Annotated in this window: 60 protein-coding genes and 1 other annotated feature (2 of these 61 cut by a window edge); of the genes, 11 read left to right on the top strand and 49 right to left on the bottom strand. The window is 42.8% G+C overall.

Annotation, left to right across the window (positions count from 1 at the left end; all coding sequences use genetic code 11):
* A protein-coding gene (locus J7E37_RS01215; protein ID WP_214778303.1) for a glycosyltransferase family 4 protein crosses the window boundary here: on the bottom strand, nt 1–467 show its 5' end (the start). Its footprint begins 748 nt before the window's first position; the window shows 467 of its 1215 coding nt (coding positions 1–467); the start codon lies at nt 465–467; its stop codon lies beyond the left edge, outside the window.
* Nucleotides 464–907 carry a DUF4912 domain-containing protein gene (locus J7E37_RS01210; RefSeq protein WP_214778301.1) on the bottom strand — a complete coding sequence of 148 codons (444 nt, stop codon included), beginning with the start codon at nt 905–907 and terminating at the stop codon, nt 464–466. The genes J7E37_RS01215 and J7E37_RS01210 overlap by 4 nt, the downstream gene beginning before the upstream one ends.
* A 329-nt stretch (nt 908–1236) precedes the next feature.
* On the opposite strand from J7E37_RS01210, the gene J7E37_RS01205 reads away from it, so the two are divergent.
* A complete protein-coding gene (locus tag J7E37_RS01205; RefSeq protein ID WP_192470881.1) occupies nt 1237–1611 on the top strand; it encodes a hypothetical protein in 375 nt (124 codons plus the stop codon).
* Complete coding sequence (locus J7E37_RS01200) at nt 1608–2087, top strand: hypothetical protein (protein WP_214778299.1); 480 nt, start codon at nt 1608–1610, stop codon at nt 2085–2087. Before J7E37_RS01205 ends, J7E37_RS01200 begins: the two co-directional genes overlap by 4 nt.
* 73 nt (nt 2088–2160) lie before the next feature.
* Here J7E37_RS01200 and phoU read toward each other — a convergent pair whose 3' ends face one another.
* The 8 genes from phoU to J7E37_RS01160 all read right to left on the bottom strand — a co-directional run bounded on the left by phoU (nt 2161) and on the right by J7E37_RS01160 (nt 11409).
* A complete protein-coding gene (gene phoU, locus J7E37_RS01195; RefSeq protein WP_214778297.1) occupies nt 2161–2820 on the bottom strand; it encodes a phosphate signaling complex protein PhoU in 660 nt (219 codons plus the stop codon).
* A 38-nt stretch (nt 2821–2858) separates the two neighbouring features.
* A complete protein-coding gene (gene pstB, locus J7E37_RS01190; protein ID WP_251009402.1) occupies nt 2859–3632 on the bottom strand; it encodes a phosphate ABC transporter ATP-binding protein PstB in 774 nt (257 codons plus the stop codon).
* A gap of 63 nt (nt 3633–3695) precedes the next feature.
* On the bottom strand, nt 3696–4580 hold the full coding sequence (pstA, locus tag J7E37_RS01185) for a phosphate ABC transporter permease PstA (protein WP_214778293.1): 885 nt from the start codon (nt 4578–4580) through the stop codon (nt 3696–3698).
* 1 nt (nt 4581) lies between these two features.
* Nucleotides 4582–5556 (bottom strand): phosphate ABC transporter permease subunit PstC, encoded by a 975-nt coding sequence (pstC, locus tag J7E37_RS01180; RefSeq protein ID WP_214778291.1) that lies wholly within the window; start codon nt 5554–5556, stop codon nt 4582–4584.
* A 115-nt stretch (nt 5557–5671) separates the two neighbouring features.
* On the bottom strand, nt 5672–6625 hold the full coding sequence (locus tag J7E37_RS01175) for a PstS family phosphate ABC transporter substrate-binding protein (protein WP_214778289.1): 954 nt from the start codon (nt 6623–6625) through the stop codon (nt 5672–5674).
* Between the two features lie 219 nt (nt 6626–6844).
* Nucleotides 6845–8977, bottom strand: a complete 2133-nt coding sequence (locus J7E37_RS01170; protein WP_483297193.1) for a peptidoglycan D,D-transpeptidase FtsI family protein — start codon at nt 8975–8977, stop codon at nt 6845–6847.
* A 456-nt stretch (nt 8978–9433) separates the two neighbouring features.
* Nucleotides 9434–10654, bottom strand: coding sequence for an MFS transporter (locus tag J7E37_RS01165; protein ID WP_214778287.1), 1221 nt, complete (start codon nt 10652–10654; stop codon nt 9434–9436).
* Nucleotides 10655–10800: 146 nt separating this feature from the next.
* Entirely contained in the window at nt 10801–11409 is a 609-nt protein-coding gene (locus tag J7E37_RS01160; RefSeq protein WP_214778285.1) for a superoxide dismutase, read from the bottom strand.
* A gap of 435 nt (nt 11410–11844) precedes the next feature.
* Here J7E37_RS01160 and J7E37_RS01155 point away from each other — a divergent pair, with 435 nt between their 5' ends.
* A complete protein-coding gene (locus tag J7E37_RS01155) occupies nt 11845–12537 on the top strand; it encodes a Crp/Fnr family transcriptional regulator (RefSeq protein ID WP_251009385.1) in 693 nt (230 codons plus the stop codon).
* Nucleotides 12538–12732: 195 nt separating this feature from the next.
* Here J7E37_RS01155 and J7E37_RS01150 read toward each other — a convergent pair whose 3' ends face one another.
* Entirely contained in the window at nt 12733–13212 is a 480-nt protein-coding gene (locus J7E37_RS01150; RefSeq protein WP_214778281.1) for a DUF456 domain-containing protein, read from the bottom strand.
* Between the two features lie 65 nt (nt 13213–13277).
* Nucleotides 13278–14909: a Na/Pi cotransporter family protein gene (locus J7E37_RS01145; protein WP_214778279.1), complete on the bottom strand. Its 1632-nt coding sequence runs from the start codon at nt 14907–14909 to the stop codon at nt 13278–13280.
* A gap of 219 nt (nt 14910–15128) precedes the next feature.
* Between J7E37_RS01145 and J7E37_RS01140 the strand changes: the two genes are divergently transcribed.
* The 3 genes from J7E37_RS01140 (at nt 15129) to ispG (ending at nt 17688) form a co-directional block, all read left to right on the top strand.
* Complete coding sequence (locus tag J7E37_RS01140) at nt 15129–15905, top strand: DUF1189 domain-containing protein (RefSeq protein WP_214778276.1); 777 nt, start codon at nt 15129–15131, stop codon at nt 15903–15905.
* Between the two features lie 217 nt (nt 15906–16122).
* Nucleotides 16123–16473, top strand: a complete 351-nt coding sequence (locus J7E37_RS01135) for a LysM peptidoglycan-binding domain-containing protein (protein ID WP_214778274.1) — start codon at nt 16123–16125, stop codon at nt 16471–16473.
* Between the two features lie 126 nt (nt 16474–16599).
* A complete protein-coding gene (gene ispG / locus J7E37_RS01130; RefSeq protein ID WP_353049971.1) occupies nt 16600–17688 on the top strand; it encodes a flavodoxin-dependent (E)-4-hydroxy-3-methylbut-2-enyl-diphosphate synthase in 1089 nt (362 codons plus the stop codon).
* A gap of 51 nt (nt 17689–17739) precedes the next feature.
* Here the strand turns inward: ispG and J7E37_RS21965 are convergent, their stop codons facing one another.
* Entirely contained in the window at nt 17740–18294 is a 555-nt protein-coding gene (locus J7E37_RS21965; protein ID WP_353049967.1) for a DUF4190 domain-containing protein, read from the bottom strand.
* 219 nt (nt 18295–18513) lie between these two features.
* Here J7E37_RS21965 and J7E37_RS01120 point away from each other — a divergent pair, with 219 nt between their 5' ends.
* Complete coding sequence (locus J7E37_RS01120) at nt 18514–19083, top strand: 5' nucleotidase, NT5C type (protein ID WP_214778269.1); 570 nt, start codon at nt 18514–18516, stop codon at nt 19081–19083.
* Between the two features lie 55 nt (nt 19084–19138).
* On the opposite strand, the gene zur is transcribed toward J7E37_RS01120, so the two are convergent.
* The 3 genes from zur to J7E37_RS01105 are packed head-to-tail and all read right to left on the bottom strand — an operon-like array spanning nt 19139 to nt 21191.
* Entirely contained in the window at nt 19139–19552 is a 414-nt protein-coding gene (gene zur / locus J7E37_RS01115) for a zinc uptake transcriptional repressor Zur (protein ID WP_214778268.1), read from the bottom strand.
* Between the two features lie 12 nt (nt 19553–19564).
* Entirely contained in the window at nt 19565–20407 is an 843-nt protein-coding gene (locus tag J7E37_RS01110) for a metal ABC transporter permease (protein WP_215021924.1), read from the bottom strand.
* The gene (locus J7E37_RS01105) at nt 20400–21191 is read right to left on the bottom strand and encodes a metal ABC transporter ATP-binding protein (RefSeq protein WP_215021922.1); all 792 of its coding nucleotides are present in this window, start codon (nt 21189–21191) and stop codon (nt 20400–20402) included. Before J7E37_RS01105 ends, J7E37_RS01110 begins: the two co-directional genes overlap by 8 nt.
* Before the next feature lie 151 nt (nt 21192–21342).
* Between J7E37_RS01105 and J7E37_RS01100 the strand changes: the two genes are divergently transcribed.
* Complete coding sequence (locus J7E37_RS01100) at nt 21343–21597, top strand: DUF2624 domain-containing protein (protein WP_192470862.1); 255 nt, start codon at nt 21343–21345, stop codon at nt 21595–21597.
* Nucleotides 21598–21618: 21 nt separating this feature from the next.
* Here J7E37_RS01100 and J7E37_RS22200 read toward each other — a convergent pair whose 3' ends face one another.
* The 3 genes from J7E37_RS22200 to J7E37_RS01090 all read right to left on the bottom strand — a co-directional run bounded on the left by J7E37_RS22200 (nt 21619) and on the right by J7E37_RS01090 (nt 24045).
* A complete protein-coding gene (locus J7E37_RS22200; RefSeq protein WP_285290282.1) occupies nt 21619–21753 on the bottom strand; it encodes a hypothetical protein in 135 nt (44 codons plus the stop codon).
* A 61-nt stretch (nt 21754–21814) separates the two neighbouring features.
* A complete protein-coding gene (locus J7E37_RS01095; protein WP_215021920.1) occupies nt 21815–22705 on the bottom strand; it encodes a deoxyribonuclease IV in 891 nt (296 codons plus the stop codon).
* Between the two features lie 23 nt (nt 22706–22728).
* The gene (locus J7E37_RS01090) at nt 22729–24045 is read right to left on the bottom strand and encodes a DEAD/DEAH box helicase (protein WP_214778264.1); all 1317 of its coding nucleotides are present in this window, start codon (nt 24043–24045) and stop codon (nt 22729–22731) included.
* A 323-nt stretch (nt 24046–24368) separates the two neighbouring features.
* On the opposite strand from J7E37_RS01090, the gene J7E37_RS01085 reads away from it, so the two are divergent.
* Both J7E37_RS01085 and J7E37_RS01080 read left to right on the top strand, forming a co-directional pair.
* A complete protein-coding gene (locus tag J7E37_RS01085; RefSeq protein ID WP_251009383.1) occupies nt 24369–24914 on the top strand; it encodes a YqfQ family protein in 546 nt (181 codons plus the stop codon).
* A 222-nt stretch (nt 24915–25136) separates the two neighbouring features.
* On the top strand, nt 25137–26090 hold the full coding sequence (locus tag J7E37_RS01080; protein WP_214778262.1) for a 4-hydroxy-3-methylbut-2-enyl diphosphate reductase: 954 nt from the start codon (nt 25137–25139) through the stop codon (nt 26088–26090).
* A 76-nt stretch (nt 26091–26166) separates the two neighbouring features.
* On the opposite strand, the gene J7E37_RS01075 is transcribed toward J7E37_RS01080, so the two are convergent.
* The 26 genes from J7E37_RS01075 to rpsU form a co-directional block, all read right to left on the bottom strand.
* On the bottom strand, nt 26167–27282 hold the full coding sequence (locus J7E37_RS01075; RefSeq protein ID WP_214778260.1) for a Nif3-like dinuclear metal center hexameric protein: 1116 nt from the start codon (nt 27280–27282) through the stop codon (nt 26167–26169).
* The gene (locus tag J7E37_RS01070) at nt 27279–27989 is read right to left on the bottom strand and encodes a tRNA (adenine(22)-N(1))-methyltransferase (protein WP_214778251.1); all 711 of its coding nucleotides are present in this window, start codon (nt 27987–27989) and stop codon (nt 27279–27281) included. The genes J7E37_RS01075 and J7E37_RS01070 overlap by 4 nt, the downstream gene beginning before the upstream one ends.
* Nucleotides 27990–28264: 275 nt before the next feature.
* A complete protein-coding gene (gene cccA / locus J7E37_RS01065; protein WP_214778249.1) occupies nt 28265–28630 on the bottom strand; it encodes a cytochrome c550 in 366 nt (121 codons plus the stop codon).
* 187 nt (nt 28631–28817) lie between these two features.
* Nucleotides 28818–29957 (bottom strand): acyl-CoA dehydrogenase family protein, encoded by a 1140-nt coding sequence (locus tag J7E37_RS01060; protein WP_214778247.1) that lies wholly within the window; start codon nt 29955–29957, stop codon nt 28818–28820.
* A gap of 98 nt (nt 29958–30055) precedes the next feature.
* Nucleotides 30056–30586 carry a hypothetical protein gene (locus J7E37_RS01055; RefSeq protein ID WP_215021916.1) on the bottom strand — a complete coding sequence of 177 codons (531 nt, stop codon included), beginning with the start codon at nt 30584–30586 and terminating at the stop codon, nt 30056–30058.
* Between the two features lie 100 nt (nt 30587–30686).
* A complete protein-coding gene (gene rpoD / locus J7E37_RS01050) occupies nt 30687–31817 on the bottom strand; it encodes an RNA polymerase sigma factor RpoD (RefSeq protein WP_192470854.1) in 1131 nt (376 codons plus the stop codon).
* A gap of 43 nt (nt 31818–31860) precedes the next feature.
* Nucleotides 31861–33666, bottom strand: a complete 1806-nt coding sequence (dnaG, locus tag J7E37_RS01045; RefSeq protein ID WP_214778243.1) for a DNA primase — start codon at nt 33664–33666, stop codon at nt 31861–31863.
* 15 nt (nt 33667–33681) lie between these two features.
* A complete protein-coding gene (locus tag J7E37_RS01040; protein ID WP_353049970.1) occupies nt 33682–34107 on the bottom strand; it encodes a DUF188 domain-containing protein in 426 nt (141 codons plus the stop codon).
* Nucleotides 34108–34607: 500 nt separating this feature from the next.
* Nucleotides 34608–35423 (bottom strand): pyruvate, water dikinase regulatory protein, encoded by an 816-nt coding sequence (locus tag J7E37_RS01035; RefSeq protein WP_214778241.1) that lies wholly within the window; start codon nt 35421–35423, stop codon nt 34608–34610.
* A gap of 30 nt (nt 35424–35453) precedes the next feature.
* Nucleotides 35454–36083 carry a transcriptional regulator CcpN gene (gene ccpN, locus J7E37_RS01030; RefSeq protein WP_214778239.1) on the bottom strand — a complete coding sequence of 210 codons (630 nt, stop codon included), beginning with the start codon at nt 36081–36083 and terminating at the stop codon, nt 35454–35456.
* A 321-nt stretch (nt 36084–36404) separates the two neighbouring features.
* Entirely contained in the window at nt 36405–38480 is a 2076-nt protein-coding gene (gene glyS, locus J7E37_RS01025; protein ID WP_215021915.1) for a glycine--tRNA ligase subunit beta, read from the bottom strand.
* Nucleotides 38473–39363 carry a glycine--tRNA ligase subunit alpha gene (gene glyQ, locus J7E37_RS01020; RefSeq protein WP_192470851.1) on the bottom strand — a complete coding sequence of 297 codons (891 nt, stop codon included), beginning with the start codon at nt 39361–39363 and terminating at the stop codon, nt 38473–38475. The genes glyS and glyQ overlap by 8 nt, the downstream gene beginning before the upstream one ends.
* A gap of 152 nt (nt 39364–39515) precedes the next feature.
* Nucleotides 39516–39687: a binding site (T-box leader), on the bottom strand.
* Nucleotides 39688–39785: 98 nt separating this feature from the next.
* On the bottom strand, nt 39786–40538 hold the full coding sequence (recO, locus tag J7E37_RS01015) for a DNA repair protein RecO (protein WP_215021914.1): 753 nt from the start codon (nt 40536–40538) through the stop codon (nt 39786–39788).
* A gap of 31 nt (nt 40539–40569) precedes the next feature.
* Nucleotides 40570–40713: a YqzL family protein gene (locus J7E37_RS01010; protein ID WP_214778233.1), complete on the bottom strand. Its 144-nt coding sequence runs from the start codon at nt 40711–40713 to the stop codon at nt 40570–40572.
* A 170-nt stretch (nt 40714–40883) separates the two neighbouring features.
* On the bottom strand, nt 40884–41813 hold the full coding sequence (gene era, locus J7E37_RS01005) for a GTPase Era (RefSeq protein ID WP_214778231.1): 930 nt from the start codon (nt 41811–41813) through the stop codon (nt 40884–40886).
* Nucleotides 41814–42843: 1030 nt separating this feature from the next.
* Entirely contained in the window at nt 42844–43224 is a 381-nt protein-coding gene (locus J7E37_RS01000; RefSeq protein ID WP_251009399.1) for a diacylglycerol kinase family protein, read from the bottom strand.
* Complete coding sequence (gene ybeY, locus J7E37_RS00995; RefSeq protein ID WP_214778229.1) at nt 43208–43678, bottom strand: rRNA maturation RNase YbeY; 471 nt, start codon at nt 43676–43678, stop codon at nt 43208–43210. Before ybeY ends, J7E37_RS01000 begins: the two co-directional genes overlap by 17 nt.
* Nucleotides 43675–45858 (bottom strand): HD family phosphohydrolase, encoded by a 2184-nt coding sequence (locus J7E37_RS00990; RefSeq protein WP_215021912.1) that lies wholly within the window; start codon nt 45856–45858, stop codon nt 43675–43677. The genes ybeY and J7E37_RS00990 overlap by 4 nt, the downstream gene beginning before the upstream one ends.
* Nucleotides 45859–46132: 274 nt before the next feature.
* Complete coding sequence (locus tag J7E37_RS00985) at nt 46133–47092, bottom strand: PhoH family protein (RefSeq protein ID WP_214778225.1); 960 nt, start codon at nt 47090–47092, stop codon at nt 46133–46135.
* Nucleotides 47043–48281, bottom strand: a complete 1239-nt coding sequence (gene yqfD / locus J7E37_RS00980; protein ID WP_215021911.1) for a sporulation protein YqfD — start codon at nt 48279–48281, stop codon at nt 47043–47045. The genes J7E37_RS00985 and yqfD overlap by 50 nt, the downstream gene beginning before the upstream one ends.
* A 15-nt stretch (nt 48282–48296) precedes the next feature.
* A complete protein-coding gene (gene yqfC / locus J7E37_RS00975; protein WP_214739368.1) occupies nt 48297–48581 on the bottom strand; it encodes a sporulation protein YqfC in 285 nt (94 codons plus the stop codon).
* Nucleotides 48582–48686: 105 nt separating this feature from the next.
* Nucleotides 48687–49253: a hypothetical protein gene (locus J7E37_RS00970; RefSeq protein ID WP_215021910.1), complete on the bottom strand. Its 567-nt coding sequence runs from the start codon at nt 49251–49253 to the stop codon at nt 48687–48689.
* A gap of 34 nt (nt 49254–49287) precedes the next feature.
* Entirely contained in the window at nt 49288–50283 is a 996-nt protein-coding gene (floA, locus tag J7E37_RS00965) for a flotillin-like protein FloA (RefSeq protein WP_102263637.1), read from the bottom strand.
* Between the two features lie 152 nt (nt 50284–50435).
* Nucleotides 50436–51749 (bottom strand): NfeD family protein, encoded by a 1314-nt coding sequence (locus J7E37_RS00960; RefSeq protein ID WP_483297192.1) that lies wholly within the window; start codon nt 51747–51749, stop codon nt 50436–50438.
* Nucleotides 51750–52146: 397 nt separating this feature from the next.
* Nucleotides 52147–52593 (bottom strand): GatB/YqeY domain-containing protein, encoded by a 447-nt coding sequence (locus tag J7E37_RS00955; RefSeq protein WP_214778217.1) that lies wholly within the window; start codon nt 52591–52593, stop codon nt 52147–52149.
* Nucleotides 52594–52610: 17 nt separating this feature from the next.
* Complete coding sequence (gene rpsU / locus J7E37_RS00950; RefSeq protein WP_015595024.1) at nt 52611–52784, bottom strand: 30S ribosomal protein S21; 174 nt, start codon at nt 52782–52784, stop codon at nt 52611–52613.
* A gap of 211 nt (nt 52785–52995) precedes the next feature.
* Here rpsU and J7E37_RS00945 point away from each other — a divergent pair, with 211 nt between their 5' ends.
* The gene (locus tag J7E37_RS00945) at nt 52996–53928 is read left to right on the top strand and encodes a Na/Pi symporter (RefSeq protein ID WP_215021908.1); all 933 of its coding nucleotides are present in this window, start codon (nt 52996–52998) and stop codon (nt 53926–53928) included.
* Nucleotides 53929–54025: 97 nt separating this feature from the next.
* Here the strand turns inward: J7E37_RS00945 and mtaB are convergent, their stop codons facing one another.
* From mtaB to dnaJ, 4 genes are all read right to left on the bottom strand, one after another.
* Nucleotides 54026–55378: a tRNA (N(6)-L-threonylcarbamoyladenosine(37)-C(2))-methylthiotransferase MtaB gene (gene mtaB / locus J7E37_RS00940; RefSeq protein WP_214778213.1), complete on the bottom strand. Its 1353-nt coding sequence runs from the start codon at nt 55376–55378 to the stop codon at nt 54026–54028.
* A 5-nt stretch (nt 55379–55383) separates the two neighbouring features.
* Nucleotides 55384–56133 carry a 16S rRNA (uracil(1498)-N(3))-methyltransferase gene (locus J7E37_RS00935; RefSeq protein WP_215021906.1) on the bottom strand — a complete coding sequence of 250 codons (750 nt, stop codon included), beginning with the start codon at nt 56131–56133 and terminating at the stop codon, nt 55384–55386.
* Nucleotides 56134–56286: 153 nt separating this feature from the next.
* Complete coding sequence (gene prmA, locus J7E37_RS00930) at nt 56287–57225, bottom strand: 50S ribosomal protein L11 methyltransferase (protein WP_215021904.1); 939 nt, start codon at nt 57223–57225, stop codon at nt 56287–56289.
* A gap of 19 nt (nt 57226–57244) precedes the next feature.
* On the bottom strand, nt 57245–57542 hold the 3' end of the coding sequence (gene dnaJ / locus J7E37_RS00925; protein WP_214778207.1) for a molecular chaperone DnaJ. 830 nt of this gene lie beyond the right edge of the window; 298 of the gene's 1128 nt are visible here — the last part of the coding sequence; its start codon lies off the right edge, out of view; its stop codon occupies nt 57245–57247.

The following is a 57542-nucleotide window of genomic DNA, read 5'->3' as shown; positions in this document are numbered from 1 at the left end:
TTTTCTTTCTTTGAAATAAATTGCTGAAGATCGGAAAAAATGCCTTTATTACGGCCAAATTCCGTGCCATGCACGGTTGCAATCAGTGGTATCTCCAATTTTTTGCTGAGAAACTTTGCAGCGGGTCCTGTCATCCAATCATGGGTGTGGACAAGATCGAATTTAATGTGGTTGGCGATATTCAATACTTCTTCAATGATTGCCACATTCAACCCGGCCATCCAGGAGAGGAAATCCGTGTCCTGGTCATTAATTGGATTTACCCGGTGGATATGTACATTTCCTTGATAGTCATATTCTCGGCTATCATCCGGTCTGCTCGTTAGAACGTGAATTTGCTGATTTCTGTTGCCAAGTTCAGTTGCCAGTGCATGTACATGTCTGGCAAGCCCGCCTATTATATGGGGGGGATATTCCCATGAGAGCATCAAAATAGTTTTCTCTTTTTGATTCTCGATGCCTTTCAATTGAAGATGCTCCCTTCAAGATTCTCATAATAGGTGTAGGTGCTTACCTTCCCAACCCATCCGGGTGAAGGTGGCTGCCCCGCCGTTAACTGGATCTTGCCATCCTGAATAATCGAATTTGATTTTAATAATGGCAAAAATGTCTCTGAACTGCGCTTAACTCCTAATTCAACATAATAATTACCTGTTGGCTTGATTCCCTTGAACACCCAGCTTGACACTCCTTGACGAAGAATGACCTCATGGAGGACTCTACTAGAACCATGCTCAATTAAGCGCAGGCCCTTGATGACCTGGTCTTCCGGTATATAAAAATATTCGCAGATGAACTGGACTTTTTCATCCTGCAGCTGCCAGTAAACCAGCAGCTTTCCAGGCGAAAGGCTTATCGCAACTAACTGGTCCTGAAGCTTGTATATTTTTTGATCCTTCTCTGTCACGATGCACCCCCAAATGAATCATTATATTAATGGAATTGAAAATATATTCGTTAAATTTATGTTAGCATGTTCCTCTGCCAGCCACAATGAACGCAAATTGTCGCAATTTGCAGCTTGCTGAATACTCTGTGCTTAACTCTCCAATTATTTTTCAATAGTCTATTAGGATTACAAATATGGAGGGAATTCGACAGCCTTTACAGTGACTGGAAATCATAATAAGACAAATCTATCATTTTTTTTCAGGAAAAAAATATAAATCGAATTTTCCTGCCTTGAATGGTAAACTAATTCTATGTGTTCTAATAACAGCTCGGGAGGAATAACAGATGGGCTATATAATCATCAGCCTTTTTGTCCTGGCCGCGCTTCTTTTCGCACTTTCTTTCTTTTTGAAAGATCCATACAAAGAATTGCGCGAAGAAATCGACCAGCTGACAATCCAGCAAATCCAGGATTTATACCAGATCAAGAAGAAGCTTAAGGTACTGGAGGAAGAACTGCTTGTAAACGATACAACTCTGGAAAAGCAATCTTCATTCAATACTGGCAAAAAGCAAATTCACGATATCATAAAAAATCAGGTATGGTCGCTTGCCCAGCAAGGGATGGATATAAACCAAATTGCAAAGCAATCATCTCTTACGAACCAGGAAGTTCAGGAGATCATTAATGAATTTGTTGATAAAGGACAGATCGTATGAATAAAAGAACAGCGCAAGCATTCGCGTTAGGACTCATTTTTGCAGCAATTTTTCTCTGGGCAGGCAGCAGCGTGATTGCTGAAAAAGAACCAAAGAAGAAAGTTGTTGCGGTGTCAGAAGCAATGAAGATACTTGAAGAAAAGGGCTATAAGGTGTTGAGCAGCGCCGAGTTTGCTGAACTAAACGAGAAAAAAGCAGAAGTTGTGAAAGAAGAAAAACCGAAAGAAGAAGCCACTGAAGAAAAGGCCGAGGAAGTTAAAGAGGAGAAGCCATTTACTCTCATTATCGCTGGTGGCATGTCACCTGGTGATGTCGCGACGATGCTGGAAAGTCAAGGGATCATCGATGATGAAACCAAATTCGAGCGGTTCCTTATTGATAAGGGTTACCACACAAAGGTACAAATCGGCAAGTATGAACTGAAAAGCGGCCTGGATTATCACCAAATCGCGAAAATCATCACGAAAAATCGATAATTACGCAGCGCCCTCTCTGGAGGGTCTTTTTTTTGTACAAAAAAGAGAGGGAATCCCCCTCTCTTTCGAATGCTTATTGATTCAGATCGTACCGCTTCCCTTTTACCAGATAAAATACATTTTCAGCGATATTCGTAACGTGATCTGCTGAGCGTTCAAGGTAACGGCTGATAAATGAAAGCTGAGTGATTTGCGCCAGCTGTTCTGGCTTGGTTTGAGCAAGGCTCAAAAGTTCCTTTATTGTCTCTCCATAAAGGTCGTCAACCTGGTCATCCATTTGTGCTACTTGTCTTGCTTTGCCAAGGTCCTCTTCGTTATAGGCTTCTAACGATAACTTTAGCATCTCAACTGAGATCTTGTGCATTTGCTTGATGTGCTCAATGGGTTTAACAAGCGGTTCTTTACCAATCCTGATTGTAGACTTGGCAATATTGACGGCAAAGTCCGCCATTCTCTCGATATCCGTCGCAATTTTGATCGCAACAATCAACCGTCTTAAATCCACAGCAACTGGCTGCTGCTTAGCGATCAATAAAATCGCAAAATCATTGATTTCTTCTTCCAGTATATTAGCTTCCGCATCATCTTCAAGGATTTTCAAAGCAAGTTCGATATCCTTGTTTTCAAGGGCTTCCAGCGACTGGTTAAGTGCGTTGACCGCAAAGTTTCCAAGCTCCAGCAATTTTCCGTGCAATGTCTTCAGGTCTTCTTCAAACTTCCCTCTAACTACCATGCATCCTCATCCTTCCAATGAAATTTCAAGATTAAAAATCAACCGAATCGTCCAGTAATATAATCTTCTGTCCTCTTGTCTGATGGATTGGAGAAGATCTTATCCGTCTGGGCAAATTCAATGACTTCCCCATTCAGGAAGAATGCAGTCTTGTCAGAAATACGGGCAGCCTGCTGCATATTATGTGTAACGATTATGATACTATAGTCTTTCTTCAATTCCTGTACCAGTTCCTCGACCTTCAAGGTGGAAATCGGATCAAGTGCAGATGTAGGTTCGTCCATCAGGATGACATCCGGTTCAATGGCCAGAGCACGTGCGATACAGATACGCTGCTGCTGCCCGCCTGACAAGCCGTATGCATTCTGGTTCAAACGGTCTTTAACATCATCCCAGATTGCAGCACCTCTTAAGCTCTTTTCAACAATTTCATCAAGGATTTTCTTATCGCGGATTCCATGGATCTTAGGGCCATAAGCGATATTATCATAAATGGATTTAGGGAATGGATTCGGTTTTTGGAACACCATGCCGACACTCGTTCTTAAATCCTCAACCTGATAGGCTTTATCAAGGATATTTCTCCCTCTGTATAAAATCTCTCCGGAAATCTTTACAGTAGGGACCAGCTCAACCATTCTGTTCAATGTTTTGATGTATGTCGATTTACCACAGCCGGACGGCCCAATAATTGCTGTTACTTCATTCTCATTGATCGCCAGGTTAATATTTTTCAACGCGTGACCTTCTCCATACCACAGATTAAGATCCTTTGTTTCATATACAACCTTTTGAGCATCCTCTTTCACCATGTTTGCATTTACAGTCGTATTCGCCTTATCTGTTACTACTGACATATGTTAAAACCTCCCAGACTAATATCTCTTTTGGAATTTATTACGGATCAAAATGGCAATTGAGTTCATCACAAACAAAACGAGCAACAGAATGACAATCGTTGCAGCTGCCAGGTTAGCATACTCAGCAACCAGTGCAGAGTCAATTGTCCAGTAATAAATTTGTACTGGCAATATCGTGAATTTGTCAAAGATTCCATCTGGAATAGGTATTAACAGTGCAGGAATGCCTATAACGACAAGTGGTGCAGTTTCCCCAATAGCACGTGACAGAGCAAGAATAACTCCAGTGAGGATTCCAGGCAATGCAGCTGGCAAAACGACATTCTTGATTGTCTGCCATTTAGTAGCGCCCATGCCAAAAGATGCTTCCCGGAGGAATTGGGGAACAGCCCGAATCGCTTCCTGGCTTGCCACCACAACGACTGGCAGTACGAGCAATGCCATCGTCAATCCGCCGGCCAGTACAACTGAACCTAAATCTAGGGTCCTAGCAAACACAGTCAAGCCAAGAATCCCGAAAACAACGGAAGGAACCCCTGCCAGATTAGAGATGTTCGTCTTAATGAATGAAGAAATACGGCCTTTTGTTGCGTATTCTTCAAGATAAATCGCTGTTCCAATTCCAAGAATCATCGTTACTGGAGCCACTACAACCATTAGCCAAAGAGTTCCGGTAATCGCTCCCCAGATACCGGCTCTTTCAGGGTCAGTAGATAGTCTATTCATCAGGAAATCGACATTGATCCATGGTAATCCATCTTTTAAAACACGGTAGATTAAGACAACCAAAACGATCAGGCCGAAAAGCGTGGCAAGCAAAAATAGTCCTTTTGCAAAGTTGTTTGCAAATAACCTGGTACCCATTTTTTTCTGGACTTGAGTCGAATCTACATATTTCATCTTAATATTCCTCCCTGAACTTGCGAGAGATATACTGAGCGATAAGGTTCATGATCAGTGTGAACACAAATAATGTCATAGCAACAGCATAAAGACTGTAGTATAAGGTTGTGCCGGCAGCCGCCTCGCCGCCAGTGACTTCAACAATATACGCCGTCATAGTCTGCATCGATTGTGTAACATCGAAGGTGAAGTTCTTTGAACTGCCGCTGGCTATCGCCACAATCATCGTTTCGCCAATAGCCCTGGAAATTCCAAGCACAAATGAGGCAATGATTCCTGAAATTGCTGCCGGGATGACAACCTTCCATGTTACCTCGAGCTTGGTGGCACCGAGAGCCAAGGCACCTTCCCTCATGGCGTTCGGTACAGAACTCATCGCATCTTCCGATAAAGATGCAACCATCGGAATGATCATGATTCCCATTACGATACCCGGGCTCAATATATTTGTCGGTTCCAGGCCGGGAATAAATGATCTCAATAGCGGTGTTACAAAAGTAAAAGCAAAGAAACCATAAACGATGGTCGGGATCCCTGCTAAAATTTCAAGGATGGGCTTTAATAACCTTCGAGTCTTTTCAGAGGCATACTCACTTAAGAAGATCGCAGTCATGAGTCCCACCGGAATAGCTACAAGCATTGCAATTACAGTGGAGATGAGAGTGCCTGTAAGCAAAGGTAATACGCCAAATACTGCATTTTCACCCAGAGGCTTCAATTTAGTGCCTGTGAAGAAGTCTATAAAAGGAACAGCCCTAAAAAAGGCAATCGTTTCGGTCAATAATGTAAGTACAATTCCAATTGTCGTAAAAACTGAGATTGCTGCAATCCCAAATAATATCTTTGGTATTAATTTTTCAGTTGTATTTGTGATGCTTTTAGTTCTTTTCTTTTCCTGTATGATTTCACGAACATTCAACTCTTGGCCGTGATTTCGGACAACGCTTTTTGCCACGCGAATAACCCCTTTCATCCTTCTCATCCAAGGAAGGACTTTTCCTTATAGTACCCAAGGGAAAATAAAGTAACATATTTACACGCAAGAAGATGAGAAGCTTAGACCTCTCATCTCCTCATGTGCCTGGTTTTTACTTCTTCATGCCATTTAATGTATCAAGAACAGCTTTTACATCTTCGTCAGCTAAAGGTGCGAAGCCAGTGTCTTTCGCAACATCCTGTGCATTGTTCATTGTGTAAATAGCATAATCAAGTACTTGTGGTTTTTCTTTCGCATTGTTCACGTTTAAGTAAGTGAACACCGGACGTGTGAATGGTGCATAGTCGCCATCTTCTTTGATTGTGTCAAGAGACGGCTCTACAGGGCCATTGCCGAAGTCCACTTTTACTGCAGAAAGCTTATCTTTGTTGCTTTCATAGTAACCATAACCAAAGAAACCAATTGCATTTTTATCTTTTGATACTAGATCTACAAGTGTTGAGTAGTCTTGCTGCAGATTGATACCTTCAACTAAATCTTGTTCTTCTAGGATATTTTCGAACATAAACTCGTAAGTACCGTGGTTTTCGTTGGGGCCGTATGTCTTGATTTCTTCATTCGGGAATTCGGCACGGACATCAGACCATTTTTTCTTTCCAGCGCTAGCAAGGAAAATATCTTTAACTTCTTGTTCGGTAAGCTCAGTAGCCCAGTCATTGTCTTTATTGATGACGATTGTAATCCCATCAAGTGCAACTTTCATTTCTTGTACTTCTATACCAAGTTTTTCAGCTTCTGCTTTTTCTTCTTCCTTAATCTGGCGAGAAGCATTGTTGAAGTCTGTTCCATCTTCTGCAAGGAATTTCTTGAAACCGGCCGATGTTCCGGAGCGGCTTACTTCAACGGAGACATTTTCTTGTTCTCCCATATAGTTTTCAGCCATTCGTGCCATGAAAGGATAAACTGTTCCTGATCCGTCGATGACCACGCTGCCTTCTAGTTCTTCGCCATTTCCACCTTCGTTATCTCCACCGCCGCATGCAGCAGTGAATACCATAACAGCTGCCAGCGTTATAAACAGGCTCATCTTTTTAAGACTTTTCATTCTTTTATTCCCCCTACGAGATGTGGATGTTATGTCCTACAGAAATAAGAATACTTTCTTTTTTTTAACGTTGTTTTAACTGAATGTAAAGGTTTTGTAAATTCGGTTGATTTTTGTGTAATTTTGTCGAATTAGATAAAAGAGGGTTGTCCAGTTGCTGATAGTATACCCAGCATGAACAAAAAAAAACTGCCTCAAAAGAGACAGTTAAGACCTTCATTATTCTTCTGTTTCATCTTCAATTTCTTCTAAAAGCTCCGTTCCTTCTTCTTTTTCTTCAATTTCCTGAATTGGCTGTTCGGGATTCATGTTTCCTTCAAGACGTTTCTTTTTCAATTCAAAATACGTATCAAGGACCCGTCGTCCTATATCATTATTCGCATGGTGCCCCTGGTTGCCTTCATATGCCCACGGAACCATGACAGCCATCGCAATTTCCGGGTTTTCATATGGTGCATATGCAACAAGACTCAAATTCATTACTTCCGGCGGCTTCTCATAATTCTTTCTTTTCGGGCCATCATAAAAAGCTTGTGCGGTACCCGTTTTGCCAGCCGGTTTGTAATTGGCAGTATGAAATGCCCCGTAGGCTGTACCGCCCCTCTCCTGCATGACCCTTCTGAAACCCTCCTGGACTCTGTCAAACCATTCTGGTTTGGCGTCCACTTTATTGAGGATGACTGGGTCCATTTCATTCAGTACAGGACCTACCTCATTATTTTTCATGACAGGTTCACGAATTTCCTTTACAATCCTTGGCTGAAGTCGCGTACCGCCATTCGCAATGGTAGAAACATATTGTGCCAATTGAAGTGTCGTGTACGTATCATACTGGCCAATCGCAAAGTCAAGCAATAGACCAGGTCCTCTCTCTGCCCCCTTGAAACCGACCATTTCATTTGGCAGATCTATCCCTGTCCTAGCACCAAGGCCAAATTGACTGAAATAGTTCCTCATCGTGTCAAAGGCTTTTGGCTCAAGGTACAATGGCTGATCATATCTGTAATTCCCTTTTCCGATGTTGATTGCTGTCATGAACATATATACGTTAGACGACACCTTAAGGGCATTGCGGTCGTCAAGGGTACCCAATCCAGCTTTCCAGGACTTTTTCGGATTTGTTTTGGCTATCTTAACCGGTGTATCATAAAACTGTGTACCCGGGCTGATTGCCCCGGTGCTGAATCCTGTTAAAACGGTTGCTCCTTTAACAGCAGATCCAACATTATAAGAAGTTGTAAAGTTACCGCTGGCAAAATCCTGCATCGACGTTTTACCTGTTTCTTCATCTTTAACCATTTGCTTTCCAGCAAGTGTTAAGACTTCTCCAGTATTAGGATCCATTAATACAACAAATGCCCTATCCAGGAGTCCTGTTCTAGGTTGCTGCTTCGCATTTGCCAACTCTTCTTCAATAATTTTCTCAACAGCTAGCTGTAGGTCCATGTCAATTGTCAGGACCAGGTCCTTTCCACGCTGTCCTTCGGTGATCATCTGTGTGTCCAGGACGTTTCCGCCCTTGTCTGTAATGTTTTTCACCTTTGCCTTCTGACCGTGCAGCACATCTTCATATTGCTGCTCGATATAACTTAAACCAACCCTGTCGTTCCGGCTGTACCCTCGCGCCAGATAATACTCCAGCTTTTCCCTCGGGAGCCCCTTCTCGGAATCACTTACTTTGCCCAAAATCGATTTTAGTGTTTTATCATAGGCATACTGACGCTCCCAGTCGGTGGTTGTGTCGACGCCTGGAAGCATATCCAGGTTTTCACTGACAATAGCGAACTCTTCAGGTGTTACATTTTTTTTGACGATTTGCGGCGATAGTGCATATCCGCTCATCATTTCACGCAAAATAGCGAGTATTTCCAAATCTGTTTTCGTTAGTTCATTCAGTTCTTTTTCGGTGATTCGTTCAAGCTGGAGATTATAAAGAGCCTTATCATCCAGCTTCTTTTCATCATACTGTGCCCATTCAGTTTCTTTGATTTTTTCTCTGGCACGTTCTTCATTTCTTAAGATCCAATAATCCTTTTTATCCCTTTCCCTGACTTTCTCTAAATCATCTTTGGAGTCCTTTGATATCAGTTTTGCAAGTCGTTCTGCGACCATGAGCATTTCCTTTGTATCAGTACTCTGGCTCTTTGTATACGTTATAGCCTTACTAGCTATATTATCTACGATTGTTTTCATGTTCCGGTCATACATTTTCCCTCTTGGAACAGGATTGTTCACGGTCACATCTTCCGTTCGTTCAATTTCCCGTTTAAAATCCTCTCCGTAAACAATCTGAACAATTCCCAGTCTTAAAATCAGCATCGAAAATAACACAAAGACCGCGAAAAACAACATATTCAGCCTGAATGGCACATGCGTCTTCTTTTTCTTCTTATTCAAGCCTCTCCCACCTCTTCAGTCTGTATGTCTAAAATATGCACTATATATTATATTATCGAAAATTGGCGTCTTTTTCTATCAATAAACTTTTTCAGAAATATTTTCCATATTAGTTGTAAAAATAGAAAGCTCGAGCTCCTCGTTCAGCCTCCTAATGCGCTATATGGATTATGGATATCCACAGCTAAAACAGCTGCCATTTTATTATGAACAAAAAGCGCAAGCGCCTTGATCAGCCCCGACACGCGCTGGAGGGCCGACCGATGAAGTCGTTCTTTGACGTCATTGGGCGGACCGAAGCGTCGCGAGGGGCTAGGCGCTGGAGCTGGATTACAATAACTTATATAGTTATCCACAACTAATTAATTTTATAATTTCCTAAAGAACAAAAAAAACCGGGAGTCATCCCGGTTATGCTGGAGCTTTCAACTGAATTTTCCTGATAAAAAGGTAAATCAAAGTATGTCCGCTCCCAAGAATGACAAGGAGGACCGGGATTGCCTGTTCTTCGTTGAAAATATGGATCGCTGCCAGGAATAATAATATTGAAGCAACCCGGCCAAGATTCAAAAATAATTCACGGACAACTATATATTCGATTCTCATTTCAGCCGCCTTCCAGCCGCGTCCAATAACGTCATAGGTCATTGAAGCATACGGGACGAGTAGCAATGGATAAGCGACTGCAATCAGAGCCGCATACAGCAGCAGACGGAAATAGCTGACCTGGAAAACAATCAGGAATATTGCCAGGAAAAGGATGATTCCTCCCACCAGAATCGCTTTTTTCCTGTGTTCCTTTTTCAGCATTCTCGAGACAAAATAATAGGCCAAAAATGAAATTCCCGAATTGATCAGTCCGTACGTCCCCAACGCCATTTCACTGTCTGTGGCTATGAATACAAAAACTGAAACAATGAAAACAAACACGCCCTCTCTCAGTCCTTGAAAAAAATGAGCATTGGTAACCATTCGCCAATTTTTATCATGTTTTCTTTCAGCTATAATCCGCTGAAACCAGTACTTCCCACGGGCTGGCCTGCGTTTAAGGAAGAAACTCAGCAATACCGCGATTGAAAAAAGTCCCAACGAAAGTCCAAAGACTACTGTATAGCCCGTCAACTTTTCAAGCCTGGATATGATAAACCCAGCGGCGATCGGCCCAATCATGCCGCCGACGGAACCGAGGATGCCAAGAAAGCCATTAAAGAAATCACGTGTTTCAGGTTCAGTGATTTCAAAAGTGAGGACATTATAAGCAAGCCAATAAAAACCATAGCCAATTCCCAGAAGCACACCCAATAGCAGTAAAAAATCGGAAGCTTTCGTTCCTACCAGCAAAACTGTTACATAAAACAAGGCCAGGAAAATGACACCGATTCGAAGGACAATGACCCTGTCTACTTTCTTAGCCCACCTTCCCGCAAGAATAAAGGTGAGCGGCTGGGCCACGACAATCGATAAATTATACATTGCGAGATCAGCAATTTCGCCGGATTGCTTCCATAAATAAATGTTAACAAAGGTATTCGAAAGGGCAATGCTCAATGAGTACAATCCCCCAATAATCAATAGGAGCGCTAAATCCTTTGTCAGTTCAATGTCTCCTAATAATTTGTTTACTTTGCTCATGATCGACTCCCCTTTTCTCTTGGGTAGTTTCTAACAAAGTAAAGGGGGTTATTCAGTTTTTCCGGAGGGTCTTTTTCAGGATAGAGCAGCCGAAACAAAAAAAGAGAGGCTGCATTCAATTGCAGCCCCTCTAAACGATCATTAGATTATTTTGCAGAAGCGTAACGCTTGCTGACTTCTTCCCAGTTAACAACGTTCCAGAATGCACCAATGTATTCCGGTCTTCTGTTTTGGTAGTTCAGGTAGTATGCGTGCTCCCAAACATCAAGTCCAAGAATTGGAGTCTTGCCTTCCATTAATGGAGAGTCCTGGTTTGGAGTGCTAGTCACTTCAAGTTCACCATTATTAACAACAAGCCAAGCCCAGCCAGAGCCGAAACGAGTAGTTGCAGCTTTAGAGAACTCTTCCTTGAAGCCTTCGAAGCCGCCGAACTTAGAGTTGATCGCATCAGCTAATTCTCCAGCAGGCTCGCCGCCTCCGTTTGGAGAAATGACTTGCCAGAATAGTGAGTGGTTAGCATGTCCTCCGCCGTTGTTGCGGACAGCAGTGCGTGCTGCTTCAGGAACAGCATCCAGGTTAGAAACTACTTCCTCAACTGTTTTTGACAGAAGTTCTTCGTTTCCTTCCAAAGCATTGTTAAGATTTGTTACATAAGTGTTGTGGTGCTTTGTGTGGTGAATATTCATTGTTTCTTTGTCGATGTGTGGCTCAAGTGCATCATATCCATAAGGTAATTGTGGTAATTCAAATGCCATTTTTAACATCCTCCTATGTATCGTGTTTCACTCCCAGAACAAAACCTTTCACATAATTCTGTTATTAGAATTGTTCTAAAAGTGCTTCTTGTTTAGATTACCAAAGAACGGTAATCGTTTCAAATAAAATGCTTTCATATAACGTGTTTAAAATCCCCTTTTCTTCGACGTTTAATACACTTATTTTCATTAAGTCCATCATCAACGAAAATGAGCTTCCAAAATCGAGTTGGGGTCAAGCTGATAAAATACCGAAGGAGCCCCATTCGAGAAAGTTTCAGAAAATCGTCAATATTGCTCAAATGCAGTCCTGTCAACGATATAAGTCGCATCTTAACCATAACCATTCCAATTATTACCAATGTATCATTGACACAGTAACAACAATTCTTTTAAATCAAAAGTATAGAAAGGCTTAATAAGGAGACGACCTTGATGGACAAAAATATATCATTATACAGTTTAATTTTGCAAAATTTTATTGACAGGGAAACAATCCAAAAAATCAAGCCGGATTCGATCCTTTTTCAAGAGGATGAAAATGTTGAAAATGTTTATATCCTCCTGAGTGGAAGTGTTTCAGTTGGCCGTATCCATATGAAAGGGAAGGAATTCATCCTTAAAATCCTGAATGGCGAAGAAATGGTCATTGAATATGAACTGTTCAAACATAATCCGCGTTATCACTTTTCAGCCAAGACACTAACAGAATGTGAAATCCTCATGATTAAAAGAGAGCAGTTCGAGGAATTCATTATCAATGATAGAACCGCTATGAATGCAATGGTCAACTGGCTCAGTACCAGATATCTCAAAGCCCAGATGAAGTGTCAGGACCTGATTATGAACGGGAAGAAAGGCGGTTTGTACTCCATATTGATCAGGTTATGCAATAGCTACGGAGTGATGACAGATGAAGGGATCCTGATCGATTTACCCCTGACCCACCAGGAGCTGGCAAATCTCACGTATGGAACGCGTGAAGTTATCCAAAGGATGCTCAAGGAACTGCGCGAGAAAGACATCATCGCTTATGATCAGCTTAAATTCACGGTAAAGAACCTCGCTTATCTAAAAAGAGAAGTCGATTGCCAGAATTGTTCATTTGAAATTTGCGGGCTAAATTAAAAAATCGTGCTTATGTCAGGGCGGAACTCGGCAAAAGGGTATGATTAGCACGCAAATGCACCCTTATGGGAGACGAAGCTGCTGCATAAGGGTACTTTTATGAAATTTCTATAACCAACTATTAACAGTAAATATCATTAAGGACCGATAATGCCCTGCCTTATAAAAAAATCGTGCTCCAGAAGCACGATTTTTTTATATAAGGATGAAGAAATATACGAGCATGATTGTCATGATGATTCCTTTTGTCACCACACTGCTGACGAAACCGACGACAGAACCAAAACCAACCTTGATTGCTTCATTTAGATTCTTTTTATTAACCAGCAATTCAGCTAGGGCCGCTCCTAAAAATGGACCAATCAGAATTCCGACGATCGGAATGACAAAAGGACCGACAAGCAAACCGATTGTGCTTCCCCACATTCCTGCCTTGCTGCCGCCATATTTCTTTACACCTATTATATTGGCAATATAATCAGCCCCAAACAGAAGGGCAACAAAAAGCCCTTGGATTGTCCAAAATAGCCAGTTAAAAGGCTCGAATGAAAAAAACAAACCGTAAAGAATAAAACCGCCCAACATTAAAAGTACCCCTGGCAAGATTGGAACAACCAAACTGGCAAAAGCTCCAACGAATAATAACCCAATGATTACCCAATAAACTGCATCCATCCAATCCATCCTTTTATCTGAGAATATAAAAAATAAGCAAAGGTTTCCCTTTGCTTATTTTACCACTATTTCTGTTCTTCCAAAACGTACTCAGCGATGTTTACTGCATGGTCGCCGATTCGCTCCAGGTTGCTGATGATGTCAACGAACACGATACCCGCCTGTCCAGTGCACTGTCCCTCATTCATGCGAAGAATGTGCTGCTTTCTAAGCGTCCGTTCCATGCTGTCAATCTCATCTTCTTTTGTTACTACTGTTCTTGCAGCGTCAAAATTCTTCTGATCCAATGCTTGAAGCGCCTCTTCTACGGTACTTACAGTCAGGTTGAACATAACTTCCAGATCTTCCATTGCCGTGTCAGTCATCTTCACTTTATTGGCCTGCTGGTACTCGATTAATTCAATAATATTTTCGAAGTGGTCTCCGATTCTTTCAATATCTCGTACTGTATCGATCAGCATGCTATGCTCTTCAGATTCATGCTCTGACAACGAGCTTGTTGCCAGGTTTACAAGATAATCTGTGATCTTACGGTCAAGATTATTGATTGCTTCCTCAAGCTGATAAGCATTATTAGAATGCTTTGTATTTTTAGTTTTTAAGAATTCATTCGTTTCTTCAAGTCCTTTTAGCGCGAACTTACCCATTCGCAGGACTTCTTCCTTCGCCTGTCCAAGCGCGATGGACGGTGATTGCTCGATGAAAACGGGATCAAGGTGTTGAGCCTTGTAATCAACGATGGAATCTTCACCTGGAATCAATTTAGTCACAATCAATGCCAAAATGGCGATGAAAGGTAACTGGATCAATGTATTTGTTGTGTTAAAGATACCATGAGCAAATGCGATGGACATCTCAGGATTTAAGTTAAGATTATCTCTCAGGAGTTCAATCAGCGATGTGAACGGCCCCAGGATTATCAGAAAAAGGGTAGTTCCTATAAGATTGAATAAAACGTGTGTTGCAGCAGCTCTCTTAGCAGCCACTGATGTACCAATCGCAGCCAAAACAGCTGTAATGGTTGTACCGATATTATCTCCAAACAAGATTGGCAATGCTCCCTGTAAATTAATCATAGATTCAGCATGCAAGCTTTGCAAAATACCAATCGTAGCACTCGAGCTTTGAACAATGACGGTAAACAATGTACCGATCACTACACCCAGAATGGGGTTTGAACTCATTTCCACTGTAAGGTCATGGAAAGCTTCAAGGCTTCTCAGTGGTTTCATCCCACCGCTCATAAGTTCAAGGCCAAAGAACAATGCCCCGAAACCAAATACGATTTGTCCAAAATTATGAACTTTTTTGCTCTTGAAGAAAAATAACATGATGGAACCAACCGCTATAATCGGCAAAGCGTACTCACCGATGTCGATCCCAATGATAAAGGCAGTGACAGTTGTACCGATATTCGCACCCATGATGACCCCAATAGCCTGCCTTAGCGTCATAAACCCGGCACTTACAAGCCCCACAGTAATAACAGTGGTTCCACTACTTGTTTGTAAAAGAACTGTAACAAATATACCTGCTAGTACACCCATAAGTGGATTAGTGGTAAAGCGGTCTAGAATATCACGAAGTCGGTCACCAGCTGACTTCTGCAAACCATCACCCATGAATTTAATGCCGTATAAAAAGATTCCAAGTCCCCCAAAGAACTCAAACAGCATTTCTTGTAAATTCAACTCCATTTTTTCAACCCCTAGATTTATTTCGACAAACATCTACAAACATGCTTATTATGAAGGAATTATTAATCAAAAGTAAACAATTTAAGCTTCGAATTTACAATACCTTAACATTTCTATGTTATGTTACAGAAATGTTACAAAAGGAATATCAAATGGTTGTTATTCTACTATATGAACAGATAAAATAGAGATTGTAACTCTATCAAAGGACGTGTATTCATGAATATTCTTGCACAAATTGCAAAAAGCATCTATTCACCCAAGGTTATTGCAGGTACGAGGTTCCAGGGAATAGGCAAAACAATCTTGTTTGTTTTCACGCTGACCCTTATATCCATTCTGCCAGTTGTCTATTATATGTTTGTGGGGATATCTGAAGCTGTCGGCACAGCCAAGCAATCTATCCAAACAGATCTTCCCTCCTTTACGATTGAAGATGGAACTCTGCACTCAGACATTAAAGCACCTTTAACCATCAAGAATGGAGGTTTCACGTTAATTTTTGACCCTACCGGCGCGATTGACCAGGAAGATATGACCAGCATGGATGCTAACTTCGCAATGCTCCAGAATCACATCGTCCTTGCTGCCGGCGGTGAAACCAATGCTGTTCCTTACTCACTGTTCACAAATGAATCTATGACGAAGGAAGATATCATCTCACTGATCGATACGGCTGAATCCTCGCTTCCTGTTTTGCTGGGACTGGTATTTATTGTCGTCTATGTTTTTTCCAGCGGTATGAAATTCATTGAGGTGTCTCTACTAGCCCTATTTGGCCTGCTATTGAAAAATCTCTCCGGCAGAAATCTTCAATACAGACACTTATGGAGAATGGCCGCATATAGTACAACACTCCCTACTATATTTTTTACGATCATGGCCTTCTTAAAAACAGAAGTGCCCTTCAGTTTCTCCGTTAATTGGTTCGTTGCCTCAATGATGCTTCTGTTAGCTATTAAAGAACTTCCAGGCAAGACTCCTGCCGAAAGTTAAAAATACGCCGCCTTTGGCGTATTTTTTTGCTTTCATGCCTTATTATATGTTTTTTCTTTTTCTGCCCCATTATTTTGCCTACATAAACAAATACATTCTCTCAAAGTGAAACGACCCTCTTTTAAATTCCTTTTAAAAATATTTCTCTATCAAAATTGTTCTTAATCCTATTTCAGCTGCATAAATAATGATATAAGCATTAAAGGAGGAAGGTCCTATGAAAAAACTGGCAGGTTTATTAGTTTTTTTGATAGTAGCTTACGCAGTCTACAATGATTTGAGCATTGGGACTCTTCCAGCGGCAAAAATGCAGGAAACTGAAATATCGAATGAACAAAAGGAAGAGAAGGATGAGAAACAAAACACACAGGAAATCCCCTTTTTTGAGCATGAAGTACTGCCGGGTGATACAGTATTATCAGTCATTGACAGGTATTTGGACAGCCCGCTGGACGTTCCTGTCTCACAGGCAGTGGAAGATTTTAAAAGGTTGAACGATGGAACAGATCCCCAAAAGATCAAATTCGGCAACACCTATAAATTCCCGGACTACAGCAGCCAAAATTAGCAAAGCCTAACAATTGAAGTCTTTCCTTGTCAATTTGAGCAAAAGATTGATAAAATGGGGTTATGCATCTTTAGGAACATATTCATGAATTCCATTTTTCAAAGGAGCGAATCACTGTTGAGTGAAATTATACATCGTACCAAAACCCGTCCAATAAAGGTAGGGAATTTAACCATTGGAGGCAACAATGAAGTTGTCATCCAGAGTATGACCACAACCAAGACGCATGATGTCGAAGCGACTGTCGCTGAAATCAAGCGCCTGGAGGAAGCTGGCTGCCAGGTTGTCCGTGTTGCTTGTCCGGATGAAAGAGCAGCGAATGCTATATCTGAAATCAAAAAAAGAATAAATATACCTCTTGTCGTTGATATCCATTTTGATTACCGCCTTGCGCTTAAAGCAATTGAAGGCGGAGCTGATAAAATCAGGATCAATCCGGGTAATATCGGCAAGCGTGAAAAGGTAGAGGCTGTTGTAAAAGCCGCTAAAGAGCGCGGGATCCCGATCAGAATCGGTGTAAACGCTGGTTCACTTGAGAGACGGATTCTGGAAAAATACGGATATCCTACAGCGGATGGAATGGTAGAGAGTGCTCTGCACCACATCAAAATCCTTGAGGACCTTGATTTCCATAATATCATCGTATCGATGAAGGCATCTGATGTTAACCTGGCGATTGAGGCTTATGAGAAAGCAGCAAAGGCTTTTGATTATCCGCTTCATCTAGGCATCACGGAATCAGGGACTTTATTCGCAGGGACTGTCAAAAGTGCTGCTGGCCTTGGAGCGATCCTAAGCAAGGGAATCGGCAACACTGTCAGGGTATCATTAAGTGCCGACCCAGTTGAGGAAGTCAAGGTCGCAAGAGAACTTTTAAAATCGTTTGGACTTGCAGCAAATGCTGCGACATTAATTTCTTGCCCAACATGCGGACGGATCGAAATCGATTTGATCAGCATTGCCAATGAGGTTGAAGAGTATATTTCAACGATTAAGGCGCCGATCAAGGTTGCTGTCCTTGGATGTGCTGTCAACGGACCTGGCGAAGCACGTGAAGCTGATATCGGCATTGCTGGTGCAAGAGGAGAAGGACTTCTTTTCAGAAAAGGAGAGATTGTCCGCAAAGTGCCAGAAGCAACAATGGTAGAAGAACTTAAGAAAGAAATCGATAAAATTGCTGAAGAAAAGATTCGCGAAGCTGCCCTTCAGAATTAACCATCGAAAATGCCCGGGAGATCAATCCCGGGCATTTCTTTTTGTTCACCGTTAGAAGAACGGCAATATAAAGATGCCGACTAAAATTGAGATTGTCCCTATCCCAATTGCCCAGCTTCCGATAGCGGATCCTCTTCTGCGAGCCATGAAGCCAAGGACAATTCCGGCGGCTCCGAAAAGAACAGGTAAAATAAACAGCGACAAGATCGATAGGGCAAGAGCTGAGTAAGCAAGCCCTTGTCCACCAGTTGTACTTTCTTCTTCTGACCTTCCTGATATCGCAGGCGGAGCAGGAGCAGCAATTTCGGCCGCAGTTTCTTCCTGGTACTGTTCATTACGTCCAGGTCGGGCGATTGCAGTCATCTCCTGGTAGTGCTCATCACGTCCAGGTCCAGCGATTCCCGTCATTTCCTGATAGTGATCCTCGCGTTCAGGCCCGGCTATCGCCGTCATTTCCTGGTAATGCTCATCACGTGCAGGAGAGTACAGTTCAGTTGCTGTTTCTTCCTGGTATATTTCATCACGCGCATCCCTGATCGTGATGACATCCTGCTTAGGTTCAGTAATATATTCGGTACCTCTCTGATTTCGTTCTTGGTCTGCCACTTTAATCCCTCGCTTTCTTAAGTGGAGCATTTATTATTGTTTACGAGTGAGAAGGATTTCATCATGGCAATGTTTGTCTAAGGCTTTTTGATATTTAGAACCCTGAATGACACTTATAACAAGTAAATATTCAAGAACGCAGATTGAGTAAAGTAAATCTTTTGCGCGCATTCACTATTTGGTAAGATTAAAGAAAGATCATGTTGAAGGAGCAGATTGATGAAAAAACGTTTTGGCATAGACATCGATGGTACAGTCACTTGTCCCACTACATTTGTACCTTATTTAAATGAAGGCTTCAATTTGAATATTACACTTGATGATATCAAGCAATATGACTTTATGCCCCTTGTATCCGTATCTGAAAAAGAGTTTGCTGCCTGGTTCAAAAAAATGGAACCTGAAATTTATTCTAATTCACCATTAGCAGAAGGAGCCAGGGATATTTTAAAGAGCTGGGAGAATGAGTATGAATTATATTTCATCAGTGCCAGAGGAACACATTTACTAGACCTGACCAAAGAATGGTTTTCTGTTAATGAACTTAGATATCATGACATCCATCTGATCGGCTCACATGATAAAATCGAGGCAGCACGTAACTATGATGTGGATATATTTTTCGAGGATAAACACGATAATGCAGTCAATTTGCACGAGGAGTTAGGGATTCCTGTTATCCTTTTCAATACTCCTTATAACCAGGAACCGATTCCTGAAGGAGTTATACGCGTGAATAATTGGCAGGAAGCAAATAATTGGGTGGAAAATTGGATTAAAAATAATTAAAACGGCCATTTGCATGGCCGTTTTTCAGTTTATTCGTCCTATAGTTTCGTTACCGTTATTGAACACAATCCGGACAGCGACCATATATTTCAAATTTATGACCGGATATATCATAGCCTTTGAAGCTTGCCTCGATATTTCTCATTGGACAGGTTTCAATTTCCTTCGTTTTACCGCAGTCAAGACAAATAAAATGATGATGATGCTCTTTATGTGAGCAAGTGAAGCGGAAATGCTTTTCACCCGAGAGCTCTGTCATTTCGAGAATCCCCAGTTCAGCGAACACGCTCAGGTTCCGGTAGATTGTATCGAAGCTCAAGCCCGGATAATTGCCCTTCATCTGTTCAAGTACATCCCGAGCAGTCAAATATTTGTCATTATCGGAAAATAGCTGAAGCATATCTTCGCGTTTCCCAGTATGTTTGTAACCCTGTTCCTTAAGCAGGTTCATTGCTTCATTCACATTCATGAAATCACCCCGTTAGATGGATCTAGTTGCCGAGCGTTTTTTCAGCCAAATGGCCAGCACAAGGATAAGTACTGCAATCATCACAATCGTTCCGCCTGGAGCAAGGTCCAGATAGTAGGACAGGAACAAACCGCCTAATACTGATACCTCACCAAACAGAATGGAATAGAAGATGGTTTGCTTGAACCCCTTCGCGAACCGGATGCTCGCTGCAACTGGCAGTGTCATCAGGGAAGAGACCAGCAAGATTCCAACGATTCTCATCGATGCTGCAATCACCAGTGCCACCATGACGATGAATATAAAGTGAAGCGTCCTTGCGGCAATTCCAGTTGCCCTTGCATATTCTTCATCAAATGATAATAGGAAAAGTTCTTTATACAATAACACAACAAGCGCTATTACAAGGATGCTGATAATCAGGATTGTCCATAAGTCAGCCCTGCTCACCGCACTCACGCTGCCGAATAAATAGCTGAACAAATCAGTATTGAAGCCATCAGCAAGTGAAATGAAGATGACCCCAAGCCCGATTCCCCCGGAAAGGATAATAGGAATCGCCAATTCCTGGTAATGTTTATACACGGTACGCAGCTTTTCAATGAATAATGATCCGCCAACTGAGAACGCCATTCCCATATAAAGTGGATTCAAGCCGCTGAACAGCATAAATTTTTTCTCTAGCAGAAGGCTTGCGGCAATTCCCGCCAATGTGACATGGCTGAGAGCATCCGCTATGAGGGACAGCCGTCTTACTACGATGAAAACGCCGAGAAGCGGGGCAATCACCCCAATGATCATGCCGGTCAAAAAAGCATTCTGCAAAAATTCATATTGCAACAGTCCGCTAATCATGAAGATGCCCCCCTCCGTGATGATGGTGATCGTGAGTCAGGACATGGACATCATGACCGTAAATTTCTGAAACATCATTGATCTTCAGCTGTTCGAATTCCTCAGCACTTCCATGGAAATGCATATTTTTATTCAAGCAGGCTACATTTGTAACCTTTTCTGAAATTGTACCAATATCATGGGTTACCAGAAGCAAGGTAATCCCTTTCTCCTTATTGAGTGTTTCGAGCATCTCGTAAAAGGAATTGACATTCTGGACATCTACCCCTACTGTTGGTTCATCCAAAATCAGCAATTCGGGTTCACTGACAAGTGCCCTTGCAATGAATACCCTCTGCTGCTGACCTCCAGATAGTTCTCCAATATTCCTGTCGAGGAATTTCCCCATCCCGACGGAGTCGATCGCATGCTTTATTTTTGCATGGTCACTCTTCTTCAGAAAAGTGAAAAGGCCAAGCTTCTTTGTCAGTCCACTGGCCACTACCTCAAAAACGGTCGCAGGGAAGCCAGTGTTGAAAGAATTGGCTTTTTGAGATACAAAGCCAATTTTATGCTGTTCTTTAAATTTGCTGATATCCTGTCCGAACAGACGGATTGAGCCGTGCTGCGGCTTGATCAGGCCAAGCATCAGCTTAAGAAGTGTTGACTTGCCGGAACCGTTCGGACCGACGATCGCTAAAAAACTGCCCTTTTCGATAGACAGATTTATATTTTCAAGAACATTTTCTTTATCATATCGATAATTAAGGTCCTGTACTTGGACGATGTAATTATTCGTGTCCATTTTATCACCCGCAAAATAAGAATCATTCCGATTTACATTTAGTAGTATATATCTTACCGGCCGTATTGTAAATAAAAGAACTCACAATCCCATAAAATTGTCACGAATCCAGAACTAGGCACATACCCTACTATGAAGGAGTGATGATCTTTTGGCTATTTTTGAAAACATCATTAACCATAAGATAGGCAACATCACGGCTGATGAACTGCTGAAGTACGCCTCTCAATTTAATATTTCCATTACAAAGGCACAGGCAGAGAAAATCGCCGGATACTTACGCGGTAAAAAAGTAAACATCTTTATTGATTCAGAGAGAACGGCATTGATCAAACAAATCGCAAGAATCACCAGCCCTGAAACAGCAAAAGAAGTCAACAAGCTGTTCGTTAAATTCACCAAATAAGTGATGTGTCCGTCATGACCCCTATGACGGACATTTTTTTCCTTTTCCCGGCCATTTCTGTCCGTCATCACACCTATGACGGACATTTTCTCCGTTTTCTCTGCCATTTCTGTCCGTCATACCTGTTAGTACCATTCCATATCGCGGATCAGCCATAACCGGCCACCTATTTTTAATCCGCAAAAAATAAGCTGTGGATCTCGTCCACAGCTTTGTTTTAGCCATTCTTGATCATATCAAGCAGACTTTCTTCGAATTGTTTGCTTTTCAGCATGGCAATCTCATGTTTGTAAGGTGCCTTTTTACTGTTCTTGTCCTCACCGACAAATGGAGTTTCTAGAATTTTAGGAACATGCGTCAGTTGCGGATGATGGACAATATAATTTATTGCGTCAAAGCCGATATGGCCAAAGCCAATATTCTCGTGGCGGTCTTTCCTCATCCCGACCTCGTTTTTGCTGTCATTGATGTGAAGTACTTTCAGTCTGTCAAGACCGATGATTTTGTCAAATTCATTCAAAACACCATCAAAATCTTCAACGACTGCATAACCAGCATCATGTGTATGGCAAGTATCGAAGCAGACGGACAGCTTCTCGTTATGGGTTACTCCATCGATGATCATTGCGAGTTCTTCAAAGGATTTTCCGCATTCAGATCCTTTTCCAGCCATCGTTTCAAGAGCGATTTGAACCTTATCATCGCTTGTAAGAACTTCATTAAGTCCTTCGATGATTTTTTCAATGCCTTTTTCTGTTCCGGCTCCAACATGCGCACCTGGGTGCAGCACGATCTGCCTGGCTCCGATTGCTTCTGTCCGGTCGATTTCGCTCCGCAAGAACCTTACTCCTAAATCAAATGTATCAGGATTCTGCGTGTTCCCGATATTGATGATATAAGGAGCATGGACGACGATTTCATTGATGCCGTTTTGCTCCATATGCAGGCGGCCTGCTTCAATATTCAGGTCCTCAATTTTTTTCCTTCTTGTATTCTGAGGTGCCCCCGTATAGATCATAAAAGTATTTGCACCATACGAGACAGCTTCCTCACTGGCAGCGAGCAGCATTTTTTTGCCGCTCATGGAAACATGTGATCCAATTAACATCTTGTGATCTCTCCTAAATCCCTTTATTTATTTCTCTTTTGAATACGGTTTTCCCGTTTCTTGATTTTATCCATCTCATATTTCATCTTCTTTTTATATCCTGGTTTTACCTTGCTAGGCTTTGAAACGAGCGACTTTGCCTTCGCCTCGCCAGTAGTTTCTTTTTTCTTTCTGTTCTGGCGCCTGTTCCGCTCTTCGATTTCGGTGAATTCACCTTTTTTCAAATCAATGTTTTTAAAAGAGATGCCCATCTTTTCAAGACGGACCAGTGCATCTTCATCTCTCTGCTCATAAACCGTTAAGGCAATACCTGATGATCCGGCACGTGCCGTCCTTCCTACCCTGTGGATATAAAAATCCAGATCAGTAGGCAGCTCATAATTGATGACATGGCTGATTCCCTGAATATCAATTCCTCTTGCAGCAAGGTCAGTAGCTACAAGATACTGGAACTCAAGATCCTTGATCTGCTTCATGACACGCTTACGTTCGCGCGGGCTCAGGTCTCCATGGATACGGCCAACCTTCATTCCTTTTTGGATCAAACCATCGGCAATTTCATCTGCTTTTTTCTTTGTATTAGCAAATACAATCCCCAGATATGGATTGAACGCTAGAAGAGCTGAATGAACAAGCCCGATTTTATCACGATGCCTTGCTGGCAGAAGAATATGTTCAATCTTCTCTGCCGTAGCCTGTTTAGGATCGATTTGTACAAATTTTGGGTTTTCCATGTACTTTTTCAAGAATGGTTTTAATTTTTCAGGAATTGTTGCTGAAAAGACAAGCATTTGCAGCTTTTCTGGCATACGGGACGCAAACTGGTCAATATCCTCGATAAAGCCCATATCCAGCATTAAGTCTGCCTCATCGATAACGAGCATGTTCGCCGTATGCACAAATAGCGCATTTTCCTTGACCAGGTCGTTAATCCTCCCCGGGGTGCCAATGACGATTTGTGGCTGTGTCTTTAGCTTCTCAATCGTTCTTTGTTTGTCCGTTCCGCCAATATAGCAGCGGGCTGTGATCTGTTCTCCCTGAGGAGCGTGTTCAGCAATTTTAAGAACTTCATGATAAATTTGATTGGCAAGCTCACGTGTTGGTGCAGCGATTACTGCCTGTACCTCATTGCGTGATGGATCAAGCTTATCCATAATTGGCAGTACATAGGCATGCGTCTTTCCTGTACCGGTCTGGGATTGCCCGATGGCACTCTCACCCTTCAGGATTGTAGGGATAAGACGTTCTTGAATTTCGGTCGGCTCATAAAAACCTAGTTTATTGATCGCATCTATAATGAACGGTTTCAATTCATAACGATTAAATTTTGTTTCACTCATTGAAAATCTCCTTCTTTCGCCCTGTTCCCTGAATAATCGGGGATTACAGCTCGTTCCGTAAGCTGATCTTTTCAGGTTCATCCTGTAATTATAATAAAGATTGCAGAAAATCTCCAATCAGTACTATCTTAACCTTTCCTTATAAAAAAACAAACCTGTTTCAACAATATCCTAATTTCTTAAACCAAATCTGACTTATTGCATACTCTAATAGGAGATGAAATATTGGGAAAGGAGGGGTCACGATGCTACAAGGACCCCGTATGAATACCCGCGGAATGCATAATCGCTTTCAGGGCCCCAGTATGATGGGAGGTCCCCGGATGGGCCAGCACCAGATGTATTCGAATCCATTTGGTCCTGGACCTATGATGGCACAGGGCCAGATGCCGCGGATGGCAGGCAGGAATCCACGCTCCAGACAAGGCGGCGGACTTCTTTCGAAGATACTGGGAAAAGGCAATAGCCAGCGGAATAGTGCAGCCGGTTTATTATCCGGAGGAAATACTGCAGCACGAGGAGCAGGCTCAGGCGGCGGTATTCTGAAAACTCTCGCTGATCCATCTGCTTTAAATGGATTTCTCACCAACACTCAAAAAGTTCTAAACACAGCACAGCAATTCGGACCGATGATCCAGCAATATGGTCCTCTCGTCCGAAATTTGCCTTCAATGTGGAAACTGTACAGAGGCTTGAAGGACCTTCCGGATGCTGAAGAGCAAACTGCTGAAACAGAAACGAAGGAAAAAATAGCGAAAAAACAAAAGACAAAAAAATCCAAAAAGACCGTTCAAAGTTCCCCGACACAAAAAAAGCCTGCACAAAAACAAAGCAATAATGCAGCTTCTTCGCCTAAATTGTTCATATGAATAGGCTCTTTTCTCAAACTTTGTTCCTATTGACTACGAATAGGATTGAATTACCTATTTTTCTTCGCAAAGTAGACTCTTTACGAAAACAGCCTTACGAAACACAGCCTATATATACGATAACAGTTCATTCATTCCTTCTGGTAAGTCGCTTTTGAATTCTTTCTGCAAGTCTTATATAATAAAAGGAAGAATCAAAGGTACTCTTAGGAGGATGACTCAATGAATGTAATTAAAATATCGCCACGCGGTTATTGCTATGGTGTTGTGGATGCCATGGTCATTGCACGCAATGCTGCATTGGATAAAAGCCTGCCGCGTCCAATATATATACTTGGGATGATTGTCCATAATAAGCATGTCACTGATGCCTTTGAAGAAGAAGGCATCATTACATTGGATGGAAACAACCGAAAGGAAATCCTTGAAAAAGTTGAAGGCGGAACAGTTATTTTCACAGCACACGGCATTTCACCAGAAGTCAGGGACCTTGCCAAGGATAAGGGGCTTGTTTCGATTGACGCAACATGCCCTGATGTGACAAACACCCATAACCTGATCAGGGAAAAAGAAAAAGAAGGATTTGAGGTCATTTATATCGGCAAAAAAGGGCATCCCGAACCTGAAGGAGCAGTAGGTGTCGCACCAGGGATCGTTCATCTAGTGGAAACAGCAGCAGATGTGGATGCTTTGAATCTGCAGGCTGAAAAATTGATCGTCACCAACCAGACAACGATGAGCCAGTGGGACGTTGCCGACATCATAAAGAACGTTATAGAAAAGTACCCACATGCGGAAGTCCATAGAGAAATTTGCATGGCTACACAAGTCCGCCAGGAGGCTGTCGCCGAGCAGGCTAAAGAGGCTGATGTGTTAATTGTGGTTGGCGACCCTAAAAGCAATAACTCAAATCGTCTCGCACAGGTATCAGAAGAAATAGCCGGAACGAAAGCATATCGAATTGCTGATATTACCGAGCTGGATATCGAATGGATAAAAGAGGCTGACACAGTCGCAGTTACATCTGGAGCATCGACTCCAACACCAATAACAAAAGAGGTCATTACCTTCCTCGAACAGTTTGACAAAGAAACTGAAGAAACCTGGGTAAAAGAGAAAAAGGTACCTCTTCATAAAATCCTGCCAAAGGTAAAGAAGACCGAGGCAAACGTATAATATGAAAGCAGCCTGAAATTAATTCAGGCTGCTTTCTTGTTTTCTTCAAAAATCTTATACCACACTCGACTTCTTGCTAGATAAAGGTGAATGGATCTGTCCCTATTTCAGATGGAATGAACTTCACACCAAACCCTTTTTCTCTACATAGTCCTTCCATCACAGTGGCCACTCCCATTTTCATGATCTTTTCGACATTATGTCCCGGATCAATCAAATTCAATCCGGCCATAAGGGCATCGTGTGCTGTGTGATAGTAGATATCCCCGGTAACATAAACGTCTGCTCCGCGAAATTTCGCCTGTGAGTAATACTTATTTCCGTCACCGCCAAGGACAGCTACTTTTTTCACCTTCGCGTTTAAGTCCCCGACGACGCGGACTTTATCGACTCCCAAAGCTTTCTTTACTACTTTGGCATATTCTGAAAGGGTCGTCTCTTCGACTTGCCCGATTCTTCCAAGTCCAAGTTGTTCCCCGGTATTATCAAGTCGATATATATCATAGGCGACCTCCTCATAAGGATGGGCCTTGATCATAGCCTGGATGACCTTTTTTTCAATACTTTGCGGAAAAACAGTTTCTACCCGCACTTCATTGACTGCTTCAAGCTTTCCTTGTTTGCCGATGTGAGGCTCCGTATTTTCCCCCGGCAGGAAACGTCCTTCCCCCGCTCCGGAGAACGAACAATGGCTATAGTTGCCAATCGCTCCTGCCCCTGCATTTCCTAAGGCATCTCGCAATCGCTCTGCATCTTCCTCAGGCACGAAAACGACAAGCTTTTTCAACTCGTCCTCATAAGTTGGCACCAGCACTTGAGGGTTCTTTAAACCTAGAGCAGCAGCCAGGAGGTCATTTACGCCTCCTTTTGCCACATCCAGGTTAGTGTGTGCCGCATAAACTGCGATGTCATGCTTGATCAGCCTGGCAATCATTCGTCCGGCAGGAGTGTCCGTCGCGATTTTTTTCAATGGCCGGAATATCGGCGGATGGTGGGCGATGATTAATTGAGCGTTAAGGGCAATCGCCTCCTCCACCACTTCCTCTGTTACATCAAGAGCCACGAGGACGTTCTCGACTGGTTGGTTCAGCGCACCGATTTGCAGGCCGACCTTATCGCCTTCCATTGCAAATGCCCTGGGTGAAAATTGTTCAAAAAGCTGAATTACTTCATGTCCATTCACTTTTTTCACTGTAACGCCTCCTCTGCCATCTTCATTTTCGTTTTCAGTTCCTGTCTCTTGCTTTCTGTCTCATCATTCTGCACAGCCTCATCCAGCTGCTTTAAGATTCGGTCCCAATTTCTCTTTTCTGCACTCCACTTTTCTTTGAACACTGCAGTCTTTTCCTTTAGTAAAAATGGACCAAACAATATTCCAAGTTCCACATCGAGATCCTGATAAGGCTTCAGCGGTTCACCCTTTTCCGCTACCAGAACCTCATAAATTTTCCGATCTTCTTCAAGGATTTCTTCTTTAACCAGTTCCCACTCATTGTCAATCAGCCATCTGCGTACTGCAAAGCTGCCAACATTAGGCTGGAGGACAAGCCTGCTCACTCCTTCTAGTTTCGATTTCCCTTGTTCCAGGATCGTGGATATCAATGTACCGCCCATACCCGCAATGGTTATACAATCTACCTCTCCAGCTTCAATAACTTCAAGGCCGTCCCCTTTTCTGACGGAAATCTTATCTGTTAGGTTTTCCTCCTGAACTTGCTCAAGGGCAGATTGAAACGGCCCTTCTGCGACCTCACCAGCAATCGCCATCGGGACGGTGCCCTTTTTTACAACATTACAAGGAAGATAGGCATGATCAGAACCAATATCGGCCAGTCTCGCCGCCTGGGGAATATTTTTTGCAACGGCTTCAAGCCGGTCTGAGAGTTTTTCAGTATTCATAAATGTCACCCACTAAATCGTATTTTGCTTTTTTAAGTATATGAAACACCATGACTATTGTCCAATTATCCAGGAAGGCTCTTTTCGTAAGCTTTGCTTTCTCCCCCAAAAGGTTACGAGTACTAAAGAAATCTTTTTTCAGAATTCTCCTCGAAAAGAGCCCCGGCACCTTTTTTACGCGATGCTAGAACAAGTACGAAAAGCAGCAATCAGTGCGGAAACAGCCTCCGGTAAAATAGCAAAGGCCCTTCGCGTGAGCAAAGAGCCTTTAAAGATTACTTCAATTCGTTGACGATCCATTCAGCCATTTGATCTTCCTTGCCAGCAGCCAGGCCAGGAGGCATTGCTCCTTTACCATTAACTAGGATGTCTTTGATTTCTTCCTGGGAGTACTTGCTGCCTACGCCTTTCAATGACGGACCTGAAACGCCCTCATACTGGTTTCCGTGGCACATCGCGCAGGATTGCTGGTAAAAATCCTCAGGGTTTGCTTCAGCAGTTTCTTCTGTCTTTTCACCGCCGCCTTCTTTTTCCTTAGCAAGATCCTTGGAATCCCCAATACCTTTGAAAGAAAGCAGGAACATCAAGCCGATCCCCATCACCATGATCAACACGAACGGGATAATTGGATTACGATTCATCATATACCCTCCTTTATGTACAACATCAAATCTTAAATAATGATTTCACACAGATATTATTTTACTTGAAAAACGTTTACAGGGAAAGTAAAAAAGCAAACTTTGTCACACTTGTTCACAATTTAGACAAAAAAACTTCATCGATTGATGAAGTTTTTGCTGTACAAAGCATATTTAGGTTGCCCTTTTAGCAGCCAATTAATCTTGCAATTACCATTCTTTGGACTTCTGAGGTGCCTTCACCGATCTCCAGAAGCTTCGCATCCCTCATGTAACGTTCTACTTCATACTCACGCATATAACCGTAGCCGCCATGTATCTGGACAGCCTGGTCAGCCACTTCCATCGCGATCTCTGACGCATAAAGCTTGCACATCGAAGCTTCCTTGGAGAATGGGCGTCCTTGATCCTTCAGCCAGGCAGCCTTATAAACCATATTGCGGGCCAGTTCAATTTTCATTGCCATGTCGGCAAGCTTGAACTGTATGGCCTGGAACTGTGAGATCGGTCTGCCGAACTGCTGTCTTTCCTTAGCATACTGGAGTGCTTTTTCATAAGCAGCCTGAGCCACACCGACAGCCATCGCGCCTATGCCAATCCTGCCGCCGTCCAAGGTTACAAGGAATTGCTTGAAGCCCTCCCCTTTCTTTCCAAGCAGGTTCTCAACGGGAACATGAACATCCTCCATTACCAGCTGAGTAGTATTCGATGCATTCAATCCCATCTTTTCATAATTGTCAATCACAGAAAATCCCGGAGCATCAGTTGGTACGATAATCGCACTGATTTCCTTTTTACCATCCACATTACCAGTGATCGCCGTCATCGCGAGATGTTTGGCATAGCTAGCATTCGTGATAAAGTTCTTGCTGCCATTGATGATGTATTCTCCGTCCACTTCTTTGGCTGTTGTCTGTGTTCCTCCTGCATCCGAGCCTGCATTTGGTTCTGTCAGTCCGAAAGCCCCCAGGGACTCGCCTGTACAGATAGGTGCCAGGTATTTTTGTTTCTGCTCCTCTGTACCAAATAGATTGATAGGAGCGCCTCCAAGAGATATGTGGGCCGAGTATGTAATCCCAGTTGAGGCGCAGGCCTTGCTCAATTCCTCGGTCACAATCGCAAAGCTGACTGTATCTGCTCCTGCCCCGCCGTATTCCTCTGGGAATGGCAAGCCCAGCATCCCTAGTTCTCCCAGTTTTTTGAAAATTTCTGTCGGAAATTGTTTTGTTTTATCTCTTTCAATTGCTCCAGGAGCTACTTCTTCCTCCGCAAATTCTCTAATCGTCCTTTTAATCATTGCCTGTTCTGATGTTAAATCAAAATTCATTTCCATCCCCCTTAAAACATTGAATGCGTTTACATTCTTCATTATAAAGGTGAATAAACAATTTTCTCAACATTTAAAAACTTTTAAATTGTTTAAAATTATATAAATATAGTAATAGACAGGACGATTAACCCTATGATACCTGAAAGTTTGAAGCTCACCATCCTCCACCTCGTCCCTGCTGCAATCCACAATAAACAGTTAAGACCCGCTACGATGTAAAGCATGAAGGGATGGTCTGGAAATATTATTTCAGCTGCCTGAACAGATGTGATTAATAAAAGAAGTGCAGAAGCGAGTAATGGGATCAAATCAAAAAATGATTTTTTCACCATGTAAAGGGCCGCTGAAAGGGTACTAATTCCCAAAAAAATGATGAAGGCAGTTTGCAAAAAAAGCGACAATTCAGTAAAATAAAATAAAAAAACCGAAAGCGGTAACAACCCAACTAAAATAAAACTAAGTATTCCTTTAAAGCCTCTCGGTCTTTTTCCATCAGGCACATCACCTTCAGACGATCCTTCTGTATACAAGTTCAAAAGGAAGTCACAATAGTGCTCCGGCAGCATCCTGCTTTGTTTCCAGTACTTAATCTCATTGGTGATGATTTTCCTGCGATGGTCATCCATATTTCGGCACATCCTGTCTTATTGGTTATCCTTGATAAAAGTTCATAAAAAAAGGAATAATTTACTTTTATTTTAAAAAGTAAATTATTCCTTGGCAATCCTATTCTAAAAAGTCTTTCAATCGTTTGCTGCGGCTTGGGTGCCTTAGCTTGCGAAGTGCTTTAGCTTCGATTTGACGAATACGCTCGCGTGTAACGCCAAATACTTTGCCCACCTCTTCCAGAGTGCGTGTACGTCCATCATCAAGACCGAAGCGGAGTCTTAGGACATTCTCTTCACGGTCAGTAAGAGTGTCCAGGACATCCTCCAGCTGTTCCTTCAAAAGCTCATAAGCAGCATGTTCTGAAGGAGATGTAGCATCCTGGTCCTCGATGAAATCCCCAAGGTGGGAATCATCTTCTTCCCCGATTGGTGTTTCGAGGGATACCGGCTCCTGGGCAATTTTCAGGATTTCACGTACTTTTTCGGGGGACAGGTCCATGTCTTCACCGATCTCTTCAGGTGTCGGTTCGCGTCCTAAGTCTTGAAGGAGCTGCCTTTGAACACGAATCAATTTATTGATTGTTTCCACCATATGGACAGGAATCCTGATTGTCCTTGCCTGGTCAGCGATGGCACGAGTGATGGCCTGACGAATCCACCAGGTAGCATAGGTACTGAATTTAAATCCTTTACGGTAATCGAACTTTTCTACAGCCTTGATCAAGCCCATGTTTCCTTCCTGAATCAAGTCAAGGAATAACATGCCACGGCCAACATAACGTTTCGCGATACTTACTACAAGTCGAAGGTTGGCTTCGGCGAGTCGCCTTTTGGCTTCCTCATCGCCCTGTTCAATTCGTTCTGCCAGATTGATCTCTTCTTCTGCAGAAAGCAGGTCAACTCGGCCAATCTCTTTTAAGTACATCCTTACCGGGTCATTGATTTTTACTCCCGGCGGGACACTTAAGTCATTCAAGTCGAATTCTTCATCGTCTTTTGCAAGCTGTTTGATATCAGGGTCTTCTGCTTCATCGCTTTCGCCTACGAGTTCAATCCCTTGTTCACCAAGGAACTCATAGTATTCATCCATCTGATCGGAATCAAGGTCGAAGCTTGATAGCCTTTCTGCGATATCATCATAAGCAAGGACACCTGTTTTCTTGCCAATTGCCGTTAACTGGTCTTTTACTTGTTCAACTGTCACTTCATTTTCGGTGACTTCTTTAGAACGGGCTGACTTTTCAGCCATATGTCCCCCTCCTTCCAAAAATCAAAAACAATCAGCATAAGCTCTATAAGGTCTTGCGCAAGTGGATTATTTCCGTGGCGATTGCCGCAGCGCGCAAGAAATCGTTTTGTCGTTCTGCCTGTTTTTGTTCTGCCATTTTTTCCTTTATTTTTAACATTTTTTGATAATTCAAGACCTGCTTGATATAATCAGATAATTCCTGGTCACTGATCTCCTCGTTAAGAGGCATCATTTCTATATCAGCAACGACCCTTTTTAGCTTATTATCCTGAAGATAATTTAAGAACGCTCCTGGGTCAGGATCATGTCCTTTTTCATAGTATGCAAATAAATAAGTAATAATAGCCTGGTGTTCGTCAATATTCAATGTACTTCCTGCAAGCATTTCCTGTACCTTATAGGCTATATCGGCATCTCTCATCATATGATAGATCATTCGCCTCTCGGCCGTATGGTAGGCAGGCTTTAAGTCTGACTTCCTTGTATAGCTTACAGGTCTTGATTCTGGCCGCGGTTGATTTTGCTTTTTTGGAGCGGATGCCTGAACCAACTGATTGAGCTGCTGAACCAGCGCATCAAGGGAAAGCGAAAACTCATTCGCAAGCTGTCTCAAGTACAGATCCTTTTCTACTGCTTTATCTAGAGTGCTGATTTCTTTTAGTACTTCTTCGATATATTGAAGGCGATCTCCTTCATTCTGGAGGTTTTTCCCACGGCGATAATATATTAATTTAAATGCCATCAAAGTGGCACTGGAACCAATTATATCGTTCCGAAATTTATCCTCGCCATGTATCTTTATGAAATCGTCTGGATCCATTCCATCAGGCATCATTGCGACCCTGACAGTCACCCCTGCTTTCGAAAGCATGCCTGATGCCCTAAAGGCTGCTTCAATGCCGGCTTTATCCGAGTCGTAACAAACTGTTACAGCTTGAACATTTCTTTTCAGCAAGGAAATATGTTCCTCTGTCAAGGATGTCCCCATCGTGGCGACACCATTTTCTACGCCTGCACGATTAGCGGAAATAACATCCGCAAAGCCTTCAAAAAGTACAGCCTGCTGCTGTTTCCGAATCGATCCGCGGGCGAGATGAAAATTATATAAAGTTTTACTTTTATTGAAGATTTGCGTTTCGGGACTGTTCAGATATTTGGGCTCTTCGTCCCCCATTGCTCTCCCTGAAAACGCAATCGTATTACCCTGATGATCCAGGATCGGAAACATGATCCTGTTCCGGAACCTGTCAAAGTAGGTACCATCGTTTTCCCGCTGAATGACCAATCCTGCTTTCACAATCAGTTCCAGCGAAAATCCCCGTTTTTCGAGCAGCTTAACCGCAAAATCCCATGAAGGCAGTGCATAGCCTATTTGGAAGCGGTCAATTGATTCCTGGGTGAACCCTCTGTTAAGAAGGTATTCCAGGGCATCCTGACCCTCTTTTGTGTTTACAAGCAAATGATGGTAGAATTTACGCAATAGTTCATGCGCTTCAATCATTTGCTTTGATCCTTCAGGTAGTTGTGGATTTCTGCCTGCAGCCTGCCCTTCAAGCTTCAGTTCAATGTTAGCCCGATCAGCTAGCTTCACTGCAGCTTCTTGAAACGACAGTCCGTCAATATCCATCAGAAAGGAAAATACATTCCCGCCGGCTCCACAACCAAAGCAGTGATAAATCTGCTTATCAGGTGAAACGGAAAATGATGGAGAGTTTTCCCCATGAAAAGGACAAAGCCCAAAGTAGTTCCGGCCTTGTTTTTTCAACTGGACATAATCACCAATGACATCGACTATTTCAACCGCTTGCCGGATTTCATTTACTTTCTCCTCGGCAATCCTCTCTGCCATAAGCATGACCTCTAACTAGTTGTGATTCGTTGAACATACCTTACAATTCAATAAAAGCATGTTCAATCCCTTTATAAACTTTTCCCTGTCTTTTTCAGTAAAGGGTTTTGGCCCTTTTCCGTAGGATCCCTGCCTTCTTGCCCTGGCAGAAAGATATCTCAAGTCAAGAGCAGTCTGAATGTCCTTTTCTTCAAATAAATTTCCCCTTGGAGAGATGGCATAAACCCCTTTCGCAATAAGGGTAGAGGCAAGACCAATGTCCTGCGTCACCGCAAAATCACCTTTTTTCACGTGGTTCATTAAATAAAGGTCTACAGCCTCCTTATGAGAATCGACAAAAACCCAGTTCTGCCCTTGAAGATCATTCTTCATATGGGCATATGAAGCCACAAAAACAGCTTCGATGGAAAACTTCGAAGCGATTTCGACAATTTCCTTAATGACCGGGCAAGAGTCTGCATCAACAAAAAGGGTCTGACTGTTGATTTTACTAGTATTAATTCTACATCACTCCGCATATTCCTTCTAAGGATTAGATTTTTTCAAGGGAATTTTGTCGAATTTTTTCGCGGCCAATGTCTTGACAACTGATAGTAAATAGTTTATTCGTAATCTGTCCAGTCTAAACCTAAACAGATACATTTTTATCACAATTTTTTATTATAGTATAAGAAAGGCTATTTTTCCATTATTTTTTCTTGGCTAATGCATTATTAAGGCTCTTTTCGTATACTTCGCAGCTTTCACAGTCAAAAGTAAAAACCGCCACTAGGGTTTTTACGAGTATAAAAGCAAGCTTTATACAGAAGCCTGATCGAAAAGAGTCCCGGCACCTTTTATAACGCGATTACTAAAGCATGTACGAAAAACAAAAATCAATGTAAAAACAGCCTTCAGTAAAGAGAACTGTCAAAAAGAAAAGCACATAAAAATATGTGCTACTAGTCCATCTTCTTGTTACGGACCATATTCAGGATGACATTTGCCGTTTCTTCAACCGCTTTGTTTGTTACATCAATGACTGGACACCCTATCTTTTCGACAATCCCGTCGAAATATTCGATTTCTTCCTTGATTCTTTCGATATTGGCATAAATCGCCTGGTCGTTCAATCCGAGTGAAATTAATCTCTCACGGCGGATTTGGTTCAACTTATCCGGTGTGATCCTAAGGCCGAAACATTTTTCCTTTGGTACAAGAAACAATTCTTCAGGCGGGTCAACTTCCGGAACCAGCGGTACATTCGCGACTTTGTAGCGCTTATGGGCCAGGTATTGAGAGAGTGGGGTTTTGGATGTTCTCGAGACTCCCACGAGAACAATATCCGCTTTCAGTATTCCTCTTGGGTCGCGGCCATCATCGTACTTTACTGCAAATTCTATTGCTTCGACTTTTTTAAAATAATCTTCGTCAAGTTTCCGGACAAGACCAGGTTCGTATAACGGGGTCTCACCGCTTAGGATTTGAATTTGCTTCATGAGCGGGCCAATGATGTCGCAAGCATATATCCCCTCTCTTGCAGCAGACTCCTGAAGGTAATCGCTGATATCAGGCTTGACCAGTGTATAAGCGATCATCCCTCCATCATGCTTCGCTATCGAAATAACTTCATCAATATGTACTTTATCCTCAACGTAAGGGAACCTTTTAAGTGAAACATCCAAGTGTTCGAATTGGCTGATGGCAGCCTTCGTAACGAGCTCTGCTGTTTCTCCGACTGAATCAGAAACCACATAAATAATAGGTGTTTTACTCATCTTTGATCAACCCCTTCTCTATTTGCTTCATTATTCCTCAGCCAAGGCCACAAAAGCCTTTGTGATGTTTGTCTTGGTCAGCCTTCCTACCAGCTCGTACCCATCATCTGTATCTTTGATGATTGGAAGGGCATCTATCTGCTTTTCAATTAATTCCTTGGCAGCATCAATGAGCAGGTCATCACGGCGGCAAACAGTTATATTTGGCATTCTTGTCATGATGATATTCACCGGCAAAGTCGTCAGCTCCTGCTTCCCAATGCTTGCTCTTAATAAATCTTTGCGAGAAAGGACACCTACCAGCTTTGAAACTTTATCGACAACAAATAAAGTGCCTACATCTTCAAGGAACATCGTTACGATCGCATCGTATACAGATACATTTTCAGGAACAACTACAGGGATGGACTGATATTCCCTGACGAGAATTTTTTTTAGATTCTCTGAAAGAAGCTGATTTCCAGATTTGCCTGTGTAAAAATAACCTACACGAGGTCTGGCATCCAAATATCCCGACATCGTCAGGATGGCAAGGTCTGGCCTGAGGGTAGCCCTTGTCAGATTTAATTTTTCAGCTATATGCTCTCCAGTGATTGGTCCGTTATCCTTTACGATTTGCAGAATCTGTTCCTGGCGTTTATTCAGTTCGATTGTCCTCACCACCCATCGGGAGTTTTTTATATATGCTGTTTTCGCTATCGTTATTAAGCACCAAGCTATATATCTGTTTTTTTCTGGATTTAATGTAGTTAGCAAGGTTGTATTGGTCAATGGAAGCATCATTAGGTAGACGATACAGAGCCTCAGTGCTAAAAAGCCTGATAAAATCATTATATACTACGCTAGGTAATAAACAGGAATAATTATTATGAACTAATTAACATTTCATGACGATTTTTTCTTCCCCTAGCCTAAGGTACTTGTTAAAGCGCCTTCCTGTCCAGGAAGGCACCCAATAAAATCAGTTTATTTTTGCATGTTTTACTTAACGACAATATCATTTACTTTTGCGAGCTTCATGATCAGCACTGCCAATGCAGCCATTTGATTCAAACGGTTATCGCGGACATCCTGGTTATCAGACATTACCATTGTATGCTCAAAATAATCATTGATTTCAGGTTTAATGTTAACCAAAAGCTGATAATATGACGCGGCATCCATACCATCCTCGGCCTTCTTTCCTAGCTCCAGATACTTTTCATACAGCCGTTGTTCATACTCATTTTCAAAACGTTCTGGATCAATATCACCAAGTACATCTTTCTTACTTGCGATGTTAAGAACCCGGCTCAACGCTTCCATGCTTTCTTTAAAGCCCTCACTGCTGCTAGCAGCCTGCAGTGCTTCTGCCTTTTCGATCAGTCCCGATACAATACCAATCTCTCCTCCCAGTACGGCATCAATTAAATCGTAGCGGATTGCTCGCTCCTGTAACAAATGCTTAACTCGTAATTTAAAGAATTGGATAAGGTCATGGTAAACTTCTTCGTCATTACGCTTTGTAATTCCTGCTTCCGTAACGAGATTCAGAGAAAGGCCGACAAGATTCTCAAGTGAAATGTTCCACTTTTTCTCAATCAAGGTCTGCACGATTCCCGTCGCCTGTCTTCTCAATGCATAAGGATCCTGAGATCCACTAGGAATGATTCCAAGCGAGAAGAACGAAACGATTGTATCGAGTTTATCGGCTATTGCCACCAACGCTCCCGCTGGAGATGCAGGAACTGAATCATCAGCATTGCGAGGCATATAATGCTCATTGATTGCCGTTGCTACTTCTGGGCTTTCACCTTTTTGCAAGGCGTACTTTTCACCCATTATTCCTTGCAGTTCAGGGAACTCATAGACCATTTGTGAAACCAGATCGAATTTGCTGATTTTGGCAGCCCGGTCGGCAAACCTTATTACATCAGGCGAAAACTCCAGTCTTTCAGCAATCAAGCCTACAAGCTTGCGAACTCGTTCTGACTTTTCAGCAATTGTTCCGATCTCTTCATGGTATACAACATTTTTCAATTTTTCCAATGCGGCAGCAATCTGCATTCTTTGATCTTCTTTATAGAAAAATGCAGCATCCGCCAATCGCGCTCTTAGAACTTTTTCGTTTCCGCGGGCAACCTTTTCAATATGAAGGTGGTCACCGTTCCTGACTGTGATGAAATGAGGCAGCAAGTCTCCGCTCATGGATTTCACTGGAAAATACCTTTGGTGCTCTTTCATCGAAGTAATCAGCACTTCGCCTGGGATTTCCAGGAACTCCTCCTCGAATCGTCCATATAACGCAGTTGGATATTCGACGAGGTTATTGACTTCCTCCAGCAGACCTTCATCAACAGGAACGACCCAGCCGTTCTCTTCCTCAATTTTTTCAAGCTGCGAAATTATAGCATCCTTCCGCTTTTGCGCATCAGCCACAACGTACTGCCCCAACAATGCTTCTTCATATTCCTGGGGTTCGGATAATTGAATTTCACCTTCTCCTAGGAATCGATGGCCTCTTGTTATGTTGCCAGTTTGGACACCAGCGATTTCAAAAGGAATGATTTCATTTCCGAACATCGCAACAAGCCATTTGATCGGCCTGACATAACGAAGCTCAAGGTCTGCCCAGCGCATGTTTTTCGGGAAAGTTAATCCGGCAATGATTGCTTTCATTTCAACGAGCAAGTCAGAGGTTTCCTGCCCTTTAATGAATTTTTTAACATGGGCATATTCGACACCGTTGATTTCTTTAAAATATATATCCTCTACCGTTAACCCCTGGCCGCGTGTGAAACCTACCGCTGCTTTGGACCACGCACCCTCCTCATTAAGGGCAATTTTTTTAGCAGGGCCCTTTGCTTCTTCCTCGCTGTCTTCCTGACGCTCATCAACATTCAGGACAAGTAACGCTAGCCTGCGCGGTGTGGAATAAAGCTTGATTGCTTCAAAACCAATATTGTTCGTGTTAAGCCAATTCTCCACCTTGGACGCCAGCTGGTTTATAGATCCGGTAATAAATCTTGCAGGCATTTCTTCCAAACCGATTTCAAGTAATAAATTCCGTTTAGTCATTTTCCACCTGCTCCTTCCGTTTAATGATTGGGAAGCCCAACTTTTCTCTTTCTTCATAGAACGTTTTCGCTACTTTCTTAGCGAGGTTTCGAATCCGGGCAATATAACCGGTCCTTTCTGTCACAGAAATCGCTCCGCGTGCATCAAGGATATTAAAAGTATGGGAACACTTAAGGACATAGTCATATGCAGGATGGACAAGGCCTTCATCCATCTGGCGATTTGCTTCTTTTTCATAAATATTGAAAAGGTTAAACAGCATGTCTTTGTCAGATGTTTCAAATGTATACTTGGAATGCTCGTATTCCGGCTGTCCAAATATGTCCCTTACTGTAAAACCGTTTGTCCATTCAAGATCAAATACATTTTCTTTATCCTGGATATAGGACGCCAGTCGTTCGATTCCGTATGTAATTTCCACGGAGACTGGTTTGCAGTCTAGTCCGCCTACTTGCTGGAAATAAGTGAATTGCGTGATTTCCATGCCATCAAGCCATACTTCCCAACCCAGGCCTGCACAGCCCAGGGATGGATTTTCCCAGTTGTCCTCTACAAAACGGATATCATGTTCAAGAGGATCAATACCCAATGCTTTTAGCGAATCAAGGTAAATTTCCTGAATATTGTCCGGTGAAGGCTTCATGATCACCTGGAATTGATGATGCTGATAAAGCCTGTTCGGATTTTCTCCGTAGCGGCCGTCAGCCGGGCGTCGGGATGGCTCAACGTACGCCACATTCCATGGTTCAGGGCCAATTGCCCTTAAAAATGTGTAAGGACTCATCGTACCTGCACCCTTTTCGGTGTCATATGCCTGCATAAGGACGCATCCTTGTTCAGACCAGTGTTTTTGCAATGTTAAAATCATATTCTGAATATTCATCTTTACACCTCCGAATTTTTTAAATCGTGTTTTACTATGCTCTTTTCAAAAGCTCTTGCTTTGCTGCGCAAAGGCGTTTAGGCATCAAATTACGAAAAAAATAGACTGTATTGAAATTAAAAAAACTCTCGCCCCCTATGCATCCAATCATGCATAGGGACGAGAGTTTACCCGCGGTTCCACCCTACTTGCTGCAAAAAGCAGCCTCTTTAAAAGTGATGTCGCTCCGGAACGCCTTCCTTAATTTCTGCAATCCGGCTCACACCATACCCGGACTCGCTAATACAGAGGGATTTAAGTACTCTTTTCCTTCACTGCAACATATGTAATTATCATCAGAGCTTTTTCTTGATGATGACTTTCTTAAAACAGGAAAAGCTTTTGATTTGAATAATAGCGAAATCAAGAAACAATGTCAATAGTTACAGTTGGTCCCTGAATGAATCCATTTGGTCGAGGAATTTCCTTGTTTTCAAATAAAGTCCTGAATATTCATCATAATAAGCGGAAATGACTTTTTTCAGCTCGGCTTTTGTCTCTGGCTTAACTGAAATATTGCCAAGCCGGCTTAGGTCAAGCATGTAGAACAAGCGTAGCAGCCTTACAGTTCCTGGCGAGATTCTGATCCTGTAGGGATCAATCTCAAAACAGCGATGGCACAGCAGACCGCCCTCTCTGATTGAAAAATTGAATTCACCCTCTGTATTGCCGCAATTTGCACACTTGTCCAAAACGGGATATAGACCCTGGACATTCAGCATTTTCATTTCATATATGAAAGTCAAAATCTCCATATCGTAGCCTTCATTCATAAAGCTGAGCGTCTGAAAAAGCAATTCGAACATAAAAGGATTGGATTTCTTTTCCTCTGTTACTTTATCTGTCAAATCAACAATATAGCTGGCATGTGCAGTAAGGAAAATATCCTCCCGGATCGACCGCATGGAAGAAATCATTTCCCCCTGCTGCAAACTGCCCAGCCCTGAACTTGCCTGAAAAAGAAACTGTCCGTAAGTAAAAAGCTGGGTGACAGCAGAAAGCCTGCTATTAGGCTTTTTAGCACCTCTTGCCATCACACCAACTTTACCAAATTCCCTTGTATATAGCGTAACTATTTTATTGTTCTCGCCATAATTTGTCGTTCTAATGACAATGCCTTCACATTTCTGCAGCATTTGTTGTCACCATCCATTACTACAGACAAACCTATGAGATTGGAAAATCAATTTCTGCTAGTTCATCCTCCTGATAACCGGGTATTTCTTGATCGTCTTTCTCTAATTCCTTAAAGAGAAGATATGTGTCAATGTTACCTGTCTGAGAAAACACCTTCCAGGTAAAGTCCAACATCGAAAACCCCACCTTTCATTTTTTCACTAGCAACTCATCTATCCCAAATCCTTATGAATATCATAGCCTGTCAATCAGATTTTCATGTCACGTAAAAATTGTAAATCCTATTTATGAATAATATTTACTTTCCGTTAATATGTTAATGAGGGAGCATTTACCAAACAGGCTTAATACTCATCTTCCCTGAAACCAAAATCACGAAGCTGCGTGGCTTTGTTTCTCCAATCCTTCTGTACCTTTACCCACAATTCCAGAAATACTTTAGTACCGAGCAGATTCTCGATATCATGACGTGCCCTTTTGCCGATTTCCTTCAGCATACTGCCCTGCTTGCCAATGATGATGCCCTTCTGGGAGTCCCTTTCTACAATGATTGTAGCCATGACATGCACCATTTCCTTTTCAGGCTGGCGTTCCATTTTTTCAATTACTACAGCAAGTGAATGAGGAATTTCTTCCCTTGTCAAATGAAGCGCTTTTTCCCTGATCAGTTCAGAAACAATAAAACGTTCGGGATGGTCTGTGACCTGGTCAGCAGGATAAAACTGTGGCCCTTCCGGCATTTTCTCCTTGATTTGCTCGAGGAGCTTTTCAACATTGTTGCCTTCTAATGCAGATATCGGGACAATTTCAGCGAAATTGAACTTTTCATTATAGGACTCAATTAGTTTGAACAACTCATCCGGATGAATCAGGTCGATTTTATTAATGACTAGGAAAACTGGTGTTTTTACATTCTGAAGTTTCTCAATGATAAATTCCTCGCCGCGGCCATATCCTTCCTGGGCATTTACCATAAACAAAACCAGATCGACTTCTTTTAAAGTATTCTGTGCTACCTTCATCATGAAATCGCCCAGACGATGCTTCGGTTTATGGATACCTGGTGTGTCTATGAATATCAGCTGTGAATCTTCAAGCGTAAGGACACCCTGGACCTTATTCCGGGTCGTTTGCGGTTTATCGCTCATAATCGCAATCTTTTGCCCGATCACCCTGTTAAGAAAGGTCGACTTCCCTACATTTGGCCTTCCAATGATGGAAATGAAGCCTGATTTGTGCGATTTACTGTTACTGCCTTGATTATTAAAATTCATACTGTATTTCCCTTCTCCATTTTATTTTAACTTATTTTCAGTGTGATTTCATCGTTTGTAGCAAAAATGAAATATAAAATTTTAAATTTTCTAAAAACATACAAGCACTGTTTTTACACTGTGATGATATTTTACTTAAGTTTTTCCCTGTTTTCAAATCGGTTCAAACATGTGCGCCATTTTTGTAAGGTCATTTGACTCTTTACACACTTTCTAAGCTTGCTTGACATGGTCTCAAAGATTGCAATGACAATGGGTACCTACATTGTCATTACTGTAGAGATGACCAACTCCTTTTGGCTGGTGCTCTTTTTAATTCTCATGGCGAAAAGTTGTTGTGGCTGCAGAAAGAAGAGTTATAAAGACCATCCGGTGCTGATAAAATGCTTGGATGGTCTTTAGAAGTACCATAAAGACAATCAAGTTCAGAAAAAGAGCCTCGGGTGGTCTTTAGGAGAGCTATAAATACCATCCACTGCGAAAAAATTGAGTGGGGTGGTCTTTAGAAGAGCTATAAAGACCATCAAGGGCAAAAATAGAGCCTGGGGTGGTCATTAGGAGAGTTATAAAGACCATCAAGGGCAAAAAAAGTGCCTGGGGTGGTCTTTAGAAGAACCATAAAGACCATCCAGGGCAAAAAAGTGCCTGGGGTGGTCTTTAGGAAGGCTATAAAGACCATCCAGAGCGAAAATATTGCCTGGGGTGGTCTTTAGAAGAGCTATAAAGACCATCAAGGGCAAAAAAAGTGCCTGGGGTGGTCTTTAGGAAGGCTATAAAGACCATCCAGCTCTGAAAAAGTTCCTGGGATGGTCTTTAGAAGAGTTATAAAGACCATCCACTGTGAAAAAAATGCCTGGGGCGGTCTTTAGAAGAACCATAAAGACCATCCACTGCGAAAAAAAGTGCCTGGGGTGGTCTTTAGAAGACCTATAAAGACCATCCAGCTCTGAAAAAGTGCCCGGGACGGTCATTAGTAGACAGAAACCTAGTATATCCATCCCCAAAAAAAGTTGCCCTGCAAATGGGGCAACTACAAAGCTAATATTCTTGGCAGAAAAATGATTAAACCAATCATGACACTGGCAATCGCAAAAACCAGGACAGCACCGGCGGCGATATCCTTTGCCTGCTTGGCAAGCGGGTGGTATTCTTTCGTATACAAATCAACTGTTCTTTCAATTGCGGTATTCATCATTTCCATCGAGATCATTCCGCCTATGGATAAAATGATAGCGATCCATTCGTATTTGCTTATCGATAAAATAAACCCAGCTAAAATCACAAAAATCGAAATCCCTATATGGATTTGGACATTTCGCTCTTTTGCGGCCACTGCTGCGATTCCCTCGAAACCAAATTTGAATGAGGAAGCAAGTGGATGCTTCCTCTGGTTATCAGCGTCCAAGCCCATACCCATCCAGGATTTCTTTTTGTCTGTCAAACATCTGTTTTTCATCCTGCTCATTCATATGGTCATAGCCTAATAAATGCAGGAGGCCATGGACCGCAAGGAAACCAAGTTCCCGCATGAATGAATGGTTATATTCTTCTGCCTGTTCCCTTGCTTTCGGAATGGAAATGATGATGTCACCGAGGATCCTCGGAATACCCTCCCCAACAATCTCCAGTTCTCCTTCCCCCATTTCCTCCAGGGCAAAAGAAATGACATCTGTCGGGCGATCCTTGTCACGATATTCTCGGTTTATTTCCTGGATTCTTTCATTCGATACGAATGTAACGGAAAGTTCACTGCCTTCCTCGACATTCTCCTGCTCGGCCGTATAGTTCAACAATTTTTCAATTTCACTTATTTCATGCTCTGACAATTCATTTATTTCATCCAAAAAATCAATTTCTAAACTCATGCCTGCTTCACCTTCTGCTTATTCATTTCTGGATATTCGATTCTCGAGTGGAATATTCCCTTTAACGTTTCACAAAGTGTATCAGCTACCGTATCCAGCTCCCTCAACGTGATATCACATTCACCCAGCTGGCCATCCTGCAGCCGGTCCCTAATAATATTGTGTACCAGATTTTCAATTTGTTCATGTGTAGGGTGCGCCATCGATCTTACAGCGGCTTCCACACTATCCGCGATCCCAATGACAGCTGACTCTTTTGTTTGCGGCTTAGGCCCCGGATAACGGAAATCTTCTTCTTTAACCTCATGCCCGCTTTGCTCCGCCTTATGAAAAAAGAATTTTAATAACGTTGTACCATGGTGCTGTTCTGCGATATCAATGATTTCTTTTGGCATCCGGTGCTTACGGAGCATTTCTGCGCCATCGGTAGCATGGGCGATTATAATGTTTTTACTCGTCAACGCCGGCAGTTTATCGTGTGGGTTATCCATATTGATCTGGTTTTCAATAAAGAATTGCGGCCGTTTCGTCTTCCCGATGTCATGATAATAGCAGCCGACCCTGGCCAGAAGCCCATTAGCTCCAATCGCTTCACACGCCGCTTCTGATAAATTGGCCACCATGACACTGTGATGGTAAGTACCCGGAGCTTCTGTAAGAATTTTTCTTAAGAGCGGGTGGTTTGGATTGGAAAGCTCGATCAGCCTTAATGTTGACAGGATGCCAAACCCCGCTTCAAAAAATGGCAATAATCCGATTGTCAATACGGCTGAAACGATACCGGAAACAAATGCTGCAATAAAATAAAAACCGTATTCCAGACCAGAATACTGGCTGTTCCTTAAAAACAGAATCGATAGGATCATAACCAGGTTAACCACCGATACAAACATCCCCGCCTGAAGGATTTTTGAACGCCTATTCTGTTTCTGCAGGAACAAAATGGCCGCCAGACCGCTGATTAAAATATAGATCCCGATTGTAACATTCAGCGTTCCAGTAATTCCTTCATTAAAGATGATGGAACCTGTAACGGCCAGGATCGCCATTTGAAACAATGCCAGTCTTTCATTAATCAGCATCTTAATCAGCATTGCTCCCATTGCCGCCGGGAACAGATAGCCAATCTCCGAGTATTCGAATTCATCAAACAGACTGACCAGCTTCATCAACAAGATTGAAGTTATGAATATGATGCTGAAAATCAAAAGATTCTTCTGCTTTTTATCAGCATTTTCCATTTCATTGAAAATGACATACAGAGCAAAAAGTATTAATGCTACAAGAATTGCCAGCCCGATAAAAGGCTTATAGGAGTTTTCACTTTCTAACAGACCTACAAGCTGGAGCTTTTTATAAACATCCCTGCTGATGAGCTGACCTTCATCCACGAGAATCTGCCCCTCAAGGATCCTTACAGGTTCAACACTGTCCATAGCCTGCTGGCGCTGATCCTCAGTTGCTTCAGGGTCGTAGAACTCATTCTGGACGACTGCATAGCGGCCGAGTTCGATAATAGCTTTCTTTAAACTGCTGCTCAAACTCGTATACTTCAATTCTTCCTCAACATTTAACTTCGCATTCTCCACTTCATCCGCGGGGACACTGTGCTTCATCGTATTATTTACAGCCGTAACCGTTAGGTCCTTGGCAACCAGCAGCTCTTCCTTCGGTGCTTGAAGCAGAGCAACGAATACTTCATCAGATAAGCTCTTTGTTTCACTCTCGGTCAACTTCGTTTTTAACATGGACAGTTTTTCTTCCTTCGAAGGACCTTCAGGAACAGGCTTATCTTCCACACCTGCCTCTTCAGCTGCTTTTTTCTTCTGGTCGATCTCTGCCTGCACTTCCTCATTGACTTCTGAAACCGAACTGAAAATGGAAGTGACTAAATCAACCCTGTTCTGTGCATATTCACTCTTGACTCTGTAGACATCATTGACTTTCTCAACCGCTTCCCTGCGGTTCGCTTCCGTGCTCTCTTTATCCTCAATTGTAATAGGCGAACGGATGGTTTTTTCCGCCAAAGAGTGTAATTCCAAATTAAGCTTTTCAGGTTTTACATTGCTGTACATCGCTGAATACATCACAACGCCTATCAGCAAAAATAATAAAACCCGGAAAATCTTTATATTCAACAAGTTCAATATGGCAGTTAATTGGACCTGCAGCTTTTCCATTTACAGCCCCTCCTACTAGAAAAGCGTAAGCGCCTTGACCAGGCACTTCTCAAAGCGAAATATGGACTTTTTATATAATAAATTTTTCAAAAAACAATTGGAGCAAGTTTGAGAATAACTGGGAAATATATTAACTTTATGTACCATCATATCAGTTTTCCCCGGAATTTTCACCTCTATTTGGAATTCCTGCTGTCAATATCAGTTCTGAAGCAGTTTCTTCCTCAGTAAAGGCAAAAGTCCGCCCTCGTTTTACCAAGAGCGGACTGAAATGTTATTCGGTTTTACCATAGGCCTCTATGATTCGGCCGACAAGTGGATGTCGCACTACATCAGCCTGTTCAAGGTGTATAAAGGATAGTCCGGAGACATCCTTCAGGACTTTTTCTGCTTCTACCAGCCCTGATTTAGCACCTTTTGGCAAATCAATCTGTGATGTATCCCCAGTTATGATCATTTTAGACCCAAATCCGAGTCGAGTCAGGAACATCTTCATCTGGGCTTGTGTTGTATTCTGTGCCTCGTCCAGGATCACAAATGCATCATCTAGTGTTCTTCCTCTCATATAGGCAAGAGGCGCAATTTCAATCGTTCCTCTTTCAATCAGGCGCAATGTATGTTCCGTGCCAAGGATATCGTGAAGGGCATCATATAATGGGCGAAGATAAGGATCCACCTTCTCCTTCAAGTCTCCCGGAAGGAAGCCAAGGCTTTCTCCTGCCTCTACAGCCGGTCTTGTAAGGATGATTTTTGACACAGTACCATTTTTAAGTGCCGTGACTGCCATTACGACCGCAAGATACGTCTTACCAGTACCAGCTGGTCCAATACCGAAAACCAGGTCGCGGCTTTTGATAGCATTAACATAGTGTCTTTGGCCAAGGGTCTTGACTCTGATCGATTTACCCTTAACATTTTTGCTGATTTCTTCATCATATAGATCCTTGAAGTATTCCAAAGTACCTTTTTCAGCCATTTGTATAGCGTAAACAGCTTCTCTCTGGCTAATGCTGATTCCTTTGCGGATCACGGCCAGCAGATTCACCAAAACAGCCTGGGCCAACGCCACCTTGTCCTCAGGTCCGGAGATTCCTACTGACTCTCCCCTGGTCACAATCGAGACACCAAGCTCCTGTTCAATCAACTTTAAGTTCATATCTGCATTGCCGAATAATGAAATAGCTTCAGTTGGGTTCGCTAGTTGTATTTCCATCGTTTTTAAGTCTGCTGTCATTCTCAGTCTCCTTGATAATTGGTTGTCCTTCTGCTATATCTTCAATGATCGTAAAATGTGTGGTTAGCTTTACTTTATCATTCTCGATTGACTGATGTAAAATTTTTTCCCCTTTAATGATAGCATTTTCAGGAAGGTAGTTTTTTATATCCTTTCTCGCCAAATCTTTTGCACTTTCGATCGCTTCCTGCCTCGAATAAATACGTGTTACCTGTTCCCGCTCCCGGATGGTCTTTTTTTCAACCTTTAAAGGGAGTTCCCACTTAAAAAATCTCACAGGCTGTTCAGTCACTTCGGTTTCATATTCACTGAATTCAGGTTTCCCGAATCCCCATACTGGCAAACCCCTTCCCGCGACTACTAGTGAATATTTCTTTTTTTCATTCCCGTTATAAACCTGAAACGTACTCTTCAACGGCAATTCCACCTTCGTTGAATACCAAGTCTCACCGAGAATTTCTCCAGTGGCTGCCACAACTTTCAGATCATCTTCCTTTCCATACAGACCGGAAACAAGAAGCTGGCCTGGCATAACATAGTCATTCACTTCAACCACCGGTTCGCCCTTTTCCACAAAAATCTTGACAATGGCAGCCTTTCTTTTAGCTACCAGGTGCCTCGGCCCTATTACTTCTGCTTTTTCCGGCTCACTCTTTTCTACAGCCTGGAAATGATAAGTCGTCCCTTTTAACTCCACACCAATCCATGTCAGGGCCCCAACTTTATCTGTCAGTTCCTTCTGGATACTTTCCACACTGTCTATAGATAACTGCAATTTGCCGATTCCAATCCCCATTCTGTCCAATTCCTTGCGAATCTGGTGTTCAGTTGCCGGGCTCGCCCCTTTAATCTCTATACCCCATACCATGTTCGAAAGAAGCATCATCAAACCAAAGAATAAGAATGCCCCGGCCAAAAACCCACTGTTTGTCCATAATTTTTTTAAAAAGAAAGGGCCCCCTGCCCTCTCTAAAAACCTTATTTTACAGTTGCTGTCCCTTGCTGGAACCCTAAGCTTTTTTACATCCTGGAGATCGACATAAAAGGTGACGGCCTCTGATCCATGTTTTTTGACGTTCCATATCGAAACACCATTACGTGTCAGCTGATTTAAAAATCTTTCTATATCCTTTCCAGTCAACTTTACTTTTACTGTGCCAGAAAAGGTGTGCATCCATTGGTTTTTCATTCGTCTCCCCCTCAATCAATCATTTATATAAATAACCTGATCTATTTTTCCTTCAAGCAAGATTTCCTCAGGCAATATTGTCTTAATCACAAACGCTTTTCCCTTGACGAGAAGCTGGCCCCCTTTTATCATCAGGCGCACTTCGCCATCAGAAAATGCCAGCAGACCCCGGTGGTTCTCTATATAAATATGGACATGCCCAATCATCGTGATTCTAGGGAGATCCATCATGACATCTTGAGGAAGATCCATTTTTTGTGTCATCCATTTGCGTACATACTGGCCCCATTTTTTTGCCATAAAAAAAAGAACCCCCTTTCATCTCATATGTATGAGAAAAAAGGAGGTTCTAGCACCATTTTTAACTTTATGGATACGCATTCTTTCAAAACCACTGCACGCAGGCTAATTCTTTGACTTAGTTCTCCTGACAGGGTTGTATGCCCTTTTCGCCCTTGGTTTGCCAAGGATTTCGGCCCAAATTATTCCTTCTACCAGAGTGTCCCTGTCTGGCTCGAAGACAACTTCCGGTACTTTTTCCTCTCTCTTTTGCTTCAAACGGCCCGATGATTCACCAGCTGACATCCTGCCTTTACTTGATCTCTCTTTGTTCATCTGCTCCTCAGACTGATGCTTTCTTTCCAGATAAACCTTTTGAAGATCATTAATGATTTCAACACCAGTTTCACCAGGGACCTGTTTTTCTGATTCCCGGCTTCTATCTGATTCTCTGCGATTATCCTTTCCAATTTCAGATCGAGACTGACCTCTTGCCTCTGCCGGCTGTCTCCTGGCAGGGGCAGGACGAGGCTGCCTTGCTGGTCCAGGCTGCTGCACAGGACCGGGCGGCCTGACCGGGCGGCGCTGCGGCTGTTGGCCGTCCGGCCTCTTTTTGTTGAAAAGACTGGAGATTACCCCGATCAGAATAAACAGGGCTATAGGATTACTGAACAATTCAAATAAAATTTCCATGAGGAGCCCCCCTTTCTTTTAACGGGTTCTCGCATCAATTATTATTTTTGTCATCTTTTTTATTGTTTGAAAGCTTGCCAATGGATCCTCTCATATCTGTATCTGCTTCGATATTCTGGATATTCATATAATCCATTACGCCGATGTTTCCTTCACGTAGCGCTTCTGCCATTGCCAATGGTACAGTTGCTTCCGCCTCGACAACTTTCGCTCTCATTTCCTCAACGCGCGCCTTCATTTCCTGTTCTTGTGCTACAGCCATAGCGCGGCGCTCTTCCGCTTTCGCCTGGGCAATCTTCTTATCAGCTTCCGCCTGCTCTGTCTGAAGCTCGGCACCGATGTTCTTGCCGATATCAACGTCCGCGATGTCAATCGATAAGATTTCGAACGCTGTACCCGCATCCAGACCTTTTGAAAGGACTGTTTGCGAAATCATATCCGGATTTTCCAACACTTTTTTATGATTGTCAGAAGAACCGATTGTCGATACAATTCCCTCACCTACACGGGCAACGATTGTCTCTTCACCAGCACCCCCGACAAGTCGGTCGATGTTCGCTCTTACTGTAATCCTGGCTTTCGCCTTTACTTCGATACCATCCATTGCCACACCAGCTATGAATGGTGTTTCAATCACTTTCGGATTAACACTCATCTGTACCGCTTCCAGTACATCACGGCCTGCAAGGTCAATTGCTGCGGCTCTTTCGAATGAAAGTTCAATATTCGCACGGTGTGCAGCAATCAGGGCGTTTACTACCCTGTCAACATTACCTCCGGCAAGATAGTGACTTTCAAGCTGGTTCGTTGTTACATTTAGGCCTGCTTTGTGCGCCTTGATCATCGGATTGATGACCCTGCTTGGGATAACCCTTCTTAATCTCATACCAATCAGCGTAAAAATGCTGACCCTGACACCTGCTGCTAATGCTGAAATCCAGAGCATTACCGGTACGAATGTCAGCAATACACCAAGGAAAATGATCCCAAGTGCAATTGCCACTAAAACAAATGCTGTACTTGCATCCATATGAACTGCCTCCTAAAAATATTATTCCATGGTCTTTGAATCTTCTCATTTTACAAATTCAATTCAAAGACCATTGGTATTTATCTCTACTTGTTGCTTCACCGATTCGTCGCGGCAAGAATGCCTAATGAACAATACAATGAAAGAACAAATTAGATATCTCTAATCTCCCTGACCACAATTCTTGAACCTTCCGTTTTTACAATCCTAACTCTCTTATCCTTTGCAATAAACCCACCCTCACTGACTGCATCAATGCGTTCATCCTCAACAACGATCGTTCCAGAAGGTCTGAGGGGAGTAAGCGTAATTCCTTCTACCCCAATAAGTTCCAGGCGGTTTTTATTGGATACATAACCCTTTTCAGTGCTTGTTGAATCTGTCAGTATGATTCTTCTGAAAAATTTCATCTTTTTTCCAAACACCCTTATCATTAAAATAGATAAAACGATGGACGCAGTCAAGGCAATCAATAACGATATTCCCATATGGACCACATTATCCGATGCCATAAAAAAGCTTCCAATGATTGCTAATAGCCCAATTATTCCGGCTATTCCTCCAGGTATGAATAACTCAAGCAATATTAGCCCAACACCAAGCGCGAACAGAATCAATGTCTCAAAACCTGCCAGGCCGGCAACCATGTGCCCATAGAAGAATAGGAGCAAAGCGGACAAGCCGGCAATTCCCGGCAGACCAAATCCTGGAGAATACAGCTCAAGAACCAGCCCTAAACTGCCGATTGTCATCAAAATCGGGATAACGACTGGATGCGTTATGAATCTCGCCAGTTTTTCAGCGAAAGTCTCGTTCACATTCCGGATCTCTGCATCCTCATAGCCTAGTTTTTGCAATAACTCATCGAGATTTTTAACAGTTCCCTCGGAATAGCCAACATCGAGAGCCTGCTCTGCAGTCAGGGTAAGAAGCTCACCTTTGCCTGCACCAAGCTCCGGAAGGTCGATGCTGTCATCTGCCATCGCCTGGGCATAGATCGGATCCCGTCCGCTTTCAACCGCTGCTGCTTTCATGGCAGCAAACCAATAGGACTCCGCTTTTTTCCCAGCGGTATTGCCCTGCTGGTCGATGATTGCAGCCGATCCCATTGTAGAACCGGGAACCATATAAATTTCATCAGTATTCAGGGAAATATATGCACCTGCGGATAATGCCTGCTTATTGACGAATGCCACAGTTTTTAAGTCAGTGCCTGTCAGCAGCTTTCCAATACCGCCAGCTGCGTCAACCGCCCCGCCAGGTGTATTCACATCAAAAATGATTGCTTCCGCACCAGCCTCTTCTGCCTCTTTAACAGCTCTCTCCAGGAAGGCAAGCAGGCCCTTCTCCACTGTTTCTTCAATCGGCACCACATAGACCACTTTTTGATCAGCATCTGCCGTGAACGGATAGATCCAGCTAGCCAGTGACAAGAGGATGATGATGCTCGCAATCACTGATTTTATTTTCAAATCGGCACCTCCATTCATAAATATAAGGCCATAGTGGTAATACGCAATTGAACCCCAAAAGGTTTCATTGATTTCCAACAGATTTTCAACTTATTTACCTCGGACAGAAAAGTTACAATTTATTGTTAAGATGGCCCGTCATACTTCTACATCCTGGTTATTGAATGTGCAATGTGACCTTTTTGAGGCTCCGGTCTCGTCTTGGGCCTATAGAATGTTTCTATGCAACATTTTGTGGTACCAAGCCCTCTTTCTGGCTGATAAAAGGAGGTGAACCGAGTGAGTCACCATCAATATGTATATTAATCAACATAACACAAAGCATCATCCCAAGACACATTTTAGTATGCGCTAAAAAGGCCGCAAGAATATCCTGCGGCCTTCGAGCTTTTTATGAAAGGTGTTGTTGTACAAGTTTATTAACGAGAGATCCGTCTGCTTTACCTTTAACTTTAGGCATAAGGACAGCCATTACTCTACCCATATCGGCTTTAGATGCCGCACCGGTCTCTGCGATAGCTTCTTTGACGATTGTCGTCACTTCTTCTTCGCTAAGCTGCTGTGGCATGTAAATTTCGACATGCTTTAATTCTGTTTGTATCTTTTCAACGAGGTCTTGACGACCAGCTTTTTCAAATTCCTGGAGGGAATCTTTGCGTTGTTTCACTTCACGAGAAAGTACAGTTAACTCTTCTTCTTCGGATAGTTCCTGCTTGCCGAACTTGATTGCTTCGTTTTGCAGGGATGCTTTGACCATCCGAATCGTCGTGAGTCTGTCCTTTTCTTTGTTCTTCATCGCTTGTTTCATATCATTATTTAAACGCTCGAGCAGGCTCAAGTTGATTCCACCCTCTCTTAGAACTTGCGTTTTCTAGCAGCTTCAGACTTTTTCTTACGCTTTACACTAGGTTTTTCGTAGAATTCGCGCTTTCTAGCTTCTTGGATAGTACCTGATTTAGATACAGTACGTTTGAAGCGTCGAAGAGCATCTTCAAGCGATTCGTTTTTACGAACGACAGTTTTAGACATTCTCTTTCCCTCCCTCCGAGCACAACACACTAACACCAAAACACATGGGAAACCATGTACCTTGCAATTATAATATATCACTGGCAGGAGGTCAACTGTATTTAGCCCTTGTTTTTACATTATATACTTTTGCAGGATATCATACAGACTGAAAAATTAATTAGCATGTCCCGCACTCCTTTTCATACATTTAAATGGGAGGGGGAGTCCTATGGTCTATCTATTATTTTTCCTATTGTTTCTCGCTGTGTTCATTGGCGGAATGACATTGCTTCGGAAAGGCTTGTTCGAACTTTCCGCAAGCAGAATGAAGAACTGGCTGACCATCATGACTGATACACCACTTAAAGGATTGATGGCCGGAACCATAGTTACAGCCCTTTTGCATAGCAGTTCAGCTGTCATGGTGATTACTATTGGATTGATTTCTGCCGGCCTGCTGAAATTCTCACAATCCATCGGGATTATCCTTGGATCAAATATAGGGACAACCTTCACCCTTGAAATCATCACTTTCAACATCGATGCATTTATCGTGCCATTCGCTGTTATCGGTGCGATTTTAATGGTATCGCGAAATAAAACATGGCAAAACATCGGTGCAATTTCTTTTGGGATTGCTGCTGTTTTCGCTGCAATGCGCGGTTTCACTTTCCTTGCTGACCCTGTGACCAGCTTGCCAATTGTTGAGGCTGCGCTCGCAAATCTGAACAACAGCCATTTGATCAGCATCCTGACAGGCACGATTGTAACAGCCATGATCCAATCAAGCACCGCGATGACTGGGATCATCATGGGATTTTTATCTGAAGGAACATTAAGCATGGATTCAGCAATTGCGGGGATGCTCGGTGCGAATATTGGCACATGCATTACCGCCATGCTGGCGTCCATAGGTGCCGGCAAAGAGGCCAGGCTTACAGCGTTTGCGCACGTGTGGCTGAATATCGCAGGCGCGGCAGTCTTCTATCCTTTCATCGACCATGTTGCTGCACTTGCTCCCATGACTGCCGCAAGACCCGAGGTCCAGCTGGCTCATGTCAGTGTCGTTTACAACATAATCGCTTCATTGCTCGTTCTTCCTGTTGCCGAGAAATTCGGCAGGATGATTGAATTCCTTCATGGGAAAGAAGAACATAATTAGTGGTTGAAAACTTACTCTAATAACTGGTCGTTATCTAACTAAACCGGCCCTTAAATTTAAAAAAGAGCTGGCATTTTGCCAGCTCTTTCCCATTCCACTATATAACAGCTTGTTCAGCTACAATTTCATCTTCAAGTATTCGGACAAATTGCCCTTCATTGTAAGGATAGCCTGCTTTCACAATCTTGACCTTCACAATTTTACCGATCATCTCTTCAGCAGCAGGGAAGACTACTTTCAAATAGTTGTCTGTATAACCTACATAAAGTCCGCTGTCTGGCTCTTCCTTATAGATTTCTTCAGGAATCACTTCAAGCACTTCATTTTCAAATTGTGAGGCATATTCCTTTGCAAGCTGATTGGAAAGCTCAATCAATCTATGAACACGTTCGTTTTTCACTTCTTCGTCCACCTGGTCTTCCATTCTCGCAGCAGGAGTGCCTGTCCGTTTTGAATAAGGGAAAACATGCAGCTCTGAGAATTGATGCTTCTTGATGAAATTATAGGTTTCCATAAATTCTTCATCTGTTTCACCCGGGAAACCGACAATGATATCAGAGGTAACTGCAAGACCTGGCAATACTTCCTTTAGCCGGTCTAGACGCTCTCCGAAAAATTCCATTGTGTATTTACGGCGCATGCGCTTCAACACTGTGTCAGATCCAGATTGGAGCGGGATGTGCAAGTGGCGGACGATAATATTGGATTGGTCGATTACCTCGATCACTTCGTCTGTTATCTGACTCGCTTCAATAGAAGATATTCGCAGACGCTTTATACCCTTGACTTGTGCTTCGAGATCTCTAAGCAATGCAGCTAGGTTGTAGTCTTTCATGTCTTCACCATATCCGCCTGTATGGATACCGGTAAGGACGATTTCCTTGTAGCCGGCATCAACAAGCTGCTGAGCCTGGCGAATGACCTCCTGTGGATCACGGGATCTCATCAAACCGCGTGCCCATGGAATAATACAGAAGGTGCAAAAGTTGTTGCAGCCTTCCTGGATTTTCAATGAAGCTCTTGTACGGTCTGTAAATGCAGGTACATCAAGTTCCTCATAGACACGGTTCTTCATGATATTGCCAACAGCATTGATAGGCTGGCGCTCTTGTTTGTACTGTTCGATATACCCAAGCATTTTTACGCGGTCCTGTGTACCGACGACGATATCAACTCCAGGAATCGCCATGATTTCTGCTGGAGAAGTCTGTGCATAGCAGCCGGTAACACAAATAACTGCGTCCGGATTCTTACGCACAGCCCGGCGGATGACCTGGCGGCTCTTCTTGTCCCCTGTATTCGTTACCGTACAGGTATTGATGACATAAACATCTGAAGCAGACTCAAATTCTACTCTCTCGTATCCTTGTTCCTTAAATAACTGCCAAATGGCTTCTGTTTCGTAATGGTTAACCTTGCAACCTAATGTATGAAAAGCAACTGTAGGCATTATCTTCACCCCAATAATTCAAAATGATAGGAAACAGCAGACAATGTATATAGCGGTGCTGTTTCTGTACGCAAAATGCGCGGCCCGAGACCACAAGCTAAAAATCCATTCCTATTTAAAAGGTCAACTTCATCCGAGGTAAGTCCTCCCTCCGGCCCAAATACAATCAGAAGGCTATCACCTTCCTGTAATTTCGCAAGAGTTGAAGAAAGGACCGAAGCTTCGCCTTCCCTCGCTTCTTCCTCATAAGCAACCAGTTTATAAGTATACTCACCGCTTGCTTTGATCAGTTCTTTAAGACTGACCGGTTCTTTCACTTCTGGAACATAACTGCGATGCGACTGCTCAGCAGCTTCCTTGGCAATCTTCTGCCAGCGATCAACCTTTTTGGCAGCTTTCTTGCCGTCCCATTTAACAATAGAGCGGGATGCGGTAAAAGGGACAAATTCAAAGGCACCCAGTTCAGTACCCTTCTGAATAATTAATTCGAGCTTATCCCCTTTGGGCAGACCGCTCGCAATCACGACATGGACCGGGAGCTCAGTAGTCCCTTCCTCCCATTTTACAACGTTTGCCACAACGATTTCATCGGTAATTTCTGCAATCTGGCAAACCGCACTTTTTCCCATGGGCATGACACAGATGATTTCGTCACCAGCCTTCATCCTCATGACACGTACAATGTGATGATAATCATCGCCGCTAACATGGAACTGGTCCATATTACCTTGTTCATCAATAAAATATCGCTGCATCACAACACCTGCTTTCTGAAAAGCGCAAGCGCCTGGATCAGCCTCGAAAAGCTTCGGGGAACTAGGCGCTGGAGCTAGACATTTCTCAGATTTAAGACATATGATTTAAAAAAGACAGAAAAAAGGGGTTAAGCTTTTCCCCTTTTCTCCACATTATTTCTTTTTACTGATGATCGCAACCCAGTCTTCCATAGAAATAATCTCCTCTATTTCAAACCCTGCGTTGATCATTGCATCCTTGACGACTTCTTTCTTCTGCTGGATGATACCAGAAGTAATGAAATATCCGCCATTTTTCACGACCTTGCCCGCATCATCAGCAAAGCGCAGAATTACTTCTGCCAGGATATTCGCTACTACAATATCCGCTCCTTCTTCAACACCGTCAAGAAGATTGTTTTGTGAAATGGTTGCGACATCGTGGACCTTGTTCAGCTTGAGGTTGAGTTTTGCAACCTGCACTGCTACATCGTCCAGGTCCATCGCTTCCACTTTCCCCGCCCCCAGCTTAGCTGCTGCAATACTGAGAACACCTGAACCAGTTCCAACATCCACGACTCGGTCACCAGGCTGGACAGTTCTTTCCAGCGCCTGGATACACATAACAGTCGTCGGGTGCGTTCCTGTGCCGAATGCCATGCCCGGGTCAAGCTCGATGATCAATTCATCGGTGTTGACTGGCGTGTAATCCTCCCATGTTGGAACGATCGTGAATTTCTCGGAAATTTTCACAGGATTGTAGTATTTCTTCCAGGCAGTTGCCCACTCTTCCTCATTCACTTCACTGATTGAAACTTTATTCAGCCCAATATCGATATTGTAGATAATCAGGCTATTGATTGCTTCTTTTATCTCATCGACTGTTTCTCCAAGAAAACTATTTACCGGCAGATATGCTTTGACAATAACTCCTTCTTCCGGATAATCGTCTGGATTAAGCTGGTATATTTCTCCGAACTGGTCCTCTCTCTCCTTTTCAAGCTCCAGCGGATCTTCGATAACAACTCCGCTCGCGCCTGCTTCGTGCAGGATATTGGAAATCGGCTCAACCGCTTCATTTGTAGTTAAAATGCTGATTTCAGACCATTTCATTTATACCAACTCCATTCGATTAATCACCTTTAAAGGCACGTTTTACTTTGGAAAAAAAGCTTTCCTCCTGCTCTCCAAGCGGAGACTGACCGCTTACTTCGGCAAACTCACGGAGAAGCTGTTTCTGCTTTTCAGACAGTTTGGTTGGAGTAACGATTCGAACCAGGACATGCTGGTCTCCAGTACCATATCCGCGGACATTTGGGACACCTTTGCCCTTCAAGCGGAACTTTGTGCCCGTTTGTGTTCCAGCAGGCACTTTCAATTTAACTTTGCCATGCAATGTAGGGACTTCAACTTCATCACCCAGTGATGCC

Origin of the sequence: Bacillus sp. ISL-39 (assembly GCF_018613295.1) — a bacterium.
GTDB lineage: Bacteria > Bacillota > Bacilli > Bacillales > Cytobacillaceae > Mesobacillus.
This window is presented reverse-complemented; position numbering and strand designations above follow the sequence as displayed.

What these genes read in the sequence shown, in the direction of transcription:
- dnaG (WP_214778243.1), bottom strand. Translation starts at nt 33,666, where the DNA reads ATGGCAGAGAGGATTGCCGAGGAGAAAGTAAATGAAATCCGGCAAGCG.
- J7E37_RS01105 (WP_215021922.1), bottom strand. Translation starts at nt 21,191, where the DNA reads ATGGACACGAATAATTACATCGTCCAAGTACAGGACCTTAATTATCGA.
- J7E37_RS01080 (WP_214778262.1), top strand. Translation starts at nt 25,137, where the DNA reads ATGAATGTAATTAAAATATCGCCACGCGGTTATTGCTATGGTGTTGTG.
- J7E37_RS01000 (WP_251009399.1), bottom strand. Translation starts at nt 43,224, where the DNA reads ATGGGCTTGGACGCTGATAACCAGAGGAAGCATCCACTTGCTTCCTCA.
- recO (WP_215021914.1), bottom strand. Translation starts at nt 40,538, where the DNA reads ATGCTGCAGAAATGTGAAGGCATTGTCATTAGAACGACAAATTATGGC.
- J7E37_RS01095 (WP_215021920.1), bottom strand. Translation starts at nt 22,705, where the DNA reads ATGTTAATTGGATCACATGTTTCCATGAGCGGCAAAAAAATGCTGCTC.
- J7E37_RS01200 (WP_214778299.1), top strand. Translation starts at nt 1,608, where the DNA reads ATGAATAAAAGAACAGCGCAAGCATTCGCGTTAGGACTCATTTTTGCA.
- J7E37_RS01110 (WP_215021924.1), bottom strand. Translation starts at nt 20,407, where the DNA reads ATGATTAGCGGACTGTTGCAATATGAATTTTTGCAGAATGCTTTTTTG.
- phoU (WP_214778297.1), bottom strand. Translation starts at nt 2,820, where the DNA reads ATGGTAGTTAGAGGGAAGTTTGAAGAAGACCTGAAGACATTGCACGGA.
- J7E37_RS01070 (WP_214778251.1), bottom strand. Translation starts at nt 27,989, where the DNA reads ATGAATACTGAAAAACTCTCAGACCGGCTTGAAGCCGTTGCAAAAAAT.
- J7E37_RS00935 (WP_215021906.1), bottom strand. Translation starts at nt 56,133, where the DNA reads ATGCAGCGATATTTTATTGATGAACAAGGTAATATGGACCAGTTCCAT.
- J7E37_RS01170 (WP_483297193.1), bottom strand. Translation starts at nt 8,977, where the DNA reads ATGTTGTTTTTCGCGGTCTTTGTGTTATTTTCGATGCTGATTTTAAGA.
- cccA (WP_214778249.1), bottom strand. Translation starts at nt 28,630, where the DNA reads ATGAATCGTAATCCAATTATCCCGTTCGTGTTGATCATGGTGATGGGG.
- J7E37_RS01140 (WP_214778276.1), top strand. Translation starts at nt 15,129, where the DNA reads ATGAATATTCTTGCACAAATTGCAAAAAGCATCTATTCACCCAAGGTT.
- J7E37_RS01155 (WP_251009385.1), top strand. Translation starts at nt 11,845, where the DNA reads ATGGACAAAAATATATCATTATACAGTTTAATTTTGCAAAATTTTATT.
- pstC (WP_214778291.1), bottom strand. Translation starts at nt 5,556, where the DNA reads ATGAAAGGGGTTATTCGCGTGGCAAAAAGCGTTGTCCGAAATCACGGC.
- mtaB (WP_214778213.1), bottom strand. Translation starts at nt 55,378, where the DNA reads ATGCCTACAGTTGCTTTTCATACATTAGGTTGCAAGGTTAACCATTAC.
- J7E37_RS00970 (WP_215021910.1), bottom strand. Translation starts at nt 49,253, where the DNA reads ATGGAAATTTTATTTGAATTGTTCAGTAATCCTATAGCCCTGTTTATT.
- J7E37_RS01150 (WP_214778281.1), bottom strand. Translation starts at nt 13,212, where the DNA reads ATGGATGCAGTTTATTGGGTAATCATTGGGTTATTATTCGTTGGAGCT.
- J7E37_RS00985 (WP_214778225.1), bottom strand. Translation starts at nt 47,092, where the DNA reads ATGACAGCAGACTTAAAAACGATGGAAATACAACTAGCGAACCCAACT.
- yqfC (WP_214739368.1), bottom strand. Translation starts at nt 48,581, where the DNA reads ATGGCAAAAAAATGGGGCCAGTATGTACGCAAATGGATGACACAAAAA.
- zur (WP_214778268.1), bottom strand. Translation starts at nt 19,552, where the DNA reads ATGAATGTGAATGAAGCAATGAACCTGCTTAAGGAACAGGGTTACAAA.
- yqfD (WP_215021911.1), bottom strand. Translation starts at nt 48,281, where the DNA reads ATGAAAAACCAATGGATGCACACCTTTTCTGGCACAGTAAAAGTAAAG.
- J7E37_RS01060 (WP_214778247.1), bottom strand. Translation starts at nt 29,957, where the DNA reads ATGAATTTTGATTTAACATCAGAACAGGCAATGATTAAAAGGACGATT.
- J7E37_RS00945 (WP_215021908.1), top strand. Translation starts at nt 52,996, where the DNA reads ATGGTCTATCTATTATTTTTCCTATTGTTTCTCGCTGTGTTCATTGGC.
- ybeY (WP_214778229.1), bottom strand. Translation starts at nt 43,678, where the DNA reads ATGAGTTTAGAAATTGATTTTTTGGATGAAATAAATGAATTGTCAGAG.
- J7E37_RS01010 (WP_214778233.1), bottom strand. Translation starts at nt 40,713, where the DNA reads ATGTTGGACTTTACCTGGAAGGTGTTTTCTCAGACAGGTAACATTGAC.
- J7E37_RS01175 (WP_214778289.1), bottom strand. Translation starts at nt 6,625, where the DNA reads ATGAAAAGTCTTAAAAAGATGAGCCTGTTTATAACGCTGGCAGCTGTT.
- pstB (WP_251009402.1), bottom strand. Translation starts at nt 3,632, where the DNA reads ATGGTGAAAGAGGATGCTCAAAAGGTTGTATATGAAACAAAGGATCTT.
- floA (WP_102263637.1), bottom strand. Translation starts at nt 50,283, where the DNA reads ATGGATGCAAGTACAGCATTTGTTTTAGTGGCAATTGCACTTGGGATC.
- J7E37_RS01090 (WP_214778264.1), bottom strand. Translation starts at nt 24,045, where the DNA reads ATGAGTGAAACAAAATTTAATCGTTATGAATTGAAACCGTTCATTATA.
- prmA (WP_215021904.1), bottom strand. Translation starts at nt 57,225, where the DNA reads ATGAAATGGTCTGAAATCAGCATTTTAACTACAAATGAAGCGGTTGAG.
- era (WP_214778231.1), bottom strand. Translation starts at nt 41,813, where the DNA reads ATGAATTTTAATAATCAAGGCAGTAACAGTAAATCGCACAAATCAGGC.
- J7E37_RS01135 (WP_214778274.1), top strand. Translation starts at nt 16,123, where the DNA reads ATGAAAAAACTGGCAGGTTTATTAGTTTTTTTGATAGTAGCTTACGCA.
- J7E37_RS01085 (WP_251009383.1), top strand. Translation starts at nt 24,369, where the DNA reads ATGGGCCAGCACCAGATGTATTCGAATCCATTTGGTCCTGGACCTATG.
- glyQ (WP_192470851.1), bottom strand. Translation starts at nt 39,363, where the DNA reads ATGAATATTCAGAATATGATTTTAACATTGCAAAAACACTGGTCTGAA.
- pstA (WP_214778293.1), bottom strand. Translation starts at nt 4,580, where the DNA reads ATGAAATATGTAGATTCGACTCAAGTCCAGAAAAAAATGGGTACCAGG.
- glyS (WP_215021915.1), bottom strand. Translation starts at nt 38,480, where the DNA reads ATGACTAAACGGAATTTATTACTTGAAATCGGTTTGGAAGAAATGCCT.
- J7E37_RS01120 (WP_214778269.1), top strand. Translation starts at nt 18,514, where the DNA reads ATGAAAAAACGTTTTGGCATAGACATCGATGGTACAGTCACTTGTCCC.
- rpsU (WP_015595024.1), bottom strand. Translation starts at nt 52,784, where the DNA reads ATGTCTAAAACTGTCGTTCGTAAAAACGAATCGCTTGAAGATGCTCTT.
- J7E37_RS01055 (WP_215021916.1), bottom strand. Translation starts at nt 30,586, where the DNA reads ATGGATGACCATCGCAGGAAAATCATCACCAATGAGATTAAGTACTGG.
- rpoD (WP_192470854.1), bottom strand. Translation starts at nt 31,817, where the DNA reads ATGGCTGAAAAGTCAGCCCGTTCTAAAGAAGTCACCGAAAATGAAGTG.
- J7E37_RS01145 (WP_214778279.1), bottom strand. Translation starts at nt 14,909, where the DNA reads ATGGAGTTGAATTTACAAGAAATGCTGTTTGAGTTCTTTGGGGGACTT.
- J7E37_RS22200 (WP_285290282.1), bottom strand. Translation starts at nt 21,753, where the DNA reads ATGGCTGATCCGCGATATGGAATGGTACTAACAGGTATGACGGACAGA.
- J7E37_RS01035 (WP_214778241.1), bottom strand. Translation starts at nt 35,423, where the DNA reads ATGAGTAAAACACCTATTATTTATGTGGTTTCTGATTCAGTCGGAGAA.
- J7E37_RS01160 (WP_214778285.1), bottom strand. Translation starts at nt 11,409, where the DNA reads ATGGCATTTGAATTACCACAATTACCTTATGGATATGATGCACTTGAG.
- J7E37_RS01205 (WP_192470881.1), top strand. Translation starts at nt 1,237, where the DNA reads ATGGGCTATATAATCATCAGCCTTTTTGTCCTGGCCGCGCTTCTTTTC.
- J7E37_RS00990 (WP_215021912.1), bottom strand. Translation starts at nt 45,858, where the DNA reads ATGGAAAAGCTGCAGGTCCAATTAACTGCCATATTGAACTTGTTGAAT.
- J7E37_RS01165 (WP_214778287.1), bottom strand. Translation starts at nt 10,654, where the DNA reads ATGAGCAAAGTAAACAAATTATTAGGAGACATTGAACTGACAAAGGAT.